The sequence below is a fragment of the Microbacterium sp. MTN4-26 genome, from assembly GCF_042846595.1.
Lineage (GTDB): Bacteria > Actinomycetota > Actinomycetes > Actinomycetales > Microbacteriaceae > Microbacterium > Microbacterium luteum.
Map to the genome: position 1 here is coordinate 1 of NZ_BTGO01000017.1, position 56,801 is coordinate 56,801.

Annotated in this window: 51 protein-coding genes, 3 tRNA genes and 2 pseudogenes (1 of these 56 running past the window's edge); 35 read left to right on the forward strand and 21 right to left on the reverse strand. The window is 67.6% G+C overall.

The genetic code is table 11. The features are described 5' to 3' along the window. Positions 1-11 precede the first annotated feature (11 nt). Positions 12-974: pseudogene (locus tag ACGG9C_RS13625) on the forward strand (recombinase family protein); the annotation flags it as partial. An 886-nt stretch (positions 975-1,860) separates the two neighbouring features. On the opposite strand, the gene ACGG9C_RS13630 reads toward ACGG9C_RS13625, so the two are convergent. Then, positions 1,861-1,947 (reverse strand) — tRNA-Leu (locus ACGG9C_RS13630). 160 nt (positions 1,948-2,107) lie between these two features. Between ACGG9C_RS13630 and ACGG9C_RS13635 the strand changes: the two genes are divergently transcribed. The 7 genes from ACGG9C_RS13635 to pknB all read left to right on the forward strand — a co-directional run bounded on the left by ACGG9C_RS13635 (position 2,108) and on the right by pknB (position 10,959). Next, complete coding sequence (locus ACGG9C_RS13635; RefSeq protein WP_194385374.1) at positions 2,108-2,842, forward strand: DUF3662 and FHA domain-containing protein; 735 nt, start codon at positions 2,108-2,110, stop codon at positions 2,840-2,842. Beyond that, a complete protein-coding gene (locus tag ACGG9C_RS13640; RefSeq protein WP_071044233.1) occupies positions 2,839-3,369 on the forward strand; it encodes an FHA domain-containing protein in 531 nt (176 codons plus the stop codon). The genes ACGG9C_RS13635 and ACGG9C_RS13640 overlap by 4 nt, the downstream gene beginning before the upstream one ends. Before the next feature lie 18 nt (positions 3,370-3,387). After that, positions 3,388-4,629 (forward strand): PP2C family serine/threonine-protein phosphatase, encoded by a 1,242-nt coding sequence (locus tag ACGG9C_RS13645; RefSeq protein WP_071044232.1) that lies wholly within the window; start codon positions 3,388-3,390, stop codon positions 4,627-4,629. After that, entirely contained in the window at positions 4,626-6,017 is a 1,392-nt protein-coding gene (locus ACGG9C_RS13650) for an FtsW/RodA/SpoVE family cell cycle protein (protein ID WP_286717376.1), read from the forward strand. Before ACGG9C_RS13645 ends, ACGG9C_RS13650 begins: the two co-directional genes overlap by 4 nt. Beyond that, complete coding sequence (locus ACGG9C_RS13655; RefSeq protein WP_071044230.1) at positions 6,014-7,471, forward strand: penicillin-binding protein 2; 1,458 nt, start codon at positions 6,014-6,016, stop codon at positions 7,469-7,471. The genes ACGG9C_RS13650 and ACGG9C_RS13655 overlap by 4 nt, the downstream gene beginning before the upstream one ends. Continuing rightward, positions 7,468-9,189 (forward strand): serine/threonine protein kinase, encoded by a 1,722-nt coding sequence (locus ACGG9C_RS13660; protein WP_390178735.1) that lies wholly within the window; start codon positions 7,468-7,470, stop codon positions 9,187-9,189. The genes ACGG9C_RS13655 and ACGG9C_RS13660 overlap by 4 nt, the downstream gene beginning before the upstream one ends. 72 nt (positions 9,190-9,261) lie before the next feature. Next, positions 9,262-10,959, forward strand: a complete 1,698-nt coding sequence (gene pknB / locus ACGG9C_RS13665) for a Stk1 family PASTA domain-containing Ser/Thr kinase (RefSeq protein WP_286717374.1) — start codon at positions 9,262-9,264, stop codon at positions 10,957-10,959. Positions 10,960-10,973: 14 nt separating this feature from the next. On the opposite strand, the gene ACGG9C_RS13670 is transcribed toward pknB, so the two are convergent. Together ACGG9C_RS13670 and ACGG9C_RS13675 are read right to left on the reverse strand one after the other, a co-directional pair. Further along, positions 10,974-11,129 (reverse strand): hypothetical protein, encoded by a 156-nt coding sequence (locus ACGG9C_RS13670; protein WP_176759396.1) that lies wholly within the window; start codon positions 11,127-11,129, stop codon positions 10,974-10,976. Continuing rightward, positions 11,129-11,959: a class E sortase gene (locus tag ACGG9C_RS13675; protein WP_143003679.1), complete on the reverse strand. Its 831-nt coding sequence runs from the start codon at positions 11,957-11,959 to the stop codon at positions 11,129-11,131. Before ACGG9C_RS13675 ends, ACGG9C_RS13670 begins: the two co-directional genes overlap by 1 nt. Positions 11,960-12,013: 54 nt before the next feature. Here ACGG9C_RS13675 and ACGG9C_RS13680 point away from each other — a divergent pair, with 54 nt between their 5' ends. Continuing rightward, entirely contained in the window at positions 12,014-12,253 is a 240-nt protein-coding gene (locus ACGG9C_RS13680; protein WP_071044227.1) for a cell division protein CrgA, read from the forward strand. Between the two features lie 121 nt (positions 12,254-12,374). On the opposite strand, the gene ACGG9C_RS13685 is transcribed toward ACGG9C_RS13680, so the two are convergent. Both ACGG9C_RS13685 and ACGG9C_RS13690 read right to left on the reverse strand, forming a co-directional pair. Further along, a complete protein-coding gene (locus tag ACGG9C_RS13685) occupies positions 12,375-13,253 on the reverse strand; it encodes a rhomboid family intramembrane serine protease (protein WP_194384135.1) in 879 nt (292 codons plus the stop codon). 19 nt (positions 13,254-13,272) lie between these two features. Beyond that, positions 13,273-13,830, reverse strand: coding sequence for a peptidylprolyl isomerase (locus ACGG9C_RS13690; protein ID WP_194384134.1), 558 nt, complete (start codon positions 13,828-13,830; stop codon positions 13,273-13,275). 99 nt (positions 13,831-13,929) lie between these two features. Between ACGG9C_RS13690 and ACGG9C_RS13695 the strand changes: the two genes are divergently transcribed. Both ACGG9C_RS13695 and ACGG9C_RS13700 read left to right on the forward strand, forming a co-directional pair. After that, complete coding sequence (locus ACGG9C_RS13695) at positions 13,930-14,514, forward strand: DNA helicase (RefSeq protein ID WP_194384133.1); 585 nt, start codon at positions 13,930-13,932, stop codon at positions 14,512-14,514. Positions 14,515-14,573: 59 nt separating this feature from the next. Then, positions 14,574-14,999: a YbaK/EbsC family protein gene (locus ACGG9C_RS13700; RefSeq protein WP_194385373.1), complete on the forward strand. Its 426-nt coding sequence runs from the start codon at positions 14,574-14,576 to the stop codon at positions 14,997-14,999. Here the strand turns inward: ACGG9C_RS13700 and ACGG9C_RS13705 are convergent, their stop codons facing one another. The 10 genes from ACGG9C_RS13705 to dnaA form a co-directional block, all read right to left on the reverse strand. Further along, positions 15,000-15,422 (reverse strand): NUDIX hydrolase, encoded by a 423-nt coding sequence (locus tag ACGG9C_RS13705; protein WP_071044223.1) that lies wholly within the window; start codon positions 15,420-15,422, stop codon positions 15,000-15,002. It abuts the gene before it with no gap. Between the two features lie 76 nt (positions 15,423-15,498). Beyond that, a tRNA-Ala gene (locus ACGG9C_RS13710) sits at positions 15,499-15,571 on the reverse strand. 11 nt (positions 15,572-15,582) lie between these two features. Then, positions 15,583-15,656 (reverse strand) — tRNA-Ile (locus ACGG9C_RS13715). 81 nt (positions 15,657-15,737) lie between these two features. Next, positions 15,738-16,142 carry a DUF3566 domain-containing protein gene (locus ACGG9C_RS13720; protein ID WP_071044222.1) on the reverse strand — a complete coding sequence of 135 codons (405 nt, stop codon included), beginning with the start codon at positions 16,140-16,142 and terminating at the stop codon, positions 15,738-15,740. After that, on the reverse strand, positions 16,139-18,691 hold the full coding sequence (gene gyrA / locus ACGG9C_RS13725) for a DNA gyrase subunit A (protein WP_194384132.1): 2,553 nt from the start codon (positions 18,689-18,691) through the stop codon (positions 16,139-16,141). Before gyrA ends, ACGG9C_RS13720 begins: the two co-directional genes overlap by 4 nt. 116 nt (positions 18,692-18,807) lie before the next feature. Continuing rightward, entirely contained in the window at positions 18,808-20,859 is a 2,052-nt protein-coding gene (gene gyrB / locus ACGG9C_RS13730) for a DNA topoisomerase (ATP-hydrolyzing) subunit B (protein WP_194384131.1), read from the reverse strand. 121 nt (positions 20,860-20,980) lie between these two features. Next, the gene (locus tag ACGG9C_RS13735; protein WP_194384130.1) at positions 20,981-21,472 is read right to left on the reverse strand and encodes a DUF721 domain-containing protein; all 492 of its coding nucleotides are present in this window, start codon (positions 21,470-21,472) and stop codon (positions 20,981-20,983) included. Beyond that, positions 21,465-22,631, reverse strand: a complete 1,167-nt coding sequence (recF, locus tag ACGG9C_RS13740; RefSeq protein ID WP_194384129.1) for a DNA replication/repair protein RecF — start codon at positions 22,629-22,631, stop codon at positions 21,465-21,467. Before recF ends, ACGG9C_RS13735 begins: the two co-directional genes overlap by 8 nt. A 42-nt stretch (positions 22,632-22,673) precedes the next feature. Continuing rightward, positions 22,674-23,822, reverse strand: a complete 1,149-nt coding sequence (dnaN, locus tag ACGG9C_RS13745) for a DNA polymerase III subunit beta (protein ID WP_194385372.1) — start codon at positions 23,820-23,822, stop codon at positions 22,674-22,676. Positions 23,823-24,268: 446 nt separating this feature from the next. Then, positions 24,269-25,714: a chromosomal replication initiator protein DnaA gene (gene dnaA / locus ACGG9C_RS13750; protein ID WP_194384128.1), complete on the reverse strand. Its 1,446-nt coding sequence runs from the start codon at positions 25,712-25,714 to the stop codon at positions 24,269-24,271. Between the two features lie 301 nt (positions 25,715-26,015). Between dnaA and rpmH the strand changes: the two genes are divergently transcribed. From rpmH to ACGG9C_RS13800, 10 genes are all read left to right on the forward strand, one after another. Further along, positions 26,016-26,153, forward strand: coding sequence for a 50S ribosomal protein L34 (rpmH, locus tag ACGG9C_RS13755; protein WP_071044216.1), 138 nt, complete (start codon positions 26,016-26,018; stop codon positions 26,151-26,153). A 7-nt stretch (positions 26,154-26,160) separates the two neighbouring features. Continuing rightward, a complete protein-coding gene (gene rnpA / locus ACGG9C_RS13760; protein WP_071044215.1) occupies positions 26,161-26,496 on the forward strand; it encodes a ribonuclease P protein component in 336 nt (111 codons plus the stop codon). Beyond that, entirely contained in the window at positions 26,493-26,849 is a 357-nt protein-coding gene (gene yidD / locus ACGG9C_RS13765) for a membrane protein insertion efficiency factor YidD (RefSeq protein ID WP_194384127.1), read from the forward strand. The genes rnpA and yidD overlap by 4 nt, the downstream gene beginning before the upstream one ends. Before the next feature lie 8 nt (positions 26,850-26,857). Then, entirely contained in the window at positions 26,858-27,967 is a 1,110-nt protein-coding gene (yidC, locus tag ACGG9C_RS13770) for a membrane protein insertase YidC (RefSeq protein ID WP_194384126.1), read from the forward strand. Between the two features lie 23 nt (positions 27,968-27,990). Then, entirely contained in the window at positions 27,991-28,506 is a 516-nt protein-coding gene (locus tag ACGG9C_RS13775; protein ID WP_194384125.1) for a R3H domain-containing nucleic acid-binding protein, read from the forward strand. 26 nt (positions 28,507-28,532) lie between these two features. Further along, on the forward strand, positions 28,533-29,159 hold the full coding sequence (rsmG, locus tag ACGG9C_RS13780; RefSeq protein WP_194384124.1) for a 16S rRNA (guanine(527)-N(7))-methyltransferase RsmG: 627 nt from the start codon (positions 28,533-28,535) through the stop codon (positions 29,157-29,159). Between the two features lie 502 nt (positions 29,160-29,661). Beyond that, on the forward strand, positions 29,662-29,985 hold the full coding sequence (locus tag ACGG9C_RS13785; RefSeq protein ID WP_194384123.1) for a GIY-YIG nuclease family protein: 324 nt from the start codon (positions 29,662-29,664) through the stop codon (positions 29,983-29,985). 1,129 nt (positions 29,986-31,114) lie between these two features. Next, positions 31,115-32,053, forward strand: a complete 939-nt coding sequence (locus ACGG9C_RS13790; protein ID WP_071044211.1) for a ParA family protein — start codon at positions 31,115-31,117, stop codon at positions 32,051-32,053. After that, positions 32,053-33,039, forward strand: a complete 987-nt coding sequence (locus ACGG9C_RS13795) for a ParB/RepB/Spo0J family partition protein (protein WP_194384122.1) — start codon at positions 32,053-32,055, stop codon at positions 33,037-33,039. Before ACGG9C_RS13790 ends, ACGG9C_RS13795 begins: the two co-directional genes overlap by 1 nt. A 66-nt stretch (positions 33,040-33,105) precedes the next feature. After that, positions 33,106-33,447 (forward strand): tryptophan synthase subunit alpha, encoded by a 342-nt coding sequence (locus tag ACGG9C_RS13800; RefSeq protein ID WP_071044209.1) that lies wholly within the window; start codon positions 33,106-33,108, stop codon positions 33,445-33,447. An 86-nt stretch (positions 33,448-33,533) separates the two neighbouring features. Here the strand turns inward: ACGG9C_RS13800 and trxA are convergent, their stop codons facing one another. The 4 genes from trxA to ACGG9C_RS13820 form a co-directional block, all read right to left on the reverse strand. Further along, entirely contained in the window at positions 33,534-33,857 is a 324-nt protein-coding gene (gene trxA / locus ACGG9C_RS13805) for a thioredoxin (protein ID WP_194384121.1), read from the reverse strand. A 37-nt stretch (positions 33,858-33,894) separates the two neighbouring features. Further along, on the reverse strand, positions 33,895-34,923 hold the full coding sequence (gene trxB / locus ACGG9C_RS13810; RefSeq protein ID WP_194384120.1) for a thioredoxin-disulfide reductase: 1,029 nt from the start codon (positions 34,921-34,923) through the stop codon (positions 33,895-33,897). A 100-nt stretch (positions 34,924-35,023) separates the two neighbouring features. Beyond that, the gene (murJ, locus tag ACGG9C_RS13815) at positions 35,024-36,643 is read right to left on the reverse strand and encodes a murein biosynthesis integral membrane protein MurJ (RefSeq protein WP_194384119.1); all 1,620 of its coding nucleotides are present in this window, start codon (positions 36,641-36,643) and stop codon (positions 35,024-35,026) included. After that, positions 36,640-38,871, reverse strand: coding sequence for a DUF6049 family protein (locus ACGG9C_RS13820; protein ID WP_083336456.1), 2,232 nt, complete (start codon positions 38,869-38,871; stop codon positions 36,640-36,642). The genes murJ and ACGG9C_RS13820 overlap by 4 nt, the downstream gene beginning before the upstream one ends. Positions 38,872-38,992: 121 nt before the next feature. Between ACGG9C_RS13820 and ACGG9C_RS13825 the strand changes: the two genes are divergently transcribed. Together ACGG9C_RS13825 and ACGG9C_RS13830 are read left to right on the forward strand one after the other, a co-directional pair. Beyond that, entirely contained in the window at positions 38,993-40,510 is a 1,518-nt protein-coding gene (locus tag ACGG9C_RS13825) for a methyltransferase (RefSeq protein ID WP_071044206.1), read from the forward strand. Between the two features lie 35 nt (positions 40,511-40,545). After that, the gene (locus ACGG9C_RS13830; RefSeq protein WP_071044205.1) at positions 40,546-41,973 is read left to right on the forward strand and encodes a CCA tRNA nucleotidyltransferase; all 1,428 of its coding nucleotides are present in this window, start codon (positions 40,546-40,548) and stop codon (positions 41,971-41,973) included. A 125-nt stretch (positions 41,974-42,098) separates the two neighbouring features. Here ACGG9C_RS13830 and ACGG9C_RS13835 read toward each other — a convergent pair whose 3' ends face one another. After that, complete coding sequence (locus ACGG9C_RS13835) at positions 42,099-43,142, reverse strand: NAD(P)-dependent alcohol dehydrogenase (RefSeq protein WP_194384117.1); 1,044 nt, start codon at positions 43,140-43,142, stop codon at positions 42,099-42,101. 133 nt (positions 43,143-43,275) lie between these two features. Here ACGG9C_RS13835 and ACGG9C_RS13840 point away from each other — a divergent pair, with 133 nt between their 5' ends. The 11 genes from ACGG9C_RS13840 (at position 43,276) to ACGG9C_RS13890 (ending at position 55,783) form a co-directional block, all read left to right on the forward strand. Next, complete coding sequence (locus ACGG9C_RS13840) at positions 43,276-44,589, forward strand: GAF domain-containing protein (protein WP_194384116.1); 1,314 nt, start codon at positions 43,276-43,278, stop codon at positions 44,587-44,589. Positions 44,590-44,679: 90 nt separating this feature from the next. Next, positions 44,680-46,230, forward strand: coding sequence for an aldehyde dehydrogenase family protein (locus ACGG9C_RS13845; RefSeq protein WP_071044202.1), 1,551 nt, complete (start codon positions 44,680-44,682; stop codon positions 46,228-46,230). A 233-nt stretch (positions 46,231-46,463) separates the two neighbouring features. Continuing rightward, positions 46,464-46,865, forward strand: a complete 402-nt coding sequence (locus ACGG9C_RS13850; protein WP_194384115.1) for a DUF779 domain-containing protein — start codon at positions 46,464-46,466, stop codon at positions 46,863-46,865. A gap of 88 nt (positions 46,866-46,953) precedes the next feature. Then, positions 46,954-48,186: an ROK family transcriptional regulator gene (locus ACGG9C_RS13855; RefSeq protein ID WP_194384114.1), complete on the forward strand. Its 1,233-nt coding sequence runs from the start codon at positions 46,954-46,956 to the stop codon at positions 48,184-48,186. Between the two features lie 46 nt (positions 48,187-48,232). After that, complete coding sequence (locus ACGG9C_RS13860) at positions 48,233-49,090, forward strand: ABC transporter permease (protein WP_083336468.1); 858 nt, start codon at positions 48,233-48,235, stop codon at positions 49,088-49,090. Next, the gene (locus ACGG9C_RS13865; protein ID WP_143003678.1) at positions 49,087-49,905 is read left to right on the forward strand and encodes an ABC transporter ATP-binding protein; all 819 of its coding nucleotides are present in this window, start codon (positions 49,087-49,089) and stop codon (positions 49,903-49,905) included. The genes ACGG9C_RS13860 and ACGG9C_RS13865 overlap by 4 nt, the downstream gene beginning before the upstream one ends. Before the next feature lie 20 nt (positions 49,906-49,925). Beyond that, complete coding sequence (locus tag ACGG9C_RS13870) at positions 49,926-50,945, forward strand: aliphatic sulfonate ABC transporter substrate-binding protein (protein ID WP_071044198.1); 1,020 nt, start codon at positions 49,926-49,928, stop codon at positions 50,943-50,945. A 7-nt stretch (positions 50,946-50,952) separates the two neighbouring features. Continuing rightward, positions 50,953-52,470 carry a sulfatase-like hydrolase/transferase gene (locus tag ACGG9C_RS13875; RefSeq protein WP_194384113.1) on the forward strand — a complete coding sequence of 506 codons (1,518 nt, stop codon included), beginning with the start codon at positions 50,953-50,955 and terminating at the stop codon, positions 52,468-52,470. A 17-nt stretch (positions 52,471-52,487) separates the two neighbouring features. Beyond that, the gene (locus tag ACGG9C_RS13880) at positions 52,488-53,864 is read left to right on the forward strand and encodes a sulfatase (protein ID WP_237673313.1); all 1,377 of its coding nucleotides are present in this window, start codon (positions 52,488-52,490) and stop codon (positions 53,862-53,864) included. 25 nt (positions 53,865-53,889) lie between these two features. Further along, positions 53,890-54,525, forward strand: a complete 636-nt coding sequence (locus ACGG9C_RS13885; RefSeq protein ID WP_390178736.1) for a TMEM175 family protein — start codon at positions 53,890-53,892, stop codon at positions 54,523-54,525. 85 nt (positions 54,526-54,610) lie between these two features. Next, entirely contained in the window at positions 54,611-55,783 is a 1,173-nt protein-coding gene (locus tag ACGG9C_RS13890) for a mechanosensitive ion channel family protein (RefSeq protein ID WP_194384111.1), read from the forward strand. Here the strand turns inward: ACGG9C_RS13890 and ACGG9C_RS13895 are convergent. Continuing rightward, positions 55,760-56,386 (reverse strand): annotated as a pseudogene (locus tag ACGG9C_RS13895) (hypothetical protein); the annotation flags it as partial. The gene ACGG9C_RS13890 and the pseudogene ACGG9C_RS13895 sit on opposite strands and share 24 nt — an antisense overlap. A 247-nt stretch (positions 56,387-56,633) precedes the next feature. Here ACGG9C_RS13895 and rpsF point away from each other — a divergent pair. Continuing rightward, positions 56,634-56,801, forward strand: the 5' end (the start) of a protein-coding gene (rpsF, locus tag ACGG9C_RS13900) for a 30S ribosomal protein S6 (RefSeq protein WP_071044193.1). The gene runs 213 nt beyond the window's last position; 168 of the gene's 381 nt are visible here — the first part of the coding sequence; its start codon is at positions 56,634-56,636; its stop codon lies off the right edge, out of view.

Here is a 56,801-nt window from a genome sequence, read left to right on the forward strand (position 1 = left end):
GAGGGCCCACCATGAGCACAGAAGGCAACCATTCATCGTCAGTCTTTGAGACGGCGCCGCCACCGCTGCAAGTCATCGCACCGGCCACCATCGACGACGAGCTCGATGAGATCGCTAAGGAACACTCATTCGCATCGGCGGACGCACCGCCCGGCAGCCGCGCCGTCGTCTACCTTCGTGTCTCCAGCAAGGGCCAGCTGAACACCGACTACGACCCGGAAGGCATCTCGATCCCCGCCCAGCGCGTGGCCTGTACCCGCAAGGCAGAGCAGCTTGGGCTGACGGTCGTCGGCGAGTACGTCGAACCCGGACGATCCGGAACCGAGATGACCAAGCGCGTCGCCTTCCAGCAGATGCTCGAACGCATCCGCCGCGAGCGTGACGTCGACTACGTGATCGTCCACAAGCTCAGTCGGTTCACCCGAAACCGCCTCGACGACGCTATCGTCATGGCCGACCTCCAGAAACGCGGCGTCACGCTCATCTCAGCGACAGAACAGATCGACAACACCCCTGAAGGCCAGCTAATGCACGGCATCTTGGCTACCTTCAACCAGTACCGCTCAGCGGCGGACGGCGCCGACATCGCCTACAAGATGGGGCAGAAGGCCAAGAGCGGTGGCACGCTCGGCCGCGCACCAATCGGGTACCTGAACACGCTCGAGCGCATCGACGGGCGCGAGATCCGTTCTGTTGCCGTCGACCCGGAACGCGCCCCGTTTGTCAAGCTCGCATTTGAGCTGTATGCCGCGGGTAAGCACACGCTGGAAGACATCGCGACCGAGCTGGCGGATCGCGGGCTGACTTCCCGGCCGACGGCGGCTCGCCCGGCTGCACCGATCGCGGTGTCGAAGGTGCAGCGGATGCTCCGCGACCGTTACTACCTCGGCGAGATCGAATATAAGGGCGAAATCTACGACGGGCGGCATGAGCCGCTGATCGATCCTGAGCTGTTTGAGCAGGTTCAGACGCTCCTCGACGCGCGCAACAAGTCCGGTGAACGGCGCATCAAGAACGACCACTACCTGAAGGGCACCATCTGGTGCGGCCGTTGCCGGCTGGAGGACCGCGCCATTAAGCGCATGATCATCATGCGCGCCACCGGACGCAACGGAGGCGAGTACGCCTACTCCTTCTGCCGGGGCGTACAAGATCACGTCTGCGATGCCCCATACTCCAACATGGAGCGCGTTGAGCGCGCCATCGAAGTCCACTACAAATCGATCCGCCTCAACGCCGACTTCATCGCCGCAGTGCGGGCGCGCCTCGAAGAGGCCGTTGCCGACAAGGCTCGGGCTCAACAGCTTCTCCGCCAACAGCTCGAAGCGCAGCTCCGCCAGTTGGCCGTGAAGGAAGAGAACCTCATCGATCTCGCTGCAGACGGCGAGCTCCCGACCGCGCGGATCAAGGTGAAGCTGCACGAGATCACACGGGCCCGAGACAAGCTCACCGTCCAGCTCGGGGCCGTCGAGCAAGACCTCAGTGGAGCCCTGGCATTCATCGATGCCCACCTCGACCTACTCGCCAATCCCTACGAGCTCTACCGATACGCCTCAGATGACACACGCCGTCAACTCAACCAGGCGATCTTCAATCGTATCTACGTCGTGAATGACGAGGTGGTCGGAGACGAGGTCACCTCGCCCTTGGTCGAGCTCCTAGCTGCTGAACGCGGCTGGACCGCGCTGGAGCGTGGTCGGTCCCTCAAGTCGGCTACCAAAACGGCTGAAGCCGAACTTGCCCGCAGAAGCCTTTTGAACGCAGAACAGGCCACCCCGAAGGGTGACCTGTTCTCTGACGTTTCCGTAGGTGACCTGCTGTCTGCCCTGCAAGTTCGGGGCGATTGCAGTAAGCCTCCTATGGTGCGCGAGGGGGGACTTGAACCCCCACGCCCTTGCGGGCACTGGCACCTGAAGCCAGCGCGTCTACCTATTCCGCCACTCGCGCGAAGCGCTCGAATACACATCGAGCGCGTCAACCAACCGAGAATAACACGAGGGAACGCGGCCCGACGCATCGGGCGACCCGCCACGGGATGACACCACCATGGTGCATTCAGCGTGTGCAATTAGCATGTACCGAACCGTCTGCCTGCCTGAGGAGCCCCGTGGGACTACTGGACAGCTTCGAGAAGGGACTCGAACGCGCTGTGAACAGCGCCTTCGCGAAGACCTTCCGCAGCGGAATTCAGCCTGTCGAAATCGCCTCGGCGCTGCGGTCCGAGCTCGACAAGAAGGCCGCCGTCGTGAGCCGCGACCGCATCCTCGCGCCGAACACCTTCACCGTGCGGCTGTCTCCCGCCGATGAGGAGAAGATGGCCGCGGTCGGACCCGCGCTGCTCGACGAGCTCGACGGCCTCGTCAAGAAGCACGCGCGTGCGCAGGGCTACAGCTTCGCGGGCGCGGTGACCATCGAGCTCCGCCGGGACGAATCGGTCTCGACCGGCACGCTCCGCGTCGATTCCGAGACGGCGCAGGGGCGCGTGTCGTGGCGCGCGGTCGTCGACGTCGAGGGTAGACGTCACCCGCTCACCGCGTCGCGCACCGTGATCGGGCGCGGCAGCGACGCCGACATCACGATCTCCGACAGCGGCACCAGCCGCAAGCACGTCGAGATCCTATGGGACGGCGAGCGCGCGATGGTGCGCGACCTCGGCTCGACCAACGGCACCAAGCTCAACGGTGTGAAGGTCGGCGAAGCCTCCCTCGCCCCGGATTCCACCATCACCATCGGCCGCACCGATATCGTGTTCCATGTCGTCGCACACGCGGCGCCGTCACGCCCGTCGCGTCCCGTGAGCGACGCGACCCGGGTATTCGACCAGCGCGAGGGACTGTCGTGAGCGAACTGACCCTGCTCCTCCTGCGCATCGGATTCCTGGTGCTGATGTGGTTCTTCGTGTTCGCGGTGGTCTACTCCCTGCGCGCCGACCTGTTCGGGGTCAAGGTGCGCCGCATGCCGGAACCGGCTGCGGCGGGCGCCGCGACGAAGGCTCCCGCGTCGTCGCCCGACGCGCCGACCGCCGCCGTCGCCCGTTCCACGGCGCCGTCCAAGGCGGGTGGCATGGCCACGCGCGACGCCGTGTCGCGCATCGTCATCACCAGCGGCCCGAAGGCCGGTCTGGAGGTGCCTCTCGGCGACGACACCGTCACGATCGGCCGCTCCAGCGAATCGGGTCTCGTGATCCGCGACGACTACACCTCCAGCCACCACGCGCGTCTCGTTCAGCGCGGGGAGCAGTGGATGATCCAAGACCTCGACTCGACCAACGGCACGTGGCACGACGGCACGCGGGTCAGCGCCCCGGTGCCCATCAAGATCGGCGCGCCCATCAAGGTCGGGGCGACGACCTTCGAGCTGCGGAAGTAAGCAGCGGAGTCGACACGGATGGTCTTTCAGGGCTCGAGCGCGGCGATCTCCCACACCGGGAAGGTCCGCTCCAACAACCAGGATTCCGGATACTCCGGGTCGAACCTGTTCGTCGTCGCCGACGGCATGGGCGGGCACGCGGGCGGCGACGTCGCCTCGGCACTGGTCATCCATCGCCTGAAGCACCTCGACGACGACCCGTTCGATTCGCCGACCGACGCGGAGCGGGCCCTGCGCGATGCGATCGCCGACAGCGCTACCGAACTGATCGACACCGTCGGCCGCCGTCCTGAGCTGGCCGGGATGGGCACCACGGTCAGTGCCCTGGTGATGGTCGACGATCTCGCGGTGATCGCGCACATCGGCGATTCCCGCATCTATCTCTACCGCGACGGCTCGCTCACCCAGATCACCACCGACCACACGTTCGTGCAGCGCCTCGTCGAGTCTGGTCGCATCACCCCTGAGGAAGCCCGCTACCACCCGCGCCGCTCGGTCCTCATGCGCGTGCTCGGCGACATGGATCCCGATCCCGAGATCGACACGTTCATCATGCCCACCCAGCCCGGCGACCGCTGGCTGCTGTGCTCCGACGGACTCTCGGGAGTCGTGGACGACGCGCACACCGAGAAGGCCCTCGCCGCCGGCAACGCGCCCGGGCGAACCGCCGACGCGCTGCTCAAGCAGGCACTCGACGGCGGAGCGCCCGACAACGTCACGATCGTGATCGTCGACGTGGGCGGGGCGCATCCGATCTTCACCGGCACCGCGACGATCGTCGGATCGGCCTCCACACCGGCCGGTATCGAGGTGCCTGCGGCTCGCCCCGGCCGGTCGAGCTGGCTGCATCCGAACCGTCAGGCGGCGAACGAGCCGACGCACTTCGAGCCCGACGCCGACTTCCTCGAAGAGCTCATCGAAGAGGATCGCCGGCGTGCGCGCCGGCGGCGCATCGGCTGGATCGTCGGTCTCGTGCTCGTCCTCGGGTTGCTGGCCACGGCCGGTGTCGTGGCCTATCAGTGGACGCAGACGCGGTACTTCATCGGCGCTGACGAGGACACCGTGGTGATCTACCGCGGCATCCAGCAGGACATCGGTCCGATCTCGCTGTCCACCGTCTACCGGGACACCGGGATCGATCTCGACGATCTGCCGTCGTTCACCCGCAGCACCGTCGAGCGCACGATCTCGGCCGATTCGCTCGAGGCGGCCGACGTGATCGTCGATCGCCTGCGCGACACCGCGGAGGCCTACGGATGAGCGCGCCCACCGACCAGACCGGCCAGGTCTCCACCGACACCGCCGTCGTGCGGGCGCTGCGCAAGATCCGCGTTCCGCAGACCCGACGCAACCGCGAGCTGGCCCTGATCCTCTTCGCCACCCTCATCAACGGCTCCGCGGTCGCCCTGGTGCAGCTGGGCGCGCTCGGGGCGATCGACGGCACCTTCCTCATCTACACCGGCGCGGTCACCCTGCTGGTGCTCGCACTCCACGTGGTGCTGCGGTTCGTCGCGCTGTCGGCCGACCCGTTCGTCGTGCCCATCGCGACGCTGCTGACCGGTCTCGGCCTCGCGATGATCTACCGCATCGACCTCGCCAAGGACGCGACGGGGTGGGATGCCTTCTCGACCCGTCAGCTCGCGTGGGCGGCGATCGCCCTGGCCGGCGCCATCGCTCTCGTCCTGGTGCTGCGCAACTACCGCGTGCTGTTCCGCTACACGTATCTGTCGGGCCTGATCGGTCTGCTCCTCCTTCTCCTCCCGTTCATCCCGGGCCTCGGAACCGACGCCAACGCCGACGTGTGGGTCTCGCTCGGTTTCGTGTCGTTCCAGCCCGGTGAGCTCGCCAAGATCGCCCTGGCGATCTTCTTCGCCGGCTATCTCGTGCGCACCCGCGAGTCGCTCACCTCCACCGGCACCCGCTTCCTCTGGATGACATGGCCGCGCGCGCGCGAACTCGGCCCCGTGCTCGTGGTCTGGGTCGTCTCCCTCGGCATCATCGTGATGCAGCGCGACCTCGGCACCGGCATCCTGATCTTCGGCATGTTCATCGCGATGCTCTACGTCGCCACCGGCAAGACCAGCTGGGCCCTCATCGGGGTGGCCCTCGCCGCACTCGGGGCCTTCCTCGCCTCGCGCGTGCTGCCCTACGTCGGCGAGCGCTTCTCGAACTGGCTCGACGCCTTCAACCCCGACACGATCGAGGGCCCGAGCTATCAGCTCGTGCAGGGCATCTTCGGCCTCGCGCAGGGCGGCCTCATCGGCACGGGCCTCGGTCAGGGCCGGCCCCAGCTGACCCCGGTGGCCGAAAGCGACTACATCCTGCCGAGCCTCGGCGAAGAGCTCGGCCTCGTCGGCGTCTTCGCGATCCTCTGCCTGTACATGGTCTTCATCAGCCGCGGCATCCGCATCGGACTCGCCGGACAGGATGACTTCGGCAAGCTGCTCGCGACCGGACTCGCCTTCACCATCGGCCTCCAGGTGTTCATCATGGTGGGCGGTGTCACCCGGGTCATCCCGCTGACGGGTCTGACCACGCCGTTCCTCGCGGCGGGCGGATCCTCCCTCGTGGCCAACTGGCTCATCGTGGCCCTCCTCCTGCGCATCTCCGACGCCGTCCGCAACAAGCCCCGGGTGGTGATCGGATGACCCGCGAACTGCGCCGCCTCAGCATCGTGCTGCTGGCGATGTTCCTCGCCCTGTTCACGTCGGTGAGCGTCATCCAGGTCGTGCAGGCCGATGCGTTGGCGGAGAATCCCGCCAACACGCGCGCGCTCTACGACTCCTACGAGGTGCAGCGCGGATCCATCATCGCCAGCGGCGCGGCGATCGCGTCATCGGTGCCGTCCGACGATGTCTACTCCTGGCAGCGGGTCTATCAGAACGCCAACGTCTGGGCGCCGGTCACCGGATACATCAATCCCGTCCTCGGATCGGCGACGGGCATCGAGCAGGCGATGAACGCGGAGCTCAGCGGCACCGGCAGCACGCAGTTCCTCTCGCGCATCGAGCGGATCATCACGGGGCAGCCGGCGGCGGGCTCGAACGTCGTGCTCTCGCTCGACGCGACGGCCCAGCAGGCCGCTTACGACGCACTCGGCGACCTGACCGGTGCCGTCCTCGCCATCGAGCCGGAGACCGGCCGCATCCTCGCCATGGTCACGAGCCCCGACTACGATCCGAACGCGCTCGCCTCGCACGACACCTCGGCGGTGCTCGACCTCTACGACCAGCTCGAGTCCGACCCGGCGCAGCCGCTGTCCAACCGGGCGATCGGCGGCGACCTCAACCCACCGGGATCGACCTTCAAACTCGTGACCGCCTCGGCCGCCCTCGCGACGGGGGACTGGACCCCCGAGTCCGAGCTGCCGAACCCGTCGACGTACACGCTCCCCGGCTCGTCCAGTGTGATCCGCAACGCCTCCGGCGGCGCGTGCGGATCGGGCGACACGGTCACGATCGCCGATGCTCTGCGCCTCAGCTGCAACATCCCCTTCGCCGAACTGGCCGTGGAACTCGGCGACCAGACGATCCTCGAAGAGGCGGAGAAGTACGGCTTCAACGTCGCCTTCGAGACGCCGCTCGCCTCGACACCCTCCAGCTATCCCCGCGGCCTCGACGACGCGCAGACCGCGCTCAGCGGCTTCGGCCAGGGGCAGGTCACCGCGACGCCGCTGCAGATGGCGATGGTGTCTGCCGGGATCGCCAACGACGGCATCGTCATGAATCCGCGCATGGTCGACCGCGTCATCGGTCCCGACCTCTCGGTGCAGCAGACGTTCGACGACACCGAGTTCGGTCGCGCCCTGGAGTCCGACCTCGCCGCGGAGATGGTGACGATGATGGTCGACAACGTCGAAAGCGGCGTTGCGGGCGGTGCAAGAATAGACGGAGTGGATGTGGCCGGGAAGACCGGCACCGCAGAGAACGGGACGGATGACCCGTATACGCTCTGGTTCACAGGCTTCGCCCCCGCAGAAGATCCGGAGATCGCCGTAGCGGTCGTGGTCGAAGACGGTGGCGGTCAAGGGCAATCCGGGAGTGGCGACACGATCGCCGCGCCCATCGCGAAGCAGGTCATGGAGGCGGTGCTGGGACAATGAGACCGACGCAGGGTGCGACCTTCGGCGGGCGCTACGAACTGGATTCGCGGATCGCCGTCGGCGGTATGGGCGAAGTGTGGGAGGCCACCGATCACGTCATCGGGCGTACCGTCGCGATCAAGATCCTCAAGGACGAGTACATGGGGGACCCCGGGTTCCTCGAGCGCTTCCGCGCCGAGGCCCGGCACGCCGCGCTCGTGAACCACGAGGGGATCGCGAGCGTCTTCGACTACGGCGAGGAGAACGGCAGCGCCTTCCTCGTGATGGAGCTCGTTCCCGGCGAGGCCCTCTCGACGATCCTCGAGCGTGAGACGTCCCTCTCGACCGACAAGACCCTCGACATCGTCGCCCAGACCTCGGCCGCCCTGCAGGCCGCACACGCCGCCGGTCTCGTGCACCGTGACATCAAGCCGGGCAACCTGCTGATCACCCCCGACGGCCGGGTCAAGATCACCGATTTCGGCATCGCCCGCATCGCCGACCAGGTGCCGCTGACCGCGACCGGCCAGGTCATGGGCACGGTGCAGTACCTCTCTCCCGAGCAGGCCTCGGGTCACCCGGCGTCGCCCGCGACCGACATCTACTCGCTCGGGATCGTCGCCTACGAGTCGCTCGCCGGCAAGCGTCCCTTCACGGGCGAGTCGCAGGTCGCCATCGCGATGGCGCAGATCAACGAGCAGGCGCCGCCGCTTCCGGCGACCGTGGCGCAGCCCGTGCAGAACTTCGTCGCGGCGATGATCGCGAAGAAGCCCGAGGAGCGTCCCGGCTCGGCCGCGACGGTGGCCCGCGCGGCGACGGCGCTGCGCCGCGGCGACCTCGCCGCGGCGGCATCCGCCGTACCCGCCATCGCGGGCGGCGAGGCCGGTGACGACGTCACTCAGCTGCTCACCGCCGGGGGCTCGACCGCCGCGGCGACGCAGCTGCTGCCGACCGATACCGCCGCGGCACCGCTCGCCGACGGCGAGGAGGAGCCGGAGAAGAAGAAGCGCAGCCCCTGGACGTGGCCGCTGATCGCCCTGATCATCCTCCTCGTGCTGGTGCTGGGCGGCACGCTCTGGGCGCTCTTCTTCGCCGGGGATCCGGAACCGGAGCCGACCACCACGACGTCGTCGGCCACCCCCACCCCGACGCAGACCACGCCGACCCCCACGCCCACCGAGGACCGGGTCGACGTGAGCGCACTGGGCTTGACGGGCCAGACCTGCGACGCCGCGCGCGGCGTGCTCGAGGAGAACGACCTCGTGGCCGACTGCCAGACCGGCAATGCCGCCGGCACCGCCGACCAGGTCGGGATCATCTACGAGGTGAACCCCACCGGCCGCGTGGAGCCCGGGACCACGATCACCCTGACCGCCTACGGCGACCAGGTGGAGATGCCCACGCCCGCGACGCCGTCACTCGACGCGCAGACCGTCGCACCCGGCGACACCCTCACCGTCACGTGGGAGGGATACAGCTGTCCGGCCGGCGAGGGATCGCCGAGCTCCTACAACCTCACGGCGACCAACGGGACCTTCTCCAACGGGCAGTCCGAGTCCTCCTTCGGTCAGAGCGAGCGCAACGCGCAGCTGACCGTGCCGAACAACGCGACGGGCACGGTCATCGTGACCTACACCGTCACGTGCAGCGGCGGTGAGGCCGGTCAGCGCGAGTCGCCCGGTTCCGGCGAAGCCACCGCGACGATCGAGCCGGCACCGACGGCTTCCCCCACACCCTGACGCCACCTGGCGGACCGCTGGCCCGGGATCGAGGTCGACTAGGCTGGGGACGGAAACACCGGGGGAGTGAACGTGACTGCTGAACCACGCGTGCTTTCGGGACGCTACCGCGTCGACGAGAACATCGGACGTGGCGGCATGGCCACCGTCTTCCGCGGGTACGATCTGACGCTGGGCCGTGAGGTCGCCATCAAGATCCTCGATCGCGAACTCGCCGACGACAACTCCTTCCGCACGCGGTTCCGGCTGGAAGCACAGGCCGCATCCCGCATGTCCCACCCGGCTATCGTGCGCGTCTACGACGCCGGCGAAGACACCGAACGCAATCCCGACGGGTCCACCCGCGCCGTGCCGTTCATCGTCATGGAGCTCGTCAAGGGTCGCCTGCTCAAGGATGTGATCGCCGACGGTCCGGTACCCGTCGATGACGCCGTGCGATATGTCGACGGCATCCTCGAAGCTCTCGAGTACTCCCATCGCGCCGGTGTCGTGCACCGCGACATCAAGCCCGGGAACGTCATGATCACCGAGGCCGGTCAGATCAAGGTCATGGACTTCGGAATCGCCCGCGCCGTTTCGGATTCGTCGTCCACCGTCGCCGAGACGACGCAGATCCTCGGCACCGCCGCGTACTTCTCGCCGGAGCAGGCCAAGGGCGACCCGGTCGACGCACGCGCCGATCTCTATTCGACGGGTGTCGTGCTCTACGAGCTGCTGTCGGGCAAGCAGCCTTTCCGCGGTGAGACGCCGGTGGCCATCGCCTACCAGCACGTCAGTGAGACCCCGGTCGCGCCGAGCGAGATCAACGAGTCGGTTCCGCGCTCGCTCGACGCGATCGCGCTCCGCGCTCTCGCGAAGGACCCCTACCAGCGCTATCAGGATGCTGCCGGCTTCCGTGAAGCCCTCGACGCCACCGTCGACGGAAAGGCCCCGTCCAAGCGGCAGGTCGGCGCTCTCACGAGCGAGCTCTACGGTCCGAACCCGCGCCAAGCCGCCGAGACCGCCCGGTCGCTGCGTCAGCTCAGCACGGACACCACGATGAAGCGAACCCAGCCGGGTCCGCCGATCGCCTGGATCTGGGCGGGCGTCGCGATCATCGCGGTGCTGCTGATCTCGGTGCTGTTCTGGGCACTCTCGGTGCGGCCCACCACCGAGGCGCCGTCGACGGCTCGCGTCGTTCCGGATGTCTCCGGCATGACCTTCGAACGCGCCGAGGAGTCCCTGGCCGCGCTCGATCTGGTTGCCGTGGAGCAGTCCGAATCGAGTGCCGATGTCACCGAGGGCAATGTCATCCGCACCGAGCCGGCGGCGGAGACCTCCGTCAATCCGGGGCAGGAGGTCGACGTGTTCGTCTCGACCGGGCAGGAGCTGGCCGAAGTCCCGGTTCTCGAGGGACTCGGTCAGGATGCGGCCGTGCAGGCGCTCGAGGACGCCGGTCTCGCCGTGGGCACGATCAATCGCACGAATGATCCCGACCTCGCCGAGGGCATCGTGATCTCGGCTGATGAGACGGCCGGCGACGAGGTTCCGGTCGGGACGACCGTCGACCTCACGGTCGCGAGCGGTCGCGTCGTCATCAACGACGTCACCGGCTACACCGTCGAAGCCGCGACGCGTGAGCTCGAAGACGTCGGGCTGTCGGTCCTCACTCAGGAGGATCAGTCGTGCGCAGCATCCGCACCTCCGGTGGTGCGGTCGCAGTCACTCGCTCCCGGTGAGGTGCCCGTGCATTCCGAGATCACCCTGACCTACTGCTCCGGCTCCTCCTGATCCGGTGGCGGCGGCTACTCGACGGTGACTTCCTGCGGATTGACGAACTCGCTGATCCACGGGAACGCGTAGAAGAACAGCCCGTACAGCACGGCGGCCAGCAGCACGAGGACCAGCAACAGACGGATCCACCACGGACCGGGGAGGATCCGCCACAGCGCGGCATACATCAGGCGGGCACTCCTTCGGTCAGGGCTTCGGGGAGGGCCGCAGGATCATCCGCGTCGCGAGGCGTGAACGATTCGAAGACGCCGTACGCGACGATGCGCTCCGCGAGCGAGTACATCGGACTGCAGCTGGTCATGGTGATGTACTTGCCGTTCGCCTCGGCGCTCGGCACCTGCGGCACGGCGGCGAGCACATCGACCTCGGTGGGCGTGACGTACTCGAGCGTTCGGAAGCGGTAGGTGTACCAGCCCTCTTCCACTTCGACCACGATGGCGTCGCCGACCTGCAGATCGGCGATGCGATTGAAGGGCTTGCCGTACGTGGTGCGGTGGGCGGCGACGGCGAAGTTCCCCGTCTCGCCGGGCATGGGCGATCCCGGATAGTGCCCGATTCCGATCGGGTCCAGGGTTCCCGCCCGCGAGGTCCCGCCGGCCATCTCGACGGCGTAGTCGTCGCCGAAGCGCGGGATGTGCATGACACCGAAGATCTCGGTGTCGGCCGGTTCTGGGAGGACGGGAATCTCCATCTCCTGCGCCACATCCTCTTCGACGTCGTCCTCGGGCGAAGCGGACGGCTCGGGGATGAGGGGGGGCGCCTGCTGCGCCCACTGCTCGGACAGTTCTGCGCCGGCGGCATTGCGTTGCGCCCCGTAGATGAAGTCCCCGATCCACAGCTGCCACGCGACATAGAGCATCGCGACGATGCCGGCGGTGATCAGCAGCTCGCCGATCACTCCGGTCACAGAGGTGCGGCGACGCGGGCGCCGGCGTCGGGAACGGTCGCGCACAGCAGGGTTTGCCTGCTGCTGCTCGGCACTGGTCTGCTCGCCCACACGGCGAGTCTAATGACCGCATGCTGTGGCAGGCCTGGCAGTTAGACTGTCGGCATGGCACGACCCGGACGAGAAGACGATGCGATGGCGGAACGCCCCGAGGGCGAGCCGGCACCGAACCCGGTGTGGTTCAAGCCGATCATGCTCGGCCTCATGCTGCTCGGTCTCGCATGGGTTCTGGTCTTCTACCTGAGCGGCACCCAGTTCCCGATCCCCGGCATCGGTGCGTGGAATCTCGTGATCGGGTTCGGCATCGCCTTCGTGGGATTCCTCATGACGACGCGGTGGCGCTGACCGCCCGGTCCGACGAACGACACCGTCCCCGATGGGGCGGTGTTTTTCTTTTCCCTCGACGGTAATTACACGCGTGTGATTCATCCCCACCTGTGGATGAAACTGTGGATAACTTCCGTCGTCAGAAGAAGAGAACCGGCGGAAGGAGGAGCAGCGCGACCAGGCCCAGCGCCACGGCGGCGAGCAGCGCGATCTGCAGAGCGCGCCGACGGGGGGACCGCGTCACCGAGAAGATCAGTCCGACGAGTGCCCCCACGACGAGCCCGCCGACGTGGGCCTGCCACGAGACGTTGAAGCCCGGGATGAACCCGATGACGAGATTCAATCCGAGGATGATGGCGATGCCGGTGACGTTCGCACCGAGGTGGCGTCCGATGACGAGCAGGGCACCGAACAGTCCGAAGATCGCGCCCGATGCGCCGACGACCTGGGTCGGGAACGACAGGAGTGCGACCGCGACCGAACCGCCCAGCGTGCTGAGCAGGTACAGCGTCAGAAACCGCCAGCGACCGAGAAGGGGTTCGAGGCTGCGGCCGATCAGCCACAGTGCCAGCATGTTCAGGCCGATGTGCCAGAAGCTCGAGTGCACGAGTGCGACGGTGAGGAGCGTCCAGGGCTGGAACGGCACCGGGAGCGTCGGATAGATGCTCGGCGCCCAGAACAGCAGCGAACCCCGGACGAGATCGCCGAAGCCGGGGATCAGCCCCAGCAGGAAGGCGAACGCGGTGATCGCGATGATCGCGTAGGTGACCACCGGACGGCCGCCGTAGGTGGCGACCGCCCGGGGTCGGGACCAGCGCCGCTCGGCCTTGCGCTGAGCGGGAGTCTGCTTCTTCCGCTGCTCGGCCATGCATTCCGGACAGATGACACCGACCGCCCCCTGGGTCTGGCACTCGGGACAGATCGTCCGCAGGCACCGCTGGCAGAGCACGAAGCTCTGCCGGTCCGGGTGGCGATAGCAGTAGTTGTCGGTGTTCCGCTGGAAGTCGGCCGAGGTCATGGAGGATCGCGGCGAGGCGTCAGGCTGCGACGATGTCGACCGACTCGAGCACGACCGGCTCGATGGGGCGGTCACCGGCGGCCGTGGGGACCTTGCTGATCGCATCGACGACCTTCTTCGACTCCTCGTCGGCAACCTCACCGAAGATGGTGTGCTTGCCCTGCAGCCACGGGGTCGGGTCGGTGGTGATGAAGAACTGCGAGCCGTTGGTGCCCTCGGGCTTGCCCGTGAGGGCGTTGCGGCGCAGACCCGCGTTGGCCATCGCGAGCTTGTAGGGCTCGTTGAAGTTCAGGTCGCCGTTGATCTCGTCGTCGAAGGTGTAGCCGGGGCCGCCGACTCCCTGTCCGAGAGGGTCACCACCCTGGATCATGAAGCCGGGGATGATGCGGTGGAAGACGACGTCCTTGTACAGCGGACCTTCTCCGGGCTGGCCCGTGGAGGGGTGAGTCCAGGAGCCGGTCCCGTCGGCGAGCCCGGTGAAGTTCTTCACCGTGCGCGGGGCGTGGTCTCCGAAGAGGTTGACGACGATGTCGCCGTGGTTGGTGTGCAGTGTGGCGACGGCGGTGTGCTGAGGCATGTCTATATTCTCTCAGAGTTGCGTGCAAGGCCCTCCGTCCACGGGATGCGTCTGGCAAGATGGGGACGAACTGACAGTCCCGGATTTAGGGAGGGCCCCGTGAGCCTGAGCCGCAAGCGCAAGAAGGAACTCCGCAAGCTCCAGAAGCACGCGAACAAGGTGTGGGATTCGCAGCAGGTGCTGGTGGACGAGGCTGCGGGCATCGCCCGCGAGGCCGGTCGTCAGCTCGGCAACTACAACCGTGAGCAGATCGTTCCTCAGGTGCAGCAGGCCTACGGCAAGTACGCGGCGCCGTACGTCGACAAGAGCCTGACCTACTCCAAGAATGTGTTGAGCGACAAGGTCGTGCCGGCCACCGGTGCCCTGGTGGGCTCGGCGCTCTCGGTATGGGATGCCGCCAACGACACCCGCGGCCGGCTCAAGGCCGGCAAGGGATTCGGCGAGATCGACTCGAAGAAGTACGCCAAGAAGGCCGACAAGTACGGCAAGGACGTGCAGAAGAAGCTCGCCAAGAAGCTCGCCGCTCTGGAGCCGCAGCGCAAGGGCATCGGTGCGGGTGGGGTGATCGCCATCATCCTCGGCGTCGCCGCCGCGGCCGGTGTGCTCTACGCTGCGTGGCAGACTCTTCGCGCAGATGACGAGCTGTGGGTCGCCGACGACCCGCTGCGCGCTCCCGACGCGTGATCGAGACGCCGCCTTCACTTCATCGAGCCCGTGACGCCGCCCAGGCGCGCGGGCTCGATGTGTCTTTCCGCGAACGCCCGGCCGCCAACAGTCTCGCGGAGGCTGCGGAGCTTCTCGGCATCCCGCCACGCGGGATCGTGAAAACCCTGGTGGTGAAGCGCTCGGATGACACGTACCTCTTCGCGCTGGTACCCGGGGACCGGGCAATCTCGTGGCCGAAGCTGCGTGCGCTGGTCGGCGTGAACCGGCTCCAGCTGGCTCCGCCGGAGCAGGCGCTCGCGGCGACGGGGTACGAGCGCGGCACGATCGTGCCGGTCGGGAGCAGCACGGCGCTGCCGATCTTCGTCGATGAGACCATCGTGGGGAAGCGCATCGCGATGGGAGCAGGCGCTCACGGATACAGCATGTTCGTCGAGGCCGACGAGCTCATCGCCGCCTACGATGCGATCGTCGCCGACATCACGAAGCCGCTCGAGAGCGCGTGATCATCCCTCGCCCGCCATCCGCAGGGCGATGTCGACCAGACGCACGCGCTGCAGGTTGCGCACGGTCCTCATCGGAAACCATTCGGCTCGGTCCGTCGAGCCGTCGACCTCGTTCCGCAGTCGACCGCCCGTGACATGGGCGCGGTAGACGATGCGCAACGTGTGCAGCGGGCCGCGCGCAGCGTCTGCGAGGCGCCGCCCCTCGGGGATGACACGGGAGTGGATACCGAGCAGCTCGTCGATGTCGACGCGATAGCCGGTCTCTTCCCGCACCTCGCGGCGTGCGGCTCGTTCGGGGTCTTCACCGGGTTCGAGACCGCCCCCGGGCATCGTCCAGGCTGCTCGTCGTCCCTCGATCCAGTGGGCCAGCAGCAGGCGACCGTCATCGACGATCACCGCGTAAGCCGCGACCCGCATGTCCATGACGACAGACTATCCGTCTGCATGGAGAGGGAATCGGACACGAAGACGGCCCGGCCGGAGCCGGGGCGTTTCATTGTGGAGCCTAGGAGATTCGAACTCCTGACATCCTGCTTGCAAAGCAGGCGCTCTACCAACTGAGCTAAGGCCCCGGGACCGTGAGTGGGGCTACCAGGACTTGAACCTGGGACCTCTTCATTATCAGTGAAGCGCTCTAACCGCCTGAGCTATAGCCCCGTGTGGAGTGACGACCGGGGCCGTCAACCTCCAAGACTTTACCCGATGTGCGCGATATTCACGAAATCGGGTGGACGCGGGTCAGTTCGAGGTGAACCCGACGAGGAGGCCGCCGGTGACCTTGACCGCGAGGTTGTAGACGCCGGCGACGACCGCACCCATCACCGTGACGACGACGAGGTTGAGGATCGCGACGACCGACGAGAACGCGAGCACCTGCGGGAAGCCGACGAACGCGCGGATCGACACCCCGCCGTCGGAGAAGCTGGTGAAGAACTCATCGACCTGGTCGATGATCCCCGTCGTCTGCACGATGGCGAAGACCAGGAGGTACGCCACGACCGTGGCGATCGAGATCGCGACCGCTGCCAGGAACGAGAGCTTCACGGCGGACCAGAAGTCCACGTAGACCAGACGCAGGCGTACCTGCTTCGCGCTGGCCTTGGAACTCGATTTCTTCGCGAGCTTGTCGGCTACCGTGCTCATGCGTCCATACTCTTCTCAGTCGACTGGGAATCGTCCGAGGGGGCAGACGGGTTCTCTTCCTCGGCGGCTTCTTCGGCCACGGCCCGCTCGATGTTTCGCGCGATCGCGAGGATCTTGTCATCCTCGCTGAGGCGGGCGAACACCACACCCATGGTGTCGCGACCCTTGGCGGGCACCTCGGCCACGGCAGAGCGTACCACCTTGCCGCTGGCAAGGACCACCAAGACCTCGTCGTCGCTGTGCACCAGCAGCCCGCCGGCGAGAACGCCCCGGTCATCGTGGAGTTTGGCGACCTTGATGCCGAGACCGCCCCGACTCTGAGTGCGGTACTGAGCCACTTCCGTGCGCTTGGCGTAGCCGCCGTCGGTCACCACGAACACGAACTCGTCGTCCTTGGCGACCGACGCCGAGAGCAGGCTGTCACGGTCGCGGAACGTCATTCCCTTCACGCCTTCCGTCGCGCGCCCCATCGGGCGAAGCGCATCGTCGGTGGCGGTGAAGCGCAACGACATGCCGTTCCGGCTGATGAGGAGGATGTCCTCGCCCTCGTCGATGAGAAGGGCGCTCACCAGTTCGTCCTCGTCGCGCAGCCGGATCGCGATGACCCCACCCTGGCGGTTGGTGTCGTAGTCGGTCAGACGCGTCTTCTTCACCAGCCCGCTGCGGGTCGCGAGCACGAGGTAGTCGGCGACGTTGTAATCGCGGATGTCCCGGATCTGCGCGATCTCCTCGTCGGGCTGCAGCGCAAGCAGATTCGCGACGTGCTGCCCCTTCGCGTCACGCCCTCCCTCGGGCACCTCGTACGCCTTGGCGCGATACACCCGTCCCTTGTTCGTGAAGAACAGCAGCCAGTGGTGCGTGGTGGTCACGAAGAAGTGCTCGACGACGTCGTCGGCTCGCAGCTGGGCGCCGCGTACGCCGCGTCCGCCCCGGTGCTGTGAGCGGTAATTGTCGCTGCGGGTGCGCTTGATGTATCCCGCACGGGTGACGGTGACGACCATCTCCTCCTCGGGGATGAGGTCTTCGACGGACATGTCTCCGTCGAACCCGTGCAGAATGTGCGTGCGACGGTCGTCGCCGAACTTGTCGACGATCGCCCCGAGCTCGTCGCGCACGATTCCTCGCTGGCGCGTGGGGTCGGCGAGGATCTCCTGATAGTCCGCGATCTGAGCTTCCAGCTCCGAAGCCTCATCGATGATCTTCTGGCGCTCCATCGCAGCCAGGCGTCGCAGCTGCATCGCGAGGATGGCGTCCGCCTGGATGTCGTCGATCTCGAGCAGCGATTTCAAGCCTTCGCGCGCGTCGTCGACCGTGGGCGAACGACGGATGAGTGCGATGACCTCGTCGAGCGCGTCGAGCGCCTTGAGATACCCGCGCAGGATGTGCATGCGCTCTTCGGCCTTGCGCAGCCGATACCGGGTCCGTCGCACGATGACATCGATCTGGTGTTCGATCCAGTAGCTGATGAACCCGTCGAGTGCGAGCGTGCGGGGAACGCCGTCGACGATCGCGAGCATGTTCGCCCCGAAGTTCTCCTGCAGCTGGGTGTGCTTGTAGAGGTTGTTGAGCACGACCTTCGCCACGGCGTCGCGCTTGAGGACGACGACCAGCCGCTGGCCGGTGCGGTCACTGCTCTCATCACGGATGTCGGCGATGCCCGTGATCTTCCCGTCGCGGGCCAGGTCGCCGATCTTCACGGCGAGGTTGTCCGGGTTCACCTGGTAGGGCAGCTCGGTGATCACCAGGCAGGTGCGGCCCTGGATCTCTTCGATCGCCACGACCGCCCGCATCGTGATGGAGCCGCGCCCGGTGCGATAGGCATCGCGGATGCCCCGGGTTCCGAGGATCTGCGCACCGGTCGGAAAGTCCGGCCCCGGAATGCGCTCGATGAGCGCCTCGAGGAGCTCTTCCCGAGTCGCTTCGGAATTGTCGAGCGCCCACAACGCTCCCGCCGCGACCTCACGAAGGTTGTGCGGGGGGATGTTGGTGGCCATTCCGACCGCGATGCCGACCGACCCGTTGACGAGCAGGTTCGGGAAGCGCGACGGAAGAACCGCGGGCTCCTGAGTCTGACCGTCGTAGTTGTCCTGGAAGTCGACGGTCTCCTCTTCGATGTCGCGGACCATCTCGAGGGCGATGGTCGCCATCTTGGTCTCGGTGTATCGCGGAGCGGCGGCGCCCATGTTGCCGGGCGAGCCGAAGTTGCCCTGCCCCTGTGCGAGCGGGTAGCGCATCGACCACGGTTGCACGAGACGCACGAGGGCGTCGTAGATCGCGGTGTCACCGTGCGGGTGGTACTGACCCATGACCTCGCCGACGACACGAGCGCACTTCGAGAAGGACTTGTCGGGGCGGAACCCGCCGTCGTACATGCCGTAGATCACGCGGCGGTGCACCGGCTTCAGGCCATCCCGCACGTCGGGAAGCGCACGGCCCACGATGACCGCCATCGCGTAGTCGAGGTAGCTGCGCTGCATCTCCAGCTGCAGATCGACCTGATCGATCTTGCCGTGATCATGTTCGGGGACGGGACGTTCTTCGTCAGCCATCGTTCATCTTCCGTTTCGTGCGTTTCGTCTCGTCGCTTCGCTCCTCGCTCGAAGAGCGAGGCTTCCCGGTCGTTGAGCGAGCGAAGCGAGACGAAACGCCAACGACCATGCTGTGTCTAGATGTCGAGGAAGCGGACGTCTTTGGCGTTTCGCTGGATGAACCCGCGACGCGACTCGACGTCTTCTCCCATGAGCACGGAGAAGATCTCGTCGGCTGCCGCGGCATCGTCGATCGTCACCTGCTTGAGGGTGCGGGTCGTGACATCCATCGTCGTCTCCCACAGCTCCTTGGCGTTCATCTCGCCGAGACCCTTGTACCGCTGCACGCCGCTATCCTTAGGGATGCGCTTGCCGCTGGCGAGGCCGTCGGCGAGGAGGGCATCGCGCTCGCGGTCGCTGAAGACGTACTCGTGCGGCGAGTTCGACCACTTCAGGCGATAGAGCGGAGGCTGTGCCAGATAGACGAAGCCCGCCTCGATCAGGCCGCGCATGTAGCGGAACAGCAGGGTCAGCAGGAGCGTCGTGATGTGCTGTCCGTCGACATCGGCATCGGCCATCAGCACGATCTTGTGATAGCGGGCCTTGGAGATGTCGAAGTCCTCGCCGATACCGGCGCCGAACGCCTGGATCATCGCCTGCACTTCCTTGTTCGACAGCGCCTTGTCCAAGCGTGCGCGCTCGACGTTGAGGATCTTGCCGCGCAGCGCGAGGATCGCCTGCGTGTGCGGATCCCGGCCCTGCACGGCAGAACCACCGGCGGAGTCGCCCTCCACGAGGAAGATCTCGCTGACCGAGGGGTCTTTGCTCGTGCAGTCCTTGAGCTTGTCGGGCATCGCAGCCGACTCGAAGACGCTCTTGCGGCGCGCAGTCTCACGAGCTTTGCGCGCTGCCATGCGGGCGCTGGCGGCGTCGATCGCCTTGCGGACGACGTTCTTCGCCTGCTGCGGATACCGGTCGAACCAGTCGCCGAGCTGGTCACCCACGACCTTCTGCACGAACGCCCGCGCTTCCGTGTTGCCGAGCTTGGTCTTGGTCTGGCCCTCGAACTGCGGCTCGGACAGCTTCACGGAGATGACGGCGGTGAGTCCCTCACGGATGTCCTCACCGGTGAGGTTGTCATCCTTCTCCTTCAGCATGTTCTGCGCACGCGCGTAGCGGTTGACCAGCGCGGTCAGAGCCGACCGGAAGCCTTCCTCGTGCGTGCCGCCCTCGTGCGTGTTGATCGTGTTGGCGAAGGTGAAGACGTTCTCGGTGTAGCTCGTCGTCCACTGCATCGCCATCTCCATGGCGATCTTGCGGTCGGTGTCCTCCGACTCGAAATCGATGATCTCGTCGTTGACGACCTCGGCGTGACGCACCTTGTTGAGGTACTCCACGTAGTCGACCAGGCCCCGCTCGTAGAGGAAGCTGTCGTGACGCGCATCCGGCGTCTCGGTTCCGGTGCTGGGCTCGACGTCTTCGACGTAGGCCTGAGCGCGCTCGTCGCGCAGGTCGATGCGGAGACCCTTGTTCAGGAAGGCCATCTGCTGGAACCGGGTGCGCAGCGTGTCGTAGTCGAACTCGACCGTGTCGAAGATGTCGGGATCGGGCCAGAACGTGATGGTGGTTCCGGTCAGCTCGCTGTCTTCGCCCTTCTCCAGCGGGGCGATGGGCTGTCCGCCGTCGCGATAGGACTGTCGCCATACCGATCCCTGCCGGTGCACCTCGACCTCGAGACGGTAGGACAGCGCATTGACGACGGATGAACCGACGCCGTGGAGTCCGCCGGAGACCGCGTACCCGCCCCCACCGAACTTGCCGCCGGCATGCAGCACGGTGAGGACGACCTCGACCGTCGACTTGCCCTCGGTGCGGTGCATGTCCACGGGGATTCCACGACCGTTGTCCACCACGCGGACGGCGCCGTCCTCGAGGATCGTGACCTGGATCGTGTCGCAATGACCGGCCAGGGCCTCATCGACGGAGTTGTCGACGATCTCATACACCAGGTGGTGGAGTCCGCGCTCCCCCGTCGAACCGATGTACATGCCGGGGCGCTTGCGCACCGCCTCCAGGCCTTCGAGCACCTGAATGGCGTCTGCCCCGTACTCGGTGGGTGTCCCCGTGGGGATGGGTGCGGCGTCGTCGGCCGCGTCCTCGGGAACGCTGTCGGGGTTCTGGGACGTCATGGGTGAAGGCGCTCCACATCTGTCGGAGGGATCGGCTCCACTCTACCAAGTTCGTCGCGCTCAGATCGGTTATACGGCCCTGTGGCGCGATGAAATCGGCACAGATATGGCGGGACGTGGGTCATCCGTAGGTATCGCGAGGGCCCCGCCCTGGAACGGCTCTGGTGCCCCATTTCCACGAGGGGACGTCCGGCCCGATGAATCGCACGGTCACGACCCCCGCCTCGGGATACCGACGCACGATCTCGGTGAGGATCTGCGCCCGCATCAGCTGAAGCTGCTTCGCCCAGGCCGTCGAATCGGCCTGGATGGTCAGCGTGCCGTCGTGGAACGACACCGGACGCGTGCGCTCGGCGGTGTCGGATCCGGCGACCTCGGCCCACGTGCGCACCACGTCCTCGCGCGCCAGCTGGCCCTCCCAACCCGCCTGGCGCGTGAGCTCCGTGAGCACGTCGGCCACACCGCGCGGGTCGCGCCCCGCTGTGAACGGCTGGTTCTCGTCGTCGCGCACCCGGCGCCGCCGGCGCCATGACTTCGACGACGGCTTCAGCCCGCGCAGCCGGAGGTAAGTCGCGACCGTCTCCGGCACCTGCTCCGACGAGACGTCATCCATCGTGCGGCTCCTCCTCCGGGAGGATACGACCCGCATCCACCCGCACCACCTGGGTGCGCAGCGGCGGCGGCACATCCTGCTCCACCGCCGCGGTGACCACGACCTGCTCGTATCCCCGGGCGACCTCGGCGAGGCGCACTCGTCGATCGGCATCGAGCTCCGCGAACACGTCGTCGAGGATCAGCACCGGATCACCGAGCAGCGAATCGGCGCGAAGGAGCTCCGCTGACGCGAGGCGAAGCGACAACGCGACCGACCAGGATTCCCCGTGCGATGCGTAGCCCTTGACCGGGAGCCCTCGCACCTTCAGCACCAGGTCGTCACGGTGGGGACCGACCAGTGTGACGCCGCGCTCGAGCTCCGCCGTGCGTCGCGCGGCCAGGGCGTTGCGGAACTGGTCTGCGATGGGCGTCGCCGACACCGCGCTCTCGCTTCCGGTCTCGTCTTCCTCCGGATCACCGCCTTCGACCGACAGCGCCCACTGCAGCCGAGGCCGATGGTCTGCGCCCGCGATGGCCGTATAAGCGTCGGCGACGGGGGTCGCGAGGTCATCGGCGAGGCGCAGGCGCGCCTCGATCACCTGGGCGCCGAGCGTCACGAGCTTGTCATCCCACACATCCAGCGTCGACAGACCGTCGCCCTTCACGCCGCGGGCACGCGCGGACTTCAGCAGTGCGTTTCGCTGCTTGAGCACGCGATCGTAATCCTGCAGCACCGAAGCCATGCGCGGTGCGCGCTGGATGAGGAGCTGATCGGCGAACCGGCGGCGAGCCGAGGGGTCACCCCGCACGATCTGCAGGTCTTCGGGAGCGAAGAGGACGACCTGCGCATATCGGGGAAGCTCGGCGGTCTTCACCGGTGAGCCGTTCACGCGCGCCTTGTTGGACCCCTGCCGGTTGACCTGCAGTTCGAGGGTGACGCGTCGCTCGCCGTGACCGAGTCGGGTGCGGATGAACGCCGACTCCTTGCCCTCCCGCACCATCGGGGCATCCTGCGACACCCGGTGAGAGCCGAGTGTGGCGAAGTAGGCGATCGCCTCGGCGAGGTTCGTCTTGCCCTGGCCGTTCCGACCCACGAACACGTTCGGACCGGGTCGCAGCGCCACATCGGCAGCCGCATAGTTGCGGAAGTCGACGAGTGAGAGCTGCTCCACGATCACCGGTACAGCCTAATGATCGCCTCGGACGTCACCCGGATGCGCTCACCTCAGCAGCAGGTTCGGCTGGAGCAGGTACTTGAACGTGTCCTCTCCGCCCTTGTCCACCGAGGTCTGGGGCGTGATCAGCACGGGGCTGAGCTTGTTCGCGTTCTCGCTCGAGGTGAAGGTCACGCGCGCGAACTCGCTGCGCACCGCACCGAGCGACTCGAGGAGGTACTGCGGATTCAGCCCGAGCGTGACATCGTCGCCGCCGGACAGGGTCGCGTCGACGGATTCGCTGGCCCGCGCCTGCTCGGTGCCGGAGGCATCCATCGAGACGCTGTCGGCTGCGAACGTGAACCGGAGCGGGGCGGAGCGGTCGAGAACCAGCGCCACACGACGCACGGCCTCGGCGAGATCGGCGGTGTTCACGACAGCGTGGTGCTCGGTCTGCTCCGGGAACAGACGGCGGACCGGCGGGAAGTTGCCCTTGATGAGGAGCGAGGTGACGGTCTTGTTCCCCGCGGTGAAGGCGATGATCTCGCGGTCGCCGCTGCCCGAGAAGGCGATCGAGATGTCACCCGAGTGCGCGAAGGTCTTGCCGACCTCGGTCAGCGTGCGCGCGGGCACGAGTGCCGTGGCGTCGGAACCGGTCGTTCCGCCGTCCCACGGGATCTCGCGGAGCGCGACGCGATAGCGATCCGTCGCCACCAGGCTCAGGCGACTCCCGGTCACTTCCAGCTGCACGCCGGTGAGAACGGGGGTGACGTCGTCACGGGACGCGGCGAAGGCGACCTGCGCGATGGCGGTCGCGAACTCCTCCCCGGGAACCAGCCCCGATTCACCCGACACCTCGGGAATCGCCGGGTACTCCTCGACGGGCATGGAGGACAGGGTGAAGCGTGCGGAACCGCACGTGAGCACGACGCCGTCTTCGGGATCGACCGAGATCTGAATCGGCGCGTTCGGCAGACGACTGGCGATGTCTGACAGGAGACGGCCGTGAACCAGGATCGTGCCCGGGTCGTCGACCGTCGCGTCGATGGTCGTTCGGGCCGAGGCCTCGTAGTCGAACGCCGACAGCGACAGCCCTTCGTCCGACGTCTCGATCAGCACGCCCGCGAGAATCGGCTGCGGGTTGCGCTGAGGAAGGAGCTTGACGACGAATGAGACGGCTTCGCTGAAGACATCGCGATTGACCTGGAATCTCACGTACGCTCCCTCGACCTCGGGCATGGGGTTTCTCATGCTACTGCCCTGTGCGGCCCATGCTAGTGCCCGACCGGCGCTCGTCCGCATCCGTGCCGGCGCATCCGATCCCTCGAGCTCGAACCCTTGAGGTCATCGAATCGCCCTCTGCTTAAGTTCTTGTTCTTCATCTTGTTAACAACTGTGGAAACTGTGGATAAGTCGGTGGATCCCAGTGCGCTCTAGAGAACTACAAACGTGTGAGATGTGGAATCGATGCGGAATCACGCGGGAAGCCGTCTGTGGGGAAACAGCGGGGTCACGGCGTCTTCCACAGGTGGATGCCGTTTCGTTCACATGTCGAGGCGATGCATCCCCAGTTATCCACAGGTTTTCCACACTGTGAAGAACGCACATGATGGCGTGGCTATGCGTCCGCTGTCAAGTGCGGATGTGAGGTGAGGGAACCCTCAGCGCATTCGGCCGAGCTGCGCGGTGATCTCGGTCACCTGGTTGTAGATCGAGCGACGCTCCTTCATGAGGTCGCTGATCTTCTTGTATGCGTACATGACGGTCGTGTGGTCGCGGTTGCCGAACAGCTGACCGATCTTCGGAAGCGACAGGTTCGTGCGCTCACGGCACAGGTACATGGCGATCTGCCGGGCGATGGCCACGGCCTGCGAACGGCTGGAGCCGTAGAGGTCGTCGACGGTGAGCTTGAAGTACTGAGCGGTCGCCTGGATGATGTCGGTCGGCGAGATGACGTTCGCGTCGTCCTGATCGACGATGTCGCGGAGCACCGTCTGTGCCAGCGACATGTCGAGGTTCGACCGGTTCAGACTGGCGAAGGCCGAGACGCGGATGAGGGCGCCCTCCAGCTCCCGGATGTTCGAGGACACGACCGTCGCGATGTACTCCAGCACCTCGTCCGGGATGTGCAGTCGCTCGCTCTGCGCCTTCTTGCGCAGGATCGCGATGCGGGTCTCGAGATCGGGAGCCTGCACATCCGTGATCAGTCCCCACTCGAAGCGGGAGCGCATCCGATCCTCGAAGCCGGTGAGGTGCTTCGGAGGCACGTCGCTCGTGATCACGACCTGCTTGTCGTGATCGTGCAGCGTGTTGAAGGTGTGGAAGAAGGCCTCCTGCGTCTCGGCGCGACCCTGGAGGAACTGGATGTCGTCGATGAGGAGGATGTCGACGTCGCGGTAGCGCGCCTGGAACGCCGAGCCGCGGTTGTTCGCGATCGAGTTGATGAAGTCGTTCGTGAACTCTTCGCTCGAGACGTATCGCACGCGAATGCCCGAGTACAGACTCATCGCGTAGTCGCCGATGGCGTGCAAAAGATGCGTCTTGCCGAGCCCCGAGTCGCCGTAGATGAACAGCGGGTTGTAGGCCTTCGCGGGGGCTTCGGCGACGGCGACCGCCGCTGCGTGGGCGAAGCGGTTGGACTGGCCGATGACGAAGTTGTCGAAGGTGTACTTCGGGTTGAGGCGGGTGTCGTTGCGAGATGTGCTTCCCGAAGACTCGACCGGTTCCTCGAAGACCTGTCGCGCGGCCGGCATGGGCGACATCGACGGCGCCGGGACCGCCAGCTCCTGGATCGGGACGGGAGCCGTCAGGTGGGCGTCGATGATGTCGGGATTGACGACGACACGGAAGGTCGCCGCCGGCGGGTCGTAGGCGCCGTTCTGCTCGACGTGGGCGAGCGCCTCCATGATGGGAGCTCGCAGACGCTTGTTCAGCTGAGCGGCGGTGAGGTCGTTGGGCACGTCGAGATAGAGGGTGCCGCCCATGACACCCTGAGGGACGGCGAGGTTCAGAAAGCCGTGGAGCTGAGGAGTGACACGGTCGTCGACGGCGAGGGCCTCCAGAACACGCCCCCAGACGGGGACATCTGGAATCTCGTGCTGCGACATGTAGCCCCCGGGGAAAGTAGATGTTCCACGCCCGCGAGATGACACCGCGCAACCTGTGGATAACTGACCGTGCCACGCTAGTCAGCGGCAGGGCTGCGAGCAAACTCCACTGTAGTTCCGGGCCGCGTGTCCTGACCAGCGGCTTCCCAGCCTTTGTGGATAATGTCGCTTTCGCGCGCGCAGGTTTGAGTCCTGAACGCTGTCGACGTATCCTTACTCAGTTGACTTATGCCCTCGCGGCAGTACTGATACCCCGTCCCCGGAAGAGCGTCCCGAGGACACCCCATCCGGAAGAGATCTCATGAGCAAGCGCACTTTCCAGCCCAACAACCGTCGTCGTGCCAAGAAGCACGGCTTCCGCGCCCGCATGCGCACCCGTGCCGGCCGTGCCATCCTCTCGGCTCGTCGCGCCAAGGGCCGCGACGCCCTCTCGGCCTGATCACACGGTGCTCGCGAGGCAGAACCGACTGACCCGCGGAGCGGAATACAAGGCCGTCGTCCGCCGGGGTGCGCGGTGCGCCGGGGCGAATTCCATCACCTACGTGGTCCAGTCGGGAGACGACAGGGCTGCGCGTTTCGGTTTCATCGTGAGCAAGCAGGTCGGTTCAGCCGTCGTCCGAAACACCGTGCGGCGACGGCTGAAGGCTGTCTGCGCGGGGGCGCTGACCGATGTCCGGCCCGGTGCTGACGTGGTCATCCGTGCGCTCCCGGGCTCGGCGAAGGCCGACTTCGCACAACTGCGTGACGAGGTCGCACGGTGCCTGGCGAGGCGGGCGGCATGAGTGTTCTGCCCTCGTATGCCGTCGGTGCCGGCCGTTGGACCGCATCCGATTCACTTCGTGCGATACCGCTTCTGCCCCGGAACGCCGCTCTGGCGTTGCTTCACGGCTACCGGGCGACCATCTCGCACACGTACGGTGACGTGTGCAAGTACTACCCCTCATGCACCGCCTACTCGGTGGCCGCGGTACAGCAGTACGGCGCCGTGGTGGGAAGTGCGATGACCGCCGCGCGCCTCGCGCGGTGCCACCCCTGGGCGAAGGGCGGCGTCGACGACGTGCCGCTTCGTGAGGACTTCCGTCACGACATCACCCCGCAGGGTTTCGTCGTTCCTGGCTCCACCGGAAAGGACTGATCCCGCGCATGGATCTTCTGAGCTTCGCTTCGTCGGCGACCGAGACATCGGGCGGCGGTGGTTTCGATCTGATCGGCACCATCCTCTGGCCCCTGAAGTGGCTGGTCGAGCTCGTGCTCGTCGCCTGGCACTGGCTGTTCACCGCGATGGGCCTGCCGGCAGCCGAGGGTCTCACGTGGGTGCTCTCGATCGTCGGTCTCGTGATCGTCGTGCGCTCGGCGATGATTCCGCTGTTCGTGCGGCAGATCAAGAGCCAGCGGAAGATGATGGAAATCGCCCCTGAACTGCGAAAAGTTCAGGAGAAGTACAAGGGAAAGCGCGATCAGCTCTCGCGGGAGGCGATGAGCCGGGAGACGATGGCGCTGTACAAGAAGCACGGCACCACTCCGGTGTCGAGCTGTCTGCCGCTCCTGGTGCAGATGCCGGTGTTCTTCGCGCTGTTCAGCGTGCTGAACGACGTCACACGGCACGCACAGGCCGGCATCGGCGGTGTGGGCCTGCTCAATGCGGAGCTGACACAGGAGTTCTACGACGCGAAGCTCTTCGGCGTCGCATCGCTCCACGAGACCCTGATCGACGCCATCAACTCGGGCAACACCACGGCGATCATCATCCTGGTGACCCTCGTGGTGCTCATGATCGCCTCGCAGTTCTTCACACAGCTCCAGATCATCTCGAAGAACCTCTCCCCCGAAGCCAAGACCGGCCAGGCGTACCAGATGCAGAAGATCATGCTGTACGTGCTGCCGTTCGCGTTCGTCTTCTCGGGCGTGTTCTTCCCGCTCGGTGTCGTCATCTACTGGTTCGTGTCGAACCTGTGGACGATGGGGCAGCAGTTCCTCGTCATCCGAGAGATGCCCACCCCCGGGTCGGACGCGGCGAAGGCCCGCGAGGAGCGGCTGGCCCGCAAGGGCAAGGCCATCGACTCCTCCGGCAAGGTGGTGTCGATGGAGAAGTACCAGGCGGAGCAGCAGCGTCTCGTCGAGGAGGCCGAGCGGGCCAAGGCCGCACAGCCCAAGCGGCAGCAGCCGGTCGGCAAGCAGCGGGCGAAGAAGCAGGCGCAGAAGCAGTCCGGACCGTCGGGCGGCAACGGCCCATCGGGTAACGCGAAGTCCTGATCACGGAACGACCCAGAGGAATGATGAGCAGCAACTCCGACACCGCCACCACGTCCGCTCCGGACCGCTCCCCCGCGACGGTCGAGCAGCTCGAGCAGGAGGGTGACGTCGCCGCAGACTTCATCGAGGAGCTCCTCGACATCGCCGACATCGACGGCGACCTCGGACTCGACGTACGGGCCGGGCGAGCATACGTCTCTGTCGAGGCTGAGGAAGAGGATGCCGTGCGCGTTCTGTCTGCGCCGGACACGGTGCAGGCTCTTCAGGAGCTGACGCGCATCGCGGTACAGAACAAGACAGGTCGGTTCTCCCGTCTCATCCTCGACATCGGCGGCTCCCGCGACGCGCGCCAGACGCAGCTGGAGCAGCTCGTGGATCGCGCTGTCGAGCGCCTGGATGAAGGTGCCTCACAGGCGTCCCTTCCCTCGATGTCCAGCTACGAGCGCAAGCTGGTGCACGACATCGTCGCGGAGCGCGGGCTGGTCTCGGAGTCGTACGGTGAGGGAGCGGACCGTCATACGGTCATCCGTCGCCACTGACGGTCGCCGTTTCACGTGAAACATCCATGACCGAACTGGAACCCGAACCGTCGGCTGCCGAGCCCTTGTTCGGCGATCGCATCGGCGCCGCCCGCGCCTTCACTGCCGCACTCGCTGTCCACGGCGAGGAGCGAGGGCTCATCGGACCGCTGGAACTGCCGCGCCTGTGGACGCGTCACATCCTGAACAGCGTGGTCGCCGCACCGCTGTTCTCCGGTCGCGTGGGAGACGTGGGCTCCGGGGCAGGCCTGCCCGGAGTTGTACTGGCGATCGCCCGCCCTGACGTGAAATGGGTGCTGATCGAGCCCATGGAGCGTCGCGTCGCGTGGCTGAACGAGCAGGTGGCAGCGCTGGGCCTCGACAACGTCGAGGTCGTTCGTGGTCGTGCGGAGGAGTGGGCGGATGGTCCGGTGCTCGACCAGGTGACGGCCCGCGCCGTGAGCGCCTTCCGTACACTGATCCCTCTCACCGCTCCCCTCGTCCGTGACGGTGGCGAGTTGATTCTGCTCAAGGGCGCGAACGCGTCGAACGAGATTGCGGCGGCTGAGAAGCAGATTCGTCGCTTCAAGCTGCGCGATGTGCGCGTGGAGACGGTGGGCGAGGGTGTCATCTCCGAACCGACGCGTGTGCTTCGCGCCACGGTCTCCCGCTGACACTCCGCGCCCGCCGATCGAGTAGCGCGCGCCGCGCGCGTATCGAGATCCCGGCCCCACCGGGTGCCGGTGTCGATACGCCGGCTCCACCGCCTACTCGACCACCGCACCGGAATCATCCCGCCGATCGAGTAGCGCACGAAGTGCGCGTACCGAGATCCCGCACAACCGGGTGCCGGTCTCGATACGCCGGCTCCACCGCCTACTCGACCACCATGATGCACCACCCGCCGATCGAGTAGCGCACGGAGTGCGCGTATCGAGATCTCGCCCCACCGGGTGCCGGTGTCGATACGCCGGCTCCACCGGCTACTCGACCACCGCACCGGAATCATCCCGCCGATCGAGTAGCGCACGAAGTGCGCGTACCGAGATCCCGCACAACCGCCGTGCCGAGGCCGTCCTCGTTGTCCGTCCCTCCCCGACGGCTTCATTGCGCACTTTCTCAACGGATGCGTGCATGGTCATCCCATCCCACCCCCGGCAGCGTCACGCTGGTGGTATGCCATACATGTACATCCTCGAATGCGCGGATCGCTCCTTCTACGTAGGGAGTACCCGTGACCTCGACCTGCGAGTCGCTCAGCACAACTTCGGGGAAGGCGCGGAGTACACATTCCACCGTCGCCCGGTGCGGTTGGTGTACTTCGAGGAATACGAACGGATGGATGATGCCTTCCTCCGCGAGAAGCAGGTGCAGGGCTGGGGTCGCGCGAAGCGCATCGCCCTGATCACCGGCCACGTGTCAGCGCTTTCTGCGCTGAGCAAGAAGAGTCGGTTCGCGGGTCGAGATGCCGCTGGCGAACAAGAGGTGGCTGGCGCGTGAGCGTTTCACGTGAAACGGATGCTCCGGATCCCGGTACGCGCTGCGCGCTACTCGACCGGCCGGGGGTGGTGCATCCCGGTGGTCGAGCATGCGGCGGAGCCGCCGTATCGAGACCCTCGGGGTTCGGGATCTCGATACGCGCACTGCGTGCGCCACTCGATCGGCGGGTGGCTCCTCCCGGTGGTCGAGTAGGTGGCGGAGCCGCCGTATCGAGACCCTCGCGATGTGGGATCTCGATACGCGCACTAGGTGCGCTACTCGATCACCGGGAAGGCGTTCCCAAAGGGCGTTTCACGTGAAACTAAACCTTGATGGGATGAAGGATCTCGGTACGCGCTGCGCGCTACTCGATCGGCGGGTGGCTCCCTCCGGCGGTCGAGTAGGTGGCGGAGCCGCCGTATCGAGACCCTCGGGGTTCGGGATCTCGGTACGCGCACTGCGTGCGCCACTCGATCACCGGGAAGGCGTTCCCAAACGGTGTTTCACGTGAAACTAAACCTTGATGGGATGAAGGATCTCGGTACGCGCTGCGCGCTACTCGATCGGCGGGTGGCTCCTCCCGGTGGTCGAGTAGGTGGCGGAGCCGCCGTATCGAGACCGGCGCGGTGGGAGGCACGATCTCGATAGGCGCACTCGCGTGCGCTACTCGATCGGCGGGAAGGCGTTCCCAAAGGGCGTTTCACGTGAAACGAGCCCGTGACGGCGGCTCGGATCTCGGTACGCGCTGCGCGCTACTCGATCGGCGGGTGGCTCCTCCCGGTGGTCGAGTAGGTGGCGGAGCCGCCGTATCGAGACCCTCGGGATTCGGGATCGGTACGCGCACTGCGTGCGCTACTCGATCGGCGGGAAGGTGTTCCCCGCTGGGCCGTTTCACGTGAAACGAGCCCGTGACGGCGGCTTGGATCTCGGTACGCGCTGCGCGCTACTCGATCGGCGGCGTGGCGCTTTCCGGTGGTCGAGTAGGCGGCGGATCCGCCGTATCGAGACCGGCGCGGTGGGAGGCACGATCTCGATAGGCGCACTCGCGTGCGCTACTCGATCGGCGGGAAGGGAGGTGGGCGGGTGGAGTCGGGGGTGCGGGTTAGAGTGGAGTGATGCTCGAAAGAACGCGAAAGAGAGAGCGTTTCACGTGAAACAGCCCGATGAATCGGCCGCGGAATCCCCTTTCTCGTTCGACGACACTCCTCTCGCGCGCGAACTAGCTGATCTGTCCGCGCGCCGCCGCACTCTCGCGAGCGTCGACATCTCCCTGAGTGGCAACACCCGTGTGATCACGGTGTCGAACCAGAAGGGCGGGGTGGGCAAGACCACCAGCACCGTGAACCTGGCGGCGGCTCTCGCATCTATGGGGGCTCGCGTGCTCGTCATCGACCTCGACCCGCAGGGAAACGCGTCGACAGCTCTCGGCGTTCCCCATGACTCCGACACGCCGAGCGTCTACGACGTGCTCATCGACGACTTCCCCATCGCCGATATCGTGCAGAACAGCCCGGAGTCACCGAACCTCTTCTGCGCCCCCAGCACCATCCATCTCGCGGGCGCCGAGATCGAACTCGTCTCGCAGGTCGCGCGAGAGCATCGTCTCAAGACGGCGCTGGACACGTATCTGGCCGAACTCACCGAGCGACTCGACTTCGTCATCATCGACTGCCCACCGTCGCTCGGTCTGCTCACCATCAACGCCTTCACCGCTGCGCAGGAGCTCCTCATCCCGATCCAGTGCGAGTACTACGCACTCGAGGGTCTCAGCCAGCTGCTCGGCACGGTGCGGATGATCCAGAAGCACCTCAACACGGCGCTGTACCTCTCGACGATCATGCTGACGATGTACGACGGCCGCACACGCCTCGCGCAGCAGGTGGCGGAGGAAGTGCGGGAACACTTTCCCCGCGAGGTCCTGCGGACGATGATCCCGCGCTCGGTGCGCGTCTCGGAGGCGCCGAGCTTCGGCCAGACCGTCATCGCTTACGATGGACAGTCGGCCGGCGCCGTCGCCTACCGCGAAGCCGCGGTCGAGATCATCGGGCGAGACAAAGACAGTTCGGTATCGATCGAAGGGACACCCTGATGCCCAAGCGCACGGGACTCGGACGAGGCATCGGGGCTCTCATCCCCACCATCGAGGCGACGGAGGATCGCCCCTCCGACGTGTTCTTCCCCAAGTCGGCGACAGAGGATGACGCCCCCGCCTCGAGCACGGCCGACGTGGTCGACACAGCGGACGAATCTCACGAACTCGTGGCGGTGCCGGGTGCGCGGCTCGCACACGTGGATCCGCACGCAGTCGTGCCGAATCCGCGCCAGCCCCGCACCCACTTCGATCAGGACGACCTCGACGAACTGATCCACAGCGTTCGGGAATTCGGCGTCCTGCAGCCGGTCGTCGTCCGTGACACCGGGGGCGGAAGCTACGAGCTCATCATGGGTGAGCGCCGCACCCGAGCGGCCCGGGCCGCGGGACTCACCTCGATTCCTGCGATCATCCGGGAGACCGCCGACGAGCACCTGTTGCGGGATGCGCTCCTGGAGAACCTGCACCGGTCGGAGCTCAATCCCCTGGAAGAAGCCTCCGCCTATCAGCAGCTCCTCGACGACTTCGGCATCACCCAGGAGGAGCTCGCCACACGGATCGGTCGTTCCCGTCCGCAGATCAGCAACACGATCCGCCTGCTGAAGCTCCCCGTGCCGGTGCAGCAGCGCGTCGCCGCGGGGGTGCTCAGCGCCGGACATGCTCGCGCGATCCTCTCGCTCGACTCCCCCGAGTCCATGCAGAGGCTCTCCGACAAGATCGTGAACGAAGACCTCTCCGTGCGTGCCGCGGAGGCTGCGGCGAAGACCACGGACGCGACTGCCACCAAGAGCGTCAAGCCGCAGGCCGGTGCCCGCAAGGCCTACCTCGACGAGGTGGCCGAGCGACTGGGTGACCGCCTCAACACGCGCGTCAAAGTCAGCCTTGGTATGCGAAAAGGCCAGATCAGCATCGATTTCGCCAGCATCCAGGACCTGAACCGCATTCTCGATGACCTCGGCGAGAGCGGATACGGCGCGAACTAGAAGCCGATCTGTCCACAGGATGGCACGCACGATGCCCGTGTCGGACGCGCGGCGTACCCTGGATGGGTGACCCACGACGAGAGCACCCCGCGGCGAGCCAGTCTCGAACTGCTGCGCGCGGAGGCAGCGGACGAGTTGTCCGTGCTCGTCGATGAGCGTCTGCACGGCGGCGAAGACCCGTGGGACTTCATGGAAGACCTCCCGACCGTCGACGAACTCGTCGTGCTCACCTTGCGCGCGGAGAACATCGCCGCGAACGGCGGCGTCCGCCCCTCCCAGGCCCGGCACTACCGGGTGCTGCGGCAGATCGCTCTGGACTACCCGCCGCTGACCAAGGCGGTGTGGCGTCTGCTCGGCGAGGAGAAGCACCGACGGTGGGATGCCTCCGCCCACGCCGACGCATCCTGACGACCTTCCCGACCGACAACCCGGAACAGAACGAGACCCCGCCGGCCCGGAGGCCAGCGGGGTCTCGGCGTCTCACGACGCGCAGGTCACCTGAGGAACTCTGCGAGATCCTGCTCGAGAGCGAACTTGGGCTTCGCGCCGATGATGGTCGACTTGACCTCGCCGCCCTGGAAGACCTTCATCGCGGGGATGGACGTGATCTGGTACTTCATCGCGAGGTCGGGGTTCTCGTCGACATTCAGCTTCAGCACGGTGATCTTGTCGGAGTTCTCCGACTGGATCTCGTCGAGCACGGGCGAGACCATGCGACACGGGCCGCACCACTCAGCCCAGAAGTCCACGAGCACGGGGCCGTCGGCCTGCAGGACATCCTGCTCAAAGGTCGCCGACGTGGTCGCCTTGGCGGTCATTTCCACTCTCCTTCTCAGAATTCTTGCGTCTATCGGGTCAACGTGCGACGGCGGGGGAATGTTCCGCGGCCGCGAGGGGCTCCTCGTCATCCGCGCCCGGGCGGTCTTCGATCGGGTCGGCCGTGGCGTCGGGCGCGCCGGCTTCACCGAGCGATGCGAGGTAGTGCTCCACGTCGAGGGCGGCGACCGTTCCGCTGCCGGCCGCGGTGACGGCCTGGCGATAGGTGGGGTCGACGACATCACCGGCGGCGAAGATCCCGGGGACCGACGTGCGAGAGGAGCGACCGTCGACCCAGACGGTGCCAGCCTCGGTGAGGTCGAGCTTGCCGTGCACGAGGTGGGTGCGGGGGTCGTAGCCGATTGCGACGAACAGGCCCTGGAGCGCGAGCTCGCGGCGGCTGCCGTCGACGGTGTCCTCGAGCACGACGCCGGTGACGGCATCCTCGCCCAGCACGTCGACAACCTCGGCGTTCCACACGAACTCGATCTTGTCGTTCCTGAAGGCTCGCTCCTGCATGATCTTGGATGCGCGAAGCTCGTCGCGACGGTGGATGACGTAGACCTTCGACGCGAACTTCGTCAGGAACGTCGCCTCTTCGATTGCCGAGTCACCGCCTCCCACGACCGCGATCTCGCGCTCGCGGAAGAAGAACCCGTCGCACGTCGCGCAGTACGAGACGCCGCGCCCGGAGAGACGCTGCTCACCCTCGATGCCGATCTTGCGCGGGGCGGAGCCGGTCGCGAAGACGATCGAGTCTGCCTCGAAGGACTTTCCGCTGCCGAGCGTGACCTTCTTGCTGCGCCCGGCGACATCGAGGTCGACGACGTCGTCGTACAGCACCTCGGCGCCGAACTTCTCCGCCTGCTCCTGCATCTTCGCCATGAGCTCAGGACCCTGGATGCCTTCCGGGAACCCGGGGAAGTTCTCGACCTCGGTGGTGTTCATGAGCTCGCCACCGGCTTCGACCGAACTGGCGACGACGAGGGGTTCGAGGTTCGCACGCGCGGCATAGATCGCCGCCGTGTAACCCGCGGGACCCGAGCCGATGATGATGACCTGACGCACTGCGCCTCCTTCGTTGTTCTGCCAGCCGTGACAACACATGGTAACGGCCTGGAATTCCCCGCAGGTGAACGGCCCCGCGCCGGACGGGCAGCCGGTCGCGTCAGCGGCCGCCGGGGAGGAATCGCCGCACGAGGCCGAAGGCGCCGTGCAGCTCCGGGGCGCGCAGCACGGCGAGCATCCCCACATAGACGACGAGCACGCCGAGGCCGATGATCCCGGTGCCGACGGCGGCGAGGAGCGGGTTCGACGTCGTCCACCCGACGGGGCCTCCGAGAAGCAGATACACCCCCCACCCCGCGGCCGCCGCCGGGAGCGCGGCGAGAACGAATCGGCCGAGCGAGAGCATCCACTCCCCGACTCGCAGACCACCGAGCCGGCGCTGCAGCAGCCAGGTCGCGAGGATCACCTGCACCACGGAGGCGAGCGACTGCGTGAGGGCGACCGAGGACGCCAGCTGGGGGAGCGCGATCACGTCGGCGTCGACGAGGGCCCCCGAGACGAGCGCTCCCGTGACGACCAGGGCAACCTGCGCGAGGGTGAAAAGGAATGGCGTGCGGGTGTCGTCGTAGGCGTAGAACGTCCGCTGGATCACGAACAGCACGGCCAGCGGCACCAGGCACACGAGGAAGGCCAGAAGCACGGGCGCTGCCTGCAGGGCGCCGGCGGCGTCGGTGGTGAAGATGCGGCTCGCGGGCACCGCCGCGACGGCGAGGGCGGCGGTGGCGAGCACCACGAACAGCCCGAGGGTGCGGATGCTGCTGACGATGTCGTCGCGCACCTCGACATCGCGTCCGGCGGAGGCGTGCTCGCTGAGCCGCGTGTAGTAGGGCGTTCCGATCGACAGGACGATGATCGAATACGGCAGCATGAACAGCAGCCACGCGTTCTGGAAGGCGAAGACCGACGGACCGTCGCTCGAGGCCTCGGACAGCACCCGGGTCTGCACGAGTCCCGCGACCTGTCCGGCGAGCATCATGAGGAAGGTCCACCCGGCGAGGCGGCCGATCTGCGCGAGACCGACGCCCTTCCACCGGAAATCCGGCCGGACCCGCAGCCGGGCGGAGCGCCAGAACACCAGCAGAAGCGCCGCCTGCACCACGATGCCGGTCGTCGCCGTACCGGCCAGCAGTGCGATCATGTCGGGCGTCCAGCCGGCGACCTGTGTGACCGGACCGGAGAACAGAGCGATGAAGGCCAGGAAGCCGGCGATCGAGACGATGTTGTTGACGATCGGGGCCCACGTGAACGGACCGTAGACGCGTCTTGCGTTCAGCGTCTCGCCGACCAGCGCGTAGAGACCGTAGAAGAAGATCTGCGGCAGGCACCAATACGCGAAGGCGGTGGCCAATGCGGTCTGAGCCGGGGTGTAATCCGGCGCGTACAGCTGAACCAGCCACGGTGCGGCGGCGGTGGCGAGGGCCGTGGTGACCAGCAGGCCGACCGTGCCGAGCGTGAACAGCTTCGATACGAAGGCGCTGCCGCCGTCTGTGTGGGCTGCCGCCTTCACGATCTGCGGCACCACGACGGCGCTCAGCAGGCCCGCCGAGATGATCGCGTAGATGTTGTTGGGGAGCTGATTGGCGACGGCGAAGGCGTCGGCCGCAGCACTCGGCACCGAGCCGACGGCGGCGACCAGCACGACCGTGCGCAGGAGGCCGGTCAGTCGCGAGACCACGGTGCCCGCACCGATGAGCACGCTCGCGCGGCCGATGCCGCTCATCGATCGTCCTGCGGTGTCGCGGATGCCGCGTCTTCGGCGTCGTCCTCGTCAGCCTCGAGCGCCTCGCCCTCGCCGTCGCCGTCGGTCGCGGCGCGCCGGCGGTGGCGGATCGTCCGCACGAGGCCGATCACGAGGAGACCCCCGACGAGGAACGCCAGCACCGTGATGCCGATGCCCTCCCATTCGGCACGCACGTAGACCTCGGCGCGTTCGGTGGACCCGATCTGCACCCCCGCGGGACTGCGCAGATCGAGGGTGACATCGACCTCACCGTTGCCGATGCGCGCCTGCACGGGCACCTCGATGCGGGTGTTCGACGCGGGACTGGCCACCACGGTGACGGCGTCTTCCACGTCGAGGCGCAGATCCTCGGGCTGGGAGTAGAGGGTGAGGTTCACCGGGTACGGGAGGTCGTTGCGCACCCAGACGGGCAGTGTCGACGACGAGCCGAGCAGCTGGACGGTGCTCGGCGGGAGCAGCCCGACGGAATCGATCGTCTCGATCGTGCCCTGCCGCTGCGCCGAGACGACGGCGGGCCACGACTCGTCGCCGCGCCAGGCGGTGCCGAGCACCTGGAGGATCTCGTCACGGTTCGGTCCGGTCAGCAGCTCCGGGTCGTCGAGCACCGTGGCGAAGCGAGCGAGAGCGTCTTCGTCCGCGTGCATGTCCGCCGCGGCATATGCCCGATCTTCGTCGGGCACACCGGCGACGAGCTGCACCGGCGCCGGGTCGTGGGCGACCAGTCCGGCGAACGGGGATGCCGCGGTCGACGGCGCCTGCGTGGCGGCGAGAACCGCGGCGCGCAGGGCGAGACGAGAGCGCTCCGTCGACGCGCGGTCCACGGTGACCAGGAGCGGATCCTCCCCGGCGTCTTCGGCGGCGAAGTGCAGGTAGGCGCTCGCGGCGGCCAGCGGCGCCGCTCGGAGGGTGGTGTCGCTCTCGACCGAGGCGGCATTCAGCTCGCGGGAGATGTCGGTGTCGTACACCAGCAGCTGCGTGTCGGTGGCGGATGCGCGGGCCGGCACGGTCGCACCGGTGCCCGTCACGAGCGCGGACTCGGTCAGGATGAGCGCCGACGCGTCGTCGTCTCCGTTCGCCTCAGCCAGCGCATCCGCCACGAGGGAACCGCCGGTGCCGGTTGCGGGCCAGTACACGCGCTCGTGCGAGGCATCCACTGACAGGAGCTCCTCGAGCGAGGGGATCCCGAGGGTCTCCGGGTCGGTGTCGGTGTCGTCGGACGAGGACTCGGTCGGCGTCGGGGTGGCCGCCTCCGACGGCTCGACGGTCTGCTGCTCGACCGGTGCGGTGAAGTCCTCGTCGCGCATGAGAGCGGTGAGAGCGCCGGGTTCGAGGAGTGTCTCGAACCCGGCTTCCATCTGTGCCGCGACGTCGGCGTCGCCGTACTGCAGGGCGAACCGTGCGTTCGGGAGAGCGTCGAGCTCGGTGAGCCACGCGACGGCGGACTCGGGGGCGGAGGTTCCGAGGAGCCGGATCGACGCGAGGATCGCCGGATCGATCGCGAGCACGACCGGGGTGCCGGCCACCGCATCCAGCTGTGATGACAGCGACCCGCCTTCCGCGGTGAGCTCCTCGAGCTGCGCGGCCGTCAGCACCGGCGTGTCGATCGCCGGAGCGGTGATCGGGACCACGACGGTCAACGGGGTCACATCGCCGTCGTCGGGCACGGTCACCGCGCTTCGCACCTCGACCGAGTCGTCGCCCCGTGTGAAGGTCGCGGCGAGCGGGTACACACCCGGTTCGCGGTCGGCGAGAGCATCGTCGTCGGCGTCGATGGTCAGGCGCGCCGTCTGCTCCGCGCCGGAGAGGGTGGCGCCGAACGACGTCGTGCCGATCTCATCGGTCTGCGCCGACGAGTCCCCCGCGAGCCACGACGACAGTGAGGTGCGGCTGGCGAGGGCGTCGTCGGAGAGGCCGAGGGACACGTCGACGCCCTCGGCGGCTTCGAGCGTGCCGTTGTTCACGACGAACGACACCGTGAGGGAATCGCCCTCATCGACGATCCCGTTCCCCGCCGGTGCCATCGCGTAGGTGACCTCGCCGCTGAGCACCGGTGCGTCGGTCGCGTCGGGGTCGGGGTCGACGGGTGCCGCCCACGCGGTCGCCGGTGCGAGTGCGACGGCGCCCGCGAGCGCGGCTGCGGCCGCTGCGCGCAGGGTGCCGCGCCACGGGCGGTGAACGGCGCGCGAGAAGGAAGAGGTGTCGGTCATGGGGAACTCCCGTGCGACGCATGACCGCACGATCGGTGCGATTCTACGGTTCGCCCCTGCAGAGACCTGGGAGCCGAGCCGTGTGACGCCGCCCGCGGCCGCAACGCGGTTGAATGGGCGCGTGCTGCCTGAACCGGATGCCGCCACCTGCGCCGCCCTCGCCGATGACCTCCGCGGGGCCGGGTTCGCCTCGGAGAACCTGCGCGCAGCGTGGGGCGCTACCGCCGACGACGCGACCGGCCGGGAGCTGAGGGCCCCCGCGCTCCGCGCGCTCGGAGCCCGCACCGACCCGCTCGCCGTGCTGGGGCGCCTGCTCGTGCTCGGCGTGGCCCAGCCCGCCCCCGACGTCGCCGCTGCGCTGCCGACGTGCGGCGTCGACGGGCTGCGCCGCCTCGGCCTTGCGTCCGTCGCCGCCGGCCGTGTCTCGCCGGCGGCGCTCATCCGGCCTCATTCCTTCCAGGACGACGCCGGCGAGGGTGAGTGGTGGGTGGCGAGCGACCTCGACGAGATGGCGCTCGGCGGTCCGCTCCCCGAGGATCACGTGCTCGGCGTCGGCGGGGCGTCGCTCACGCTCGCGGCGATCCAGATGCCGACCCCCGCCCGCCGGGTGTTCGACCTCGGCACCGGATGCGGCATCCAGGCGCTGCGTGCCCGTCGCTTCGCGGACGGCGTCGTGGCCACCGACGTGTCCGAACGCGCGGTGCGCTTCACCCGCCTGAACGCGCTGCTGAACGGCTGCGACGGCATCGAGACACGGGTCGGCAGCCTCTTCGAGCCCGTCGTCGGCGAGCGGTTCGACCGGATCGTGTCGAACCCGCCGTTCGTCATCACGCCTCGCGCGGCGGGGGTTCCCTCCTACGACTACCGCGACGGCGGTCTCGTCGGCGACGCCCTCGTCGAGGCGGTCGTCGCCGGAGTCGGCGACGTGCTCGCGCCCGGCGGCGTCGCACAGTTCCTGGGCAACTGGGAGACGCGCGACGGCGTCGACGGGCTCGAGCGGATGCGCGCGTGGGTCGAGGCGTCGCCGGTGCCGCTGGATGCGTGGGTCGTCGAGCGCGAACAGCTCGACCCCCTCGCATACGCCGAGCTGTGGATCCGCGACGGTGGAACGGTGCCGACCAGCGATCGCTTCGGGGAGCTCCTCGCCGCGTGGCTCGACGACTTCGAGCGGCGCGGGGTGACGGCGATCGGCTTCGGATCCGTGCTTCTGCGCCGTGCCGAGGTGCCGACGCTGTCGCGTTACGAGCGCATCGGTACGGCGCCCGGCGGCGGTGGCCTGGGCGGGCACATCGCTGCCTGCCTCGCGGGTCACGACCGCATCGCCGAGCTCGATGACGAAGCCCTCGGCAGCCGGGTGCTGCGCAGCGCATCCGATGTGTCCGAGGCCCGTCATCATCGGCCCGGGGCCGAGGATCCGAGCGTGATCGAACTGCGTCAGGGCGGCGGATACGCGCGCGTGATCGAGGTCGATCCGGGCCTTGCCGCCCTCGTCGGTGCGTGCGACGGCGACCTCGCGGTCGGGGTGCTCATCGATGCGATCGCCCATCTCATGGAGGTGGATGCGCACAGCCTGCGCGATGATCTCCTCCCCCGGGTGCGCGAGCTGGTGCTCGCCGGGCTCCTCACCGTCGTCGACTGATCGGGCCCGCGAGTCGGATCGGTAGGCTCGAGCCCATGCTGAACATGGCCGAGGGTGTCGTGCGCCTCGGCGCGCTCGCCGAATCCCCGATCGTCGCGACGCTCGCCGACGCCTTCGCGAAAGCGGGCCGCGAGCTGGCGATCGTCGGGGGTCCGGTTCGCGACGCGCTGCTCGATCGCCCGGTTCACGACCTGGACTTCACCACCGACGCGCATCCGGACGAGATCCTGAAGATCGTCACGCCGATCAGCACGGCGCAGTGGGACGTCGGGCGTGAGTTCGGCACAATCGGTGCGCGCGTCGGCGGCGAGCAGGTCGAGGTGACCACCTACCGTGCCGACAGCTACGACGGCACCACCCGCAAGCCCGTCGTCGCTTTCGGCGACAGCCTCGAGGGCGACCTCGTGCGTCGCGACTTCACCGTGAACGCCATGGCCATGCGCGTTCCCGAGCGCACCCTGATCGACCCGACCGGTGGCGTCGAGGATCTCGTCGCCGGGCGTCTGCGCACCCCGATCGACCCGCGGGTGAGCTTCGGCGACGATCCGCTGCGCATGCTGCGCGCCGCGCGCTTCGCCTCGCAACTCGAGTTCGAGGTCGACCCCGCCACCACGGAGGCGATCACCGCCCTGCGCGAGACGCTGAGCATCGTCAGCCCCGAGCGCGTTCAGGGCGAGGTCGTGCGGCTGCTCGCAACCGACGACCCGGTGCGCGGCATCCGCCTTCTCGTCGACACCGGGCTCATGGGCGAATTCCTCCCCGAGGTGCCCGCGCTGCGGCTCGAGGTGGATGAGCACCATCACCACAAAGACGTCTACGAGCACTCGCTCACGGTGGTGAACCAGGCGATCGCGCTCGAGAAGACGCGGCGCCCGGATGCGGTCCCCGACGTCGCGCTGCGCCTCGCGGCCCTGCTGCACGACATCGGCAAGCCGGCCACGCGCCGGCTCGAACCCGGCGGCGGGGTGACCTTCCATCATCACGACGTCAAGGGTGCGAGGCTTGCCCGCAAGCGCCTGCGCGCGCTGCGCTTCGACGCGGCGACGACGGATGCGGTGTGCCTGCTCATCGAGCTGCATCTGCGGTTCTTCGGCTATGCCGAGGGGGCATGGACCGACTCCGCCGTGCGCCGCTACGTGCGTGATGCGGGCGATCAGCTGGAGCGGCTGCACATCCTGACGCGGGCGGATGTCACGACGCGGAACAAGCGGAAGGCGAACCGGCTGCGCAGCGCCTACGACGACATCGAGTCGCGGATCGCGGCCCTGCGGGAGCAGGAGCAGCTCGACGCGATCCGGCCGGACCTCGACGGCAACGACATTCAGCGCATCCTCGGCATTCCGCCGGGACGCGACGTGGGCGCCGCCTACCGGTTCCTGCTCGACCTGCGCCTCGACGAGGGCGTTCTCGGCGCGGACGAGGCCGAACGGCGCCTGCGCGCCTGGTGGGACGCGCGCGCCTGACGGCTGCGTTTCGTCTCGCTGCGCTCGCTCGACGACCGGCGGGCGACCGGGGGTGCGACCGGGGTGGGACGCCTCCTCCCGGTCGCCCCGCGAGGGAGCGGAGCGACCGAGACGAAAGGCGGGCGTCAGGAGCCGTTCGGCACGACGACGGCGCGACCGCGGACGGTGCCCTCGTGCAGCTTCGCGTACGCCTCGACGGCGTCGTCGATGCCGAAGCGCTCGACGTGCACGCCGACCGCGCCGGTGCGCGCGAGTTCGAGCACCTCCTTCAGCTCCGATCGCGTGCCCCAATACGGAGCGCGGACGGCGGCGCCCATCGGCGTCGAGAAGAAGCCCGTCGCAAGGGTGCCCCCGCCGATGCCGACGATGTGGATGTAGCCGTCGGTCGCGACGACGTCGCGGGCGAGGTCGAGCGTCGGCTGCGCGCCCACGAAGTCGAACACGGCCGACGCGCCCAGCCCGCCGGTGAGCTCCCGCACGCGCTCCGCGGCGTTCTCGTCCGAGATCACCGTGTGGTGCGCACCGACCTCCTTGGCGAGTTCGAGTTTCTCGTCGCTGACGTCGAGCGCGATCACGTTGGCGCCGCTGATGGCGCGGATGATCTGCACACCGACGTGGCCGAGGCCGCCCACGCCGATCACCACCGCCGTCGAGCCGGGGCGGAGCTTGTGCTCGGCGGCCTTGATCGCGTGATAGGGCGTGAGCCCTGCATCCGTCAGCGAGACCGTCTCGACCGGGTCGAGGTCGCCGAGCGGGGTCAGGTGCCGCTTGTCGTCGACGATGACGTATTCGGCCATGGCGCCGGGAGCGCCGAGGCCGGGAGGAGCGATGCCCATCTCGGCCGCGTGCGGGCAGTAGTTCTCCGCACCCTGGGAGCACGCGTGGCACTGGCCGCACCCCCACGGTCCGTAGATCGCGTACGACCCCCCGACCTCGATCCCCTCGACACCGTCGCCGAGCATGTCGACGACGCCCACGCCCTCGTGACCGAGGGTGAGGGGCAGGCCGTAGGTGTACTGGTCCTCGGGAAGGTCCATCACGAACCAGTCCGAGTGGCACAGACCGGCGGCGGTCACGCGCAGTCGGATCTGCCCGGGGCCGGGCTCGGGCGTGTCGATGTCGACGACTTCCGGTCCTTTTCCGATCTCGCGATATTGCACAGCTTTCATGGGTCCTCCTCATGCTCGGGGTCGAGGGACGGTTTCAGCCTGACACCGCCGGAATCGGCGCACCAGGGGGATGACCGGCGCCGTCATGCGACCTACACTGGCCCTACGCTCCCTCATCGCCGATCGGAGCAGGATGACTTCTGCGTGGTCGCGTCAGCGCGGGGTCTCGCCGGAGACATCCCGTCTGCTCATCGAGCGCGCCCATGAAGAACTCGTCGCCGGCAACCGGGGTGACACACGCCTCGCCGATGTGCGACCGCTCGTGCGGGACTCGTGGGAGCGTTCGCTGGCGAGTCTCGTCGGCGCCGAGGGACTCCCGCCGATGGCGCTGTCCCGCGAAGAGCTCGAGGAGTATCGCCGCGCGCATCCGCTCGCGACCGTGATGGACATGATCCGCGGACTCCTGCTGCCCGGCGAGGCGAGCGAGTCCGGTGTCGTCGTCGCCGTGGGAGACGCATCGGGCCGACTGCTGTGGGTGGAGGGCGACCTCGACATCCGTCGCCGCACCGGCGACATGGGCTTCGTCGAGGGCGCGAACTGGGCTGAGGATGCGGTGGGCACCGCCGCTCCCGGCACCGCCCTGCGGCTGGACCGGTCGGTGCAGATCCATGGTGCCGAGCATTACAACCGGCTCGTGCAGCCGTGGTCGTGCACGGCCGCGCCGTTGCACGACCCCGAGACGCGCCGTCTGCTCGGCGTGATCGACGTGACCGGTGGCGCCGAGGCCGTGACGCCGCAGGCGCAGCTCCTCGTGGACGCCGCCGCCCGCGCCATCGAGAGCGAGCTGCTCGTGGCGCGCCTGCGCCGGCGCGCCGAGGCCCCGAAGCGCCGGGCGAGCCGCCGCGCCCCCGTGCGCGCGACGCTCCGGGTGCTCGGCCGGGACCGCGCGGTGCTCGAGACCGGCGGCGCGAGCGACCCGACCGCATCCGTCCAGCTGAGCGCCCGTCACGCCGAGATCCTCCTGATGCTCGCCACCCACCGTGCGGGGCTGTCCGCCGAGAGGCTCGGCGAGCTCGTCTACGGCGACGGCGCGACCGAGTCGCTGCGCCCCGAGATGGTGCGGCTGCGCAGAGTGCTCGAGTCCGTCGCCCCGGCGCTGGTGCCGGCATCCCGCCCCTATCGACTCACCGTCGACCTCGACACCGACGCGCAGCACGTCGTCTCCCTTCTCGACCGCGGGGCCCACCGCGTCGCGCTCGCCGCCTACGCCGGCGCGGTGCTGCCGGACTCCGTGGCACCCGGAGTCGAGCAGGTGCGGGCGTCGGTGAGTGCGGCGCTGCGTGAGGCGCTCATCGAAGACGCGAGCGTGGATGTGCTGCTCGCCTACGCCGACACCGACGAGGCCGCCGATGACGCGGAGGTGCTGCGGCTGTGCCTGGAGCTCCTGCCGGCCCGCTCTCCCAAACGCGCCGGCCTCGTCGCGCGTCTGGATCGCCTCGCTCCCTGAGGGTGCAACCGGATGCAACGTAGCGCCGCCTAGCGTCGACGGCATCGCGCGACAGTGTTCGTCGCGCAGCCAGTCGAAGGAGACAGGACTATGACCATCGTTGAAGAAGGCGTCTCGAGCGTCTACGCGGCTCCGGGCCAGCGGGGAGCGCTCGCCGACTATCGCGCACGCTACGGCCACTACATCGGCGGGGAGTTCGTCGAGCCGGTCAAGGGGCAGTACTTCGAGAACATCTCGCCGGTCACGGGCAAGCCGTTCTGCGAGGTCGGACGGGGCACCGTCGAAGACGTCGACCGGGCCGTCGAGGTGGCGTGGAAGGCGTTCGAATCCTGGAAGCGCACCACGCCCGCCGACCGGGCCGTCATCCTCAACAAGATCGCCGACCGCATCGAAGAGAACCTCGAGAAGATCGCCGTCGCCGAGACGTGGGAGAACGGCAAGCCGGTGCGCGAGACGCTCGCCGCCGACATCCCGCTCGCTGTCGACCACTTCCGCTACTTCGCCGGTGTGCTGCGCGCTCAGGAGGGATCGCTCAGCCAGCTCGACGATGACACCGTGGCGTATCACTTCCATGAGCCGCTCGGCGTGGTCGGGCAGATCATCCCGTGGAACTTCCCGATCCTCATGGCGACGTGGAAGCTCGCCCCGGCGCTCGCCGCCGGCAACTGCGTCGTGCTGAAGCCCGCCGAGCAGACCCCGGCGAGCATCCTCTTCCTGTTCGAGATCATCGGCGACCTGCTGCCGGCGGGCGTCGTGAACATCGTCAACGGGTTCGGCATCGAAGCCGGTGCCCCCCTCGCGCAGCACAAGCGCATCCGCAAGGTCGCGTTCACGGGCGAGACCACCACCGGGCGCCTCATCATGCAGTACGCCTCGCAGAACCTCATCCCGGTGACCCTCGAGCTCGGGGGGAAGTCGGCGAACGTCTTCTTCGAGGACGTCGCGCGCGAGACCGACGACGCCTACTACGACAAGGCGCTCGAGGGCTTCACGATGTTCGCGCTGAACCAGGGCGAGGTGTGCACGTGCCCGTCGCGCGGGCTCATCCAGCGATCGATCTACGACCGGTTCCTCGGTGACAGCCTGGAGCGGGTCGGCAAGATCAAGCAGGGCAATCCGCTCGACCCAGACACGATGATCGGCGCCCAGGCGTCGAACGATCAGCTGGAGAAGATCCTCAGCTACATCGACATCGGCAAGGCCGGCGGTGCGAAGCTGCTCACCGGCGGCGAGCGGGTGGACCTCGGCGGCGACCTCAGCGAGGGCTACTACGTGGCGCCGACCGTGTTCGAGGGCACCAACGACATGCGGATCTTCCAGGAGGAGATCTTCGGACCGGTCGTCTCGGTCACGTCCTTCGACGACTTCGACGACGCGATCTCGATCGCCAACGACACCCTCTACGGGCTCGGTGCCGGGGTGTGGAGCCGTTCGGGTGACATCGCCTACAAGGCCGGCCGCGCCATCGAGGCCGGACGCGTCTGGACGAACACCTATCACCAGTACCCCGCCCACGCCGCCTTCGGCGGCTACAAGCAGTCGGGGATCGGCCGCGAGAACCACCTGAAGATGCTCGACCACTATCAGCAGACGAAGAACCTGCTCGTGTCGTACGCCGAAGGCGCGATGGGCTTCTTCTGAGCCACCCTCGCCACCCCCGGGTGTGCCCTGACTCAGGCTGAGCGGGCGGTGCGGGCCGCTTCCGGCCCCGTCCAGCCCCCTGGCCCTGAGTTAGGGCGCACCCATCCCCAACACCCGGCCACCGACGGCCGTGGACCGAGCCCGGCGGCACCTTCCGGTCGTTGACCGAGCCCGGCTCCCCCCGGTCGTTGAGCGAGCCGGAGGCGAGACGAAACGCACGAGAGGACGCACCGATGGATGACACGACGTACAGCCGGGTCGCGGTGACGGATGAGGCCGCCGGGTTGCTGCGCGAGCTCACGACCACCCACGGCCCGCTGATGTTCCACCAGTCGGGTGGATGCTGCGACGGCAGCGCACCCATGTGCTACCCCGTCGGGATGTTCCTGACCGGCCCGTCGGACGTGCATCTCGGCTCGCTCGAGGTCGGCCTGGACGACCCCATCGAGGTCTACATCTCGGAGGCGCAGTTCGAGTACTGGAAGTACACGCACATCACGATCGACGTGGTGCCCGGCCGTGGCGCCGGCTTCAGCGTGGAGGGCCCGACGGGCAAGCGGTTCATCATCCGGTCGCGGATGCTCGACGACGCCGAGCTCACCCACTTCGGATTGGGGCCGGCCGCCGCCGTGTGACCCTCTGTTCGGTCGGCTGTCGACCGAATGACCAAGTTTTTCTGTCGGAGTGTTGACGGAAAAATTCGGCGCTGACACGGTTGCTCTCATGTCGACGGCGACCGGTGTCCACGCCCTGGTGCGACGCACCCACGAGGAGCGCGTTCTCAGCGCGCTCCGCACCCACGGTGCGCTCAGCCGCAACGAGCTTGCGCGGCGCACGGGCCTGTCGCGCACGACGTTGTCGGAGATCGGTTCCGAACTCCTGCGTCGCGGCGCGATCGTCGTCGCCGACACCGACGCGGCGACGCGGTCCGGCAGCGGGCGACCGGCGGAGCGCCTCGCCCTTGACCCCGCCTCCGGTCAATTCCTCGGCGTCGACTTCGGCCACCGCCGGGTGCACGTGGCAGCCGCCGATGCGTCGCACGACGTGATCGCGCAGGCCGTCGACCGGTACCCCGAGGACACGCCCTGGGAGGAGCGGATCGAGCGCGCCTTCGCCCTCATCCAGCGCATGAGCGACGAGACCGGGGTGCACTTCGGCGCGCTGCAGGGCATCGGCATCGGTGTGCCCGGGCCGTACACGAATACCAACGGCGAGGTCCCGGCTGTCAGCTGGAAGAAGCTGCCGGCACCCGTCGGGGTCGACGTCGCCTTCTCGACGAGGTTCGGGGCGCCCGTCGTCGTCGACAACAACACGCGCCTAGCCGCCCTCGCCGAGGCGATCGCCGGCCCCGACGCCGTGGACAATCTCGTGTACCTGCGCCTGTCCGACGGCGTCGGCGGCGGGCTGGTCGTCGCGGGAAGGCTGGTCACCGGATCACGCGGCTTCGCCGGCGAGATCGGCCACATCACCGCCGACCCGCAGGGCATCCCGTGCCGGTGCGGCAAGCGGGGATGCCTCGAGACGGTCGCGTCCGCGTCCGCCATCCTGCGTGCGTGCCGCGACGCGGGAGCCGACGTCGACAGCATCGAGGCGCTGGGCCGCGCCGTCGCCAAGGGCGACCCCGTCGTCGACCGCGTGGTGCGCCAGGTGGGCACGACCATCGGGCACGTGCTCGGCGGTGTCGCGATGACCCTCAATCCGCGGGAGGTGGTCATCGGTGGCGAGATCGTCCACGCCGCCCCCGTGATCATCGAGCAGGCGGCGGCCACCCTGCGCTACGAGGTGTACTCGATCCCCACCGACCAGCCTCACATCGTGCGACCCGGGCAGCTTCGCGACACCGATGGAGCGCTCGGTGCGATCGCCGCGATCTTCCACCAGTCCCCGCTTCTCGCCGGCTATCCCGAGCCGTCGGGCCACTCATCCCCTGTGTCACAGCAAAGGAGCGCACCGTGACCCCTTCTCCCCGACCAGACCGAGGCTCCCGATGGAGGCGATGAAGATGACCGATGCGCAGGAGCAGGCCGCCGACCGCGCCGTCGCCTCCGGCGGCAACGCCACCACCGCGCTCGCGGTGCCCACCGGAGCGGGCCGCCCGCAGCGTCGGCGCCTCGGCAAGCGAACGAAGCTGATCATCCTCAACGCGATCTCGATCGTCGGCGGGATCGGCATCTGGTGGGTTCTGGCCCTCTCGGGATTCCAGCTGCCCACCCCGCCCGAGGTCGTCGAGCGCGCCGCGCAGCTGTGGAGTGCGGGCATCCTCCAGGAGGACATCCTCGCGAGCCTCGGCCGCGTGCTCAGCGGGTTCCTGCTCGGATCGGCGGTCGCGATCCCCGTCGGTTTCCTCATGGGCTGGTACACGGTCGCTCGCGGACTGTTCGAGCCGTGGATCCAGTTCTTCCGCACGATCCCGCCGCTCGCGCTGCTGCCCCTCGTGCTGGTGCTGCTCGGAATCGGCGAGATCCCCAAGATCGTGGTGATCTTCCTCGCCGCGTACCTCGCGTGCGTGATCTCCACGTACCAGGGCGTCGTGAGCGTCGACCGCACGCTCATCAACGCCGCCCGCGTGCTGGGCGCCAAGGACGGCACGATCTTCGCCCGCGTCGTCGTGCCCGCCTCGACCCCGTTCATCCTCGTCGGGATGCGCGTCGGGCTCGGATCCGCCTGGGCGACGCTGGTCGCGGCCGAACTGCTCGCGGCGCAGGCCGGTCTCGGCCGCCGCATGCAGGAGGCGCAGATCTACTACGACCTGGCGACGATCTTCGTCGGCATCGTCGTGATCGGAATCCTCGGCTTGGTGATGGACCGTCTGCTCCTGTTCGCCGAGACGAAGCTGACCGGATGGCAGGAGCGACGATGAGCACGGCAACCACGACCGCCAAGATCTCCGTGAGGGAGGTCAGCAAGACCTTCCCGCTCAAGGGCGAGGACTTCGTCGCCCTCGACCGGGTCAGTCTCGACATCGCCGACAACGAGTTCGTCACGGTCGTCGGACCGTCCGGATGCGGCAAGTCGACTCTCATGAACATCCTCGCCGGGCTCGAGGAGCCGAGCGGCGGTGAGGCCCTGGTCGATGGGCGCTCGGTGTCAGGACCCGGGCCTGAACGCGGGGTGATCTTCCAGCAGTACGCGCTCTTCCCGTGGCTGAGCGTGCGCAAGAACGTCGAGTTCGGCCTGAAGGTCGCGGGCGTTCCGAAGCGGGAGCGCCGCGAGCGGGCCGAGCACTTCATCGAGATGGTCGGCCTGCAGCAGTTCGCGGACGCGCTGCCGAAGATGCTCTCCGGGGGCATGAAGCAGCGCTGCGCCATCGCCCGCGCCTATGCGGTGAACCCGTCGATCCTGCTGATGGATGAGCCGTTCGGCGCGCTCGACGCGCTCACCCGGGTGCGCCTTCAGGAGCAGCTCCTCGACACGTGGAGCAAGGAGAAGCGCACGGTCATGTTCATCACGCACGACGTCGACGAGGCCGTCTTCCTCGCCAACCGCGTCATCGTCATGGCGGCGCGACCCGGACGCCTGTTCGACGTCGTCGACGTCGACCTTCCCTATCCGCGAACCGAAGAGGCGCGCCTGAGCCCGGAGTTCGCCGAGCTGCGCAACCGCGTGTGGCACGCCGTCTACCACCAGACCCCCGGTGAGTCCGGGACCTCGTCGACCGCGACCCGGTCGGCCTGACGATCAAGGAGATCACAGCAATGAGAAAGCACACGACACTCGCGGGCACCGTGGCCCTCGGCGTGACCGCTGCTCTGGCACTGGGCGGATGCGCCTCGGGTTCCACGACCGCCGGCTCTGAGCAGGCGGGGGCCGAAGAAGAGGTCATCAGCGTCAACTTCGGCTACATCCCCGACTTCAACGGCACCAGCCTGCTGGCCATCGCCGACGATCAGGGCTACTGGGAGGATCACGGACTCGAGGTCGAGACACCGTCGTTCACCAACGGTCCCCTGCAGATCCAGGCACTCGGCACCGGCGACTTGGACTTCGGCTACATCGGCCCGGGCGCGTTCTGGCTGCCGGCCAGCGGCGAGGCGAAGATCATCGCGATGAACACCCTGGGCCAGTCCGACCGCGTGGTCGCCCAGCCCGGCATCGACAGCATCGAGGAGCTCGCCGGCAAGACCGTCGCGGTGCCGGAGGGCACCTCGGGCGACATGATCCTCACGCTCGCGCTCGCCGAGGCGGGCATGACCAAGGACGACGTGGAGCTCGTGCCGATGGAGCCGTCGGCGATCGTCGCGGCGCTGTCGTCGGGTCAGGTGGATGCGGCGGGCCTGTGGTACCCCGCGCTCGCGACCGTGAAGGAGCAGGTGCCCGATCTTGTCGAGCTCGCCGAGAACTCCGACTTCGAAGACACCGTGGCCTTCCCGACGGCGTTCGTCGCGGGGAACGACGTGCTGGAGAACGAGCCCGAGAAGGTGGAGCGGGTGCTGCAGGCGCTGCGGGATGCGATGGTCTTCCGCTACGAGAACCCCGAAGAGGCCATCGCGCTGACCGCGGCCTACAACGCGCTCGCCGAAGAGGACGTCGCGGCGGACGCATCCAACAACAAGGTGCTCTCGCTCGAGGAGCTCGACTCGCTCACCCTCGACGGCACGGTCGACTCGTGGCTGAACGGCATGGTCGACTACTTCGTGGAGTCGGGCAAGCTCAGCGAACCGGTCGAGCCGGCGGAGTTCTACACGGGTGAGATGTTCGTCGAGGCGGGCGAGTAAGACGAACATGGCGCCGAGAAACATCCTCTTCCTGATGACCGACCAGCATCGGGCCGACACCCTCGGCTCGTACGGCAACGCCCTCGCGGCGACGCCGGTGCTCGATGAGCTCGCCGCGACCGGCACGCGATTCGACAGCTGGTACACACCCACCGCCATCTGCACCCCCGCGCGGGCGAGCCTGCTCACCGGGCAGGCGCCGTTCCGTCACCGCGTGCTCGCCAACCACGAGCGCAACGTGGGATATCTCGAGGACATCACCCCGGGAACGTTCACGTTCGTGGAGGCGCTGCGCGAGAAGGGGTACAACACCGGTCTCGTCGGCAAGTGGCACGCCGGCACGGAGAAGAACGCCGCGGACTTCGGGTTCGACGGTCCGGATCTTCCCGGGTGGCACAATCCGGTCGACAACGAGGACTATCTCGGCTTCCTGCGTGAGCGGAACCTTCCGCCCTACGCGATCAGCGACCGCATCCGCGGCACGCTGCCCAACGGTGGGCCGGGCAACCTGCTGGCTGCCCGGCTCCACCAGCCGGTGGAGGCGACGTTCGAGTACTACCTCGCGACGCGCACGATCGAGCTGCTCGAACGCTATGCGGCCGACGTCGATCGCGACGGCACGCCGTTCTTCCTCGAGCTGAGCTTCTTCGGCCCGCACCTGCCCTACATCGTGCCCGACGAGTTCTTCGACATGTTCGATCCCGCCGACGTCGAGCTGCCCAAGTCCGTGATCGAGACGTTCGAGGGAAAGCCCCCGGTGCAGCGCAACTACAGCGCCCACTGGACCTTCGACACCATGCCCATCGAGGTCACCCGCAAGCTGATCGCGGTCTACTGGGGATACGTCGCCCTCATCGATCAGCAGATCGGGCGGGTGATGGATGCGCTGCGCCGGCTCGGGCTCGTCGACGACACAGCCGTGTTCTTCACGTGCGACCACGGCGAGTTCACGGGTGCGCACCGCCTGCACGACAAGGGTCCGGCGATGTACGAGGACATCTACCGCACGCCGGGAATCGTGCGCGTGCCGGGGGCGCCCGCGGGTCAGGTGCGCGGGGAGTTCGTCTCGCTCGTCGATGCGACGGCGACGATCCTCGACATCGCCGGCATCGATCCGTCGCCCGCGGTGGACTCGCGCAGTCTGCTCCCGCTGGTGCACGGCGAGAGCCCGGAGTGGCCCGAGGAGATCGTGTGCGAGTTCCACGGACACCACTTCCCCTATCCGCAGCGCATGCTGCGCGAGCGCCGCTACAAGCTCGTCGTGAACCCCGACTCGGTCAATGAGCTCTACGACCTGCAGGTCGACCCCGACGAGTTGATCAACGTGTACGCGCATCCGGAGATGGCGGAGGTGCGCGGGCGCATGATGCGGCGGCTCTATGTCGCGCTGCGCGAGCGGGGCGACAACTTCTACCACTGGATGACGACCATGTACGACGTCGGAGAAGTCGACTACGATCCCACTCAGTCCGGTCTGGATGAGACGACGTACCAGGCGCCGTCGGCGGGGGCCCCCGTCTCGTGACGCGCCCCAACATCTGCGTGATCCTCACTGACGACCACGCAGCACACGCGATCGGCGCGTACGGATCGGTGGTCAACCGCACCCCGCGCATCGACGAGTTGGCCGACCACGGCGTCCGGTTCGACAACTGCTTCGCGACGAACTCGCTGTGCTCGCCGAGTCGAGCGTCCATCCTCACGGGCACCTACAGCCACGTCAACGGGGTGACGACGCTGGTGACGCCGATCGACGCGGGCCAGCCGACCTTCGTGTCGACGCTCAAGGCCGCGGGCTACCGCACCGCCATGGTCGGCAAGTGGCACATGGGCGACGGGGAGGGTCACGATCCGCAGGGCTTCGACTACTGGGATGTGCTCATCGAGCAGGGCGAGTACCACGACCCGCGGTTCCTCAGCGAGGACGGACTGCGGATCGAGCCCGGGTATGCGACCGACGTCATCACCGATCTCGCGCTGGGGTGGCTGGAGTCGCTCGAGGGCGACGCACCGTGGTGCGTGCTCATCTGGCACAAGGCACCTCATCGGCCATGGCAGCCTGCGCCGCGCCACGCTGAGCTCTACAGCGACCCCATCCCGGTCCCGGCGACGTGGGACGACGACTACAGCACCCGCACGTCGTCGGCCCGCCGCGCAGCAATGCGGATAGCCGAGCATCTCAACGCCGAAGACCTGAAGGTCGATCCGCCGGTCGGGATGACCTACGAGGAGGAGGCGCTCTGGAAGTACCAGCGCTACATGGAGGATTACCTCCGCTGCGTCGCGGCGGTGGATGAGAACGTCGGTCGCGTGACCGACTGGCTGCGCGCGCGCGGCGCGTTCGACGACACCGTGATGATGTACGCATCCGACCAGGGATTCTTTCTCGGTGATCACGGTTGGTTCGACAAGCGCCTCATGTACGAGGAGTCGATTCGCATGCCGATGATCCTGAGCTATCCCGCGCGCCTGGCGGCGGGATCGTACGACGGCATCGTCACGAACGTCGATGTCGCGCAGACCCTTCTGGACGCCGCCGGCGTGGCGGCGCCCGAGCGGATGCAGGGACGCAGCTTCCTCGAGCGGATGGCGTCGACCTCCGACCGGCCCGACGGGTTCTACTACCGGTACTGGGAACACGACGACGTGTTCCACCGCGCCCCCGCGCACTACGGATACCGAACGGAGCGCTACAAGATCGTCTACTACTACAACGACGGGCTCGGCCTCGCGGGAACCGGACCGTTCACCTACCCCGGGGAGTGGGAGCTGTTCGACCTCGCCGAAGACCCACAGGAGCTTCGCAACGTCGCCCACGATCAGGCTTACGCAGAGGTCTTTGTCGAGATGAGGAGCCGGTTGCGTCACGGGCAGCGCGCCGTTGCGGATGTCCCCCATCCGTCCGAGCCTTCGCTGTGACGATCGGCTGACGGGGCGCTACCGTGTGGGCAGGGCGGGCACACGGGAACCGGTCGGACTTCCGACGGCGGAGCGGCTGAAGGCGTTCACCGATGCGGTCGTGGCCATCGCCATGACCCTCCTCATCCTGCCGCTCATGGAGAGCGTCAGCGATGCCGGCGCGGGATCCGGCTCCGTGGAGACGTGGCTGCGTGAGGAGTGGTCGGCTCTGGTCACCTTCGCGCTGAGCTTCGTGCTGATCGCGAACTTCTGGATCACGCATCACCGGCTGTTCAAGCGCGTGGACAGCGTCGACTCGTCGCTGCTCTGGCTGTCGGTGGCGTGGATGTTCACGATCGTCTGGCTGCCGGTGGCGACGGCGATAACGACGGCCTTCGACGACGATCCGCTCCAGGAGACCATCTACATCGGGTCTCTCGCGGTGACCTCCATCGTGCTGAACCTGACCCGGGTGTATCTGGCGCGGCATCCGATGCTGCACTCGGAGTCGAAGGACGACCTGCGCCGCGGTCTCGTGACGGGTTGGGTGATTACGGCGCTCTTCCTCGTGGCGCTCGCCGTCGCGCTCGTGGTGCCGGTGATCGGCTACTCCGCCCTGTTCCTGCTCTTCCTCACCCAGCCGATCAGCGCGTTCCTTGTCCGCCGCATCGGCGACGCCTGAGTGATCGGTCTGAGTATGCGCGACGATTTGGTCAGCGCCCTGGCCGCCTGCCTACCGTGGCAGACAGGCAACGGAAGGGAGTGGTGTGTTCCTCACCACCGATGACGGCAACCTCGGCGAGAACGTGACCGAGGTCCTCGAAGAGGGCTGGCGCACCTGGACCGGGTTCGGTATGGCCCTGGCGATCGCGGTCGGCATAGCTATCGGTGTCGCCATCGTGGTGGCGATCATCCTGTCCCTCGTCGGCAGGAGAATGCCGTGGGCTCTTGATCTTCATGCTCGTCTGGCGTGGCCGTTCCGCACGACGCTTCTGATCATCGCCGCCATCGTCGCGTGTATCGCCCTCCCCGGGGACGACCTGCGGCGCGGGGTGCAGCACACGCTCGCCATCGCGTTGATCGCCTCCGCCGCCTGGCTGCTGGCGCAGGTCTTCCTCTTCTTCGTCGACAGCGGCACCAAGCGCTACAAGCTCACCGAGAGCGACAGCTTCTCGGCGCGGAAGGCGCGCACGCAGCTGCAGATCATCCGCCGGCTCGTCGTCGCGGTGATCGTGATCTTCGCGCTGGGCGCCATTCTCATGACCTTCGACGAAGTGCGTGCGGTGGGAGCGAGCGTTCTCGCGTCGGCCGGCGTCGCCTCGATCGTCGCCGGTCTTGCCGCGCAGTCGATCCTCGGCAACCTGTTCGCCGGGGTGCAGCTCGCCTTCAGCGAGGCCATCCGCGTGGGCGACGTCGTCGTCGTGCAGGGCGAGTGGGGCAAGATCCGCGAGATCACCCTCAGCTACGTCGTGCTCGAGGTGTGGGATCAGCGCACCCTCGTGCTGCCGTGCACCTACTTCACCACGACCCCGTTCGAGAACTGGACCAAGCTCGGCAAGGCCCTGCTCGGCACGGTCTACTTCGACCTCGACTGGCGGGTCGACGTCGACGGGATGCGCGCGGAGCTCGATCGCGTGCTCGCCGAGACCGACCTGTGGGACGGAGTCGGCAGCGGCGTGGTCGTCACCGACGCGGTCGGCGGGCTCCTGCAGGTGCGCGTGATGGTCAGCGCCGCCGACTCCGACAAGATGTGGTCGCTGCGCTGCCTCGTGCGCGAGAAGCTCGCTGCGTGGGTGCGGCACGAGAATCCCGGGGCTCTCCCGCTTCAGCGGGTGCGGATGGACGAGCCGCCCGAGCCGATCGGCGTCTCCGCGGAGGAGCGCAATGCGCGTGACGCGTCGCGTCCCGGCGCGGCGCTACCGACCGAACAGCAGGGGTAGGACCCCGGTCAGCACCCACCACCCGAGCACGACGCCGACCAGCGCGATCGTCCACCAGCGCACACCCCGGCTGAGGCGGCGGCCGGGTGCGGCGACGCCGGGCGGAGGGCGCAGCATCCCCGTCGGCGCGTCGAACGGCACGGTCGCGGTCGCGCCGCCGGCGGGATCGTCGAAGCCCGCGGCGACGGTCGCCGGCGCATCGGCCGTGGCCGCACGGCTCTCGGCGCGAAGGCGATCGTCACGCCAGCGCTCCCACTGCGCGAGTTTGTCGAGCGTCGCCGCCACGGCACCGAACATCCACGCCCAGCTGGCCGGGTCGAGGGTCACCGCGTCGCGCTTGGTGTAGAGGAAGAGCCAGTCGTCGACGATCTCGACATCGAGGGCGGCGGCATTGTCGATGAACCGCGCCATGATGTCGGGCGTGAAGAGGTAGAGGGCGTCGGTCTCGTAGGCCTCGGGACAATACAGCGAGAAGTACCGGTCGAAGTCCCCTTCCAGGCTCAGCCGCTGCGATCTGGCGAAGGTGGAGGGCAGGTTCGAGCCGAACAGGCCGTTGTTGCTGGTGGCATCGAGCACGATGTGGGGCAGCGGCACATCGAGCTGCCGAAGGTGCCGAGGAAGACCAGCGTCGTCACCGCGAACACGATGGGCGAGCGTCGAACGACATGCGCCCACGCTACTCACGGTGAGACCTGCACCGCGGCAAGGATTCGGCCGGGGGAGCCCGATCGGCTACCATAGGAGGGTTGTCCGCGTGTTGCACCATGCCGCGCGCCGTGACGACGTGCAACACACCCTCCTGCTGATGGGAAATGCCCGTCAGCCGTTCTAGTCCGAAGGAGGTGGGTAAGTGACGCACCAGTACGAACTCATGGTGATTCTGGACCCCGAGGTCGACGAGCGCCAGGTCGCCCCGAACCTCGACAAGTTCCTGAAGGTCATCACGAACGATGGTGGCTCGATCGACAACGTCGACATCTGGGGCCGCCGCCGTCTGGCCTACGAGATCCAGAAGAAG

Excerpts from the sequence above, each read along its gene's own strand:
- ACGG9C_RS13645 (WP_071044232.1), top strand. The coding sequence starts at position 3,388 with ATGGTCTTTCAGGGCTCGAGCGCGGCGATCTCCCACACCGGGAAGGTC.
- ACGG9C_RS13650 (WP_286717376.1), top strand. The coding sequence starts at position 4,626 with ATGAGCGCGCCCACCGACCAGACCGGCCAGGTCTCCACCGACACCGCC.
- ACGG9C_RS13655 (WP_071044230.1), top strand. The coding sequence starts at position 6,014 with ATGACCCGCGAACTGCGCCGCCTCAGCATCGTGCTGCTGGCGATGTTC.
- ACGG9C_RS13660 (WP_390178735.1), top strand. The coding sequence starts at position 7,468 with ATGAGACCGACGCAGGGTGCGACCTTCGGCGGGCGCTACGAACTGGAT.
- ACGG9C_RS13670 (WP_176759396.1), bottom strand. The coding sequence starts at position 11,129 with ATGTATGCCGCGCTGTGGCGGATCCTCCCCGGTCCGTGGTGGATCCGT.
- ACGG9C_RS13680 (WP_071044227.1), top strand. The coding sequence starts at position 12,014 with ATGGCACGACCCGGACGAGAAGACGATGCGATGGCGGAACGCCCCGAG.
- ACGG9C_RS13685 (WP_194384135.1), bottom strand. The coding sequence starts at position 13,253 with ATGACCTCGGCCGACTTCCAGCGGAACACCGACAACTACTGCTATCGC.
- ACGG9C_RS13690 (WP_194384134.1), bottom strand. The coding sequence starts at position 13,830 with ATGCCTCAGCACACCGCCGTCGCCACACTGCACACCAACCACGGCGAC.
- ACGG9C_RS13705 (WP_071044223.1), bottom strand. The coding sequence starts at position 15,422 with ATGGACATGCGGGTCGCGGCTTACGCGGTGATCGTCGATGACGGTCGC.
- ACGG9C_RS13720 (WP_071044222.1), bottom strand. The coding sequence starts at position 16,142 with ATGAGCACGGTAGCCGACAAGCTCGCGAAGAAATCGAGTTCCAAGGCC.
- gyrA (WP_194384132.1), bottom strand. The coding sequence starts at position 18,691 with ATGGCTGACGAAGAACGTCCCGTCCCCGAACATGATCACGGCAAGATC.
- gyrB (WP_194384131.1), bottom strand. The coding sequence starts at position 20,859 with ATGACGTCCCAGAACCCCGACAGCGTTCCCGAGGACGCGGCCGACGAC.
- ACGG9C_RS13735 (WP_194384130.1), bottom strand. The coding sequence starts at position 21,472 with ATGGATGACGTCTCGTCGGAGCAGGTGCCGGAGACGGTCGCGACTTAC.
- dnaA (WP_194384128.1), bottom strand. The coding sequence starts at position 25,714 with ATGTCGCAGCACGAGATTCCAGATGTCCCCGTCTGGGGGCGTGTTCTG.
- rpmH (WP_071044216.1), top strand. The coding sequence starts at position 26,016 with ATGAGCAAGCGCACTTTCCAGCCCAACAACCGTCGTCGTGCCAAGAAG.
- yidD (WP_194384127.1), top strand. The coding sequence starts at position 26,493 with ATGAGTGTTCTGCCCTCGTATGCCGTCGGTGCCGGCCGTTGGACCGCA.
- yidC (WP_194384126.1), top strand. The coding sequence starts at position 26,858 with ATGGATCTTCTGAGCTTCGCTTCGTCGGCGACCGAGACATCGGGCGGC.
- ACGG9C_RS13775 (WP_194384125.1), top strand. The coding sequence starts at position 27,991 with ATGAGCAGCAACTCCGACACCGCCACCACGTCCGCTCCGGACCGCTCC.
- rsmG (WP_194384124.1), top strand. The coding sequence starts at position 28,533 with ATGACCGAACTGGAACCCGAACCGTCGGCTGCCGAGCCCTTGTTCGGC.
- ACGG9C_RS13785 (WP_194384123.1), top strand. The coding sequence starts at position 29,662 with ATGCCATACATGTACATCCTCGAATGCGCGGATCGCTCCTTCTACGTA.
- ACGG9C_RS13795 (WP_194384122.1), top strand. The coding sequence starts at position 32,053 with ATGCCCAAGCGCACGGGACTCGGACGAGGCATCGGGGCTCTCATCCCC.
- trxA (WP_194384121.1), bottom strand. The coding sequence starts at position 33,857 with ATGACCGCCAAGGCGACCACGTCGGCGACCTTTGAGCAGGATGTCCTG.
- murJ (WP_194384119.1), bottom strand. The coding sequence starts at position 36,643 with ATGAGCGGCATCGGCCGCGCGAGCGTGCTCATCGGTGCGGGCACCGTG.
- ACGG9C_RS13820 (WP_083336456.1), bottom strand. The coding sequence starts at position 38,871 with ATGACCGACACCTCTTCCTTCTCGCGCGCCGTTCACCGCCCGTGGCGC.
- ACGG9C_RS13830 (WP_071044205.1), top strand. The coding sequence starts at position 40,546 with ATGCTGAACATGGCCGAGGGTGTCGTGCGCCTCGGCGCGCTCGCCGAA.
- ACGG9C_RS13835 (WP_194384117.1), bottom strand. The coding sequence starts at position 43,142 with ATGAAAGCTGTGCAATATCGCGAGATCGGAAAAGGACCGGAAGTCGTC.
- ACGG9C_RS13840 (WP_194384116.1), top strand. The coding sequence starts at position 43,276 with ATGACTTCTGCGTGGTCGCGTCAGCGCGGGGTCTCGCCGGAGACATCC.
- ACGG9C_RS13845 (WP_071044202.1), top strand. The coding sequence starts at position 44,680 with ATGACCATCGTTGAAGAAGGCGTCTCGAGCGTCTACGCGGCTCCGGGC.
- ACGG9C_RS13850 (WP_194384115.1), top strand. The coding sequence starts at position 46,464 with ATGGATGACACGACGTACAGCCGGGTCGCGGTGACGGATGAGGCCGCC.
- ACGG9C_RS13855 (WP_194384114.1), top strand. The coding sequence starts at position 46,954 with ATGTCGACGGCGACCGGTGTCCACGCCCTGGTGCGACGCACCCACGAG.
- ACGG9C_RS13860 (WP_083336468.1), top strand. The coding sequence starts at position 48,233 with ATGACCGATGCGCAGGAGCAGGCCGCCGACCGCGCCGTCGCCTCCGGC.
- ACGG9C_RS13865 (WP_143003678.1), top strand. The coding sequence starts at position 49,087 with ATGAGCACGGCAACCACGACCGCCAAGATCTCCGTGAGGGAGGTCAGC.
- ACGG9C_RS13870 (WP_071044198.1), top strand. The coding sequence starts at position 49,926 with ATGAGAAAGCACACGACACTCGCGGGCACCGTGGCCCTCGGCGTGACC.
- ACGG9C_RS13875 (WP_194384113.1), top strand. The coding sequence starts at position 50,953 with ATGGCGCCGAGAAACATCCTCTTCCTGATGACCGACCAGCATCGGGCC.